Origin of the sequence: Chryseobacterium sp. MA9 (assembly GCF_024399315.1) — a bacterium.
Classification (GTDB): Bacteria; Bacteroidota; Bacteroidia; order Flavobacteriales; family Weeksellaceae; genus Chryseobacterium.
Genome location: NZ_CP075170.1, coordinates 3,229,605 through 3,287,275, shown reverse-complemented (window position 1 = coordinate 3,287,275; position 57,671 = coordinate 3,229,605). Strand labels below are relative to the sequence as shown.

Sequence of the window (57,671 nt, the reverse complement as noted above, 5' to 3'; positions counted from 1 at the left end):
AGCTTAAAGTATTGTATAAAACTAGTAAAGCTCCAATGGAAATAAGAATTCTGAGGAAAGTATAATATTCTATAGGAAGTCTGAAAATACCGATGAAACAACATAACGCACAGAAGGAGAGAAATGGTTTCATTTTTTTGATTATTTTATATCTTTATAATGAACATATCCTGTTGTTCTACTTGATTTTACCTGTACCTTGTACCACGAACCATCTCTTGAAAGTTCAATCAATTTGGCCTTTTTAGAGACTGTTGCTATTATTTTAGATTTTAAGGATGGTTTCTCGTAAATATTTGTTGCTTCTATTCCTGCCATATACCTGTTGCTGGAATTAATATTGAAATTAACTTCGTCAATAAATACTTTTGGTGGTTTACTTGATTTTGTTTTGGTGGATTTATAAGTATCAGAAGGTTTGTATTTTCCAGACTTACTTTTTTTACTGGAACTACCTGATGATGAGTTTTTTCCGGAAGAACCTCTTCCACAAACGCCGCACGTCCCACCACCACTGCAGTGCCCGCATCTTGAGCAATTTGAGCAAGCTGTACAATACGCGGAACCTGTACATCTTCCGCCATGTCCTGCATTGTCATTGGCTTTTAAGCAAGAATTTAAGATAAATATACTGAAGGTAAGTATGATGAACGGGATTAGTTTTTTCATATCTTGAATATTAATAGTTAATTGATTTTGTCTTCAGATGAAATTTTCATTCATAGAGATTTCTCTCATCGCCTGTATTTTTAGATGATCATTGGCATTTTTGTACTGTCGGAGAGAACTTGATAATGCAAGTGTAAATATTTCAGTTTCTTTATAATTTATACGCAGTGAATAGCTTTTATTTTGGATTACTAATTCAAGACTTCCTCCTCTTGCGTTGTGTGAAATCAATTTATAGAAAGGAATTTGGAAGCTTTTCCCTCCGGCATTGAAAACCATTCTTGAGTTGGTAAGATAGAGAGTTCCGGGATGAGTCTCCCTTATATTTTCTTTTACGGGACGGTATCTTCCGCCGCCAATTCTGGCATTTACTCCTTTCATAACTCTGAAAGAAACACCGGTACTTGTGCGTGAATATCCTGCATGAACCAGCTTGTTTTCAATAAGAGTTGCATTAACATTTAAATAGCATTGTTCATCTCTTGCTAACGTTATGGAAGGATTGTAAATAACTGGAAAAATACCATGGTCAAGATTCCATAATAACTTGGAATGCTGTAAACTTTTAATTTTTCGGTCAGAAAGAAATACTTTAATGCTCTGATGGTCAATTTTCAGATTTCTTGTTACCTGTTTCAACTCTGTTTCTTTTATTGGAGAAAGACGATTATCTGATATCTTTTCTTCAAGTATTCTGTTAAATAATGAAAAAGCAATTTTATTTTTGATCTCTTCAGCTTTATCTAATGGAAATTGAAGAAAGATAGCAATGTTTGTGATTTGTTTACTTTCTAAATCAGTCAATACACAATCTTCATAACATTTCTGAACCAGATTTTTTACCGTTTTTTCTGAGATCCTATTTTTTTCTAATAGTACTTGCTGATCAGATAAGTTGAAATACACTTTAATTTCGTTCAGTTTAAGGATTTTGTTTTGGGTGAGATTAAAATCTGAAATAGCAGTACAAAGTGTATTATAATAAATTTTTCTCCCAAGCCTTAATTTTTGTTTTTCAGTTAATGCTTTTTTGTGGTTTAATACATTTTGTTGATAGACGGGTAAAATAGTATGAAGATCAGAATAGTCTATGGTTTGTAAGATTTTATGAGTTCCATCAAGATTGATCATTCTTATTTTATTAATAATAAAATTACCTGTTGGCGGGATTAAAAATATACCCAATATCAGCATTACAATTGATGCCTCAAAACTCTGTTCTATTAATAGGCCCAACGAAATAAGAAGAAATGAAACACCCAAAATCCACAGTAAAGCTTTCAGAATAATTATAAAAGTTTTCATGGCTATTAGTTTTATGAATAGTTTTCCAGCGTCAGATGAAGCTGATTTCTATAATTATAGATTTCATCCAGGGTAGTCAATAAAATCTTTTCTCCTGCTTCTTTTCCGTTGTGAAAAGTCTCCAGATATTTATTTGCAGTATTAAAGTGTAGCCTGCAAAGTGGTTTTCTGTTGTTATCATCCAACAAAACTCCGAAATAGGAAAGCGTATCTCTGTAAGCAATTCTGGAAGACGGAATTTTCTCTCTCAGAATGGCTTTTACAATTTGAAATCCTTCCAACTCTTCTTCAGTTGTTACAATTTTGGAATCGTTATTCTCATCGATGGGTTGTGATGTTTTCACATCGTCTTCTCTTTTTTCTATTTGTTCATTGATGCTTAATGCAGATTTTAACCGGAAGCTGATGGATTCATTAATAGAAGTCGTTAAAGCCTTTTTAGCATATTCTTTGAAAGAAACCATTCTATTGGCTGTTAAAGGCTTTTCAAAGAAACGGTTCACCAGAAGTTTCACCAGTTCGTCAGACGGGTTTTCAATCTCTTTTTCAAATTCTTTTCTAATGGCTTTGATATATTTTAATGCTTCTGCAGAATCAAGAATACTTTCCAGATTATAATCTTTCTTGGTAAAGCTTTCCAGAATTTTAATGGAGCTGTCTTTTAAATCTTCAATATTAATGGTGAAGAAGGGCTTTTCATCCATAATATTAGGCTTTTCCAAATCCGTGTAAAAATTGTATACAATTCCATTGGTCAAAACTCCGAATCTTGTTTTAGAAACATGATAGTATCTGTGAAGCTGCGAATTATGGGCATCTGCACTTTCCTTCCAATGTTTGCATTCGATAATGAAGATAGGCTCATCATTATTTTTGATAACATAATCTACTTTTTCACCTTTTTTCGTGCCAATGTCACAAACGTGTTCAGGGACAACTTCTGTGGGGTTGAAAATATCATAACCCAGAATTTGTATGAAAGGCATTACAAAAGCATTTTTTGTAGCTTCTTCTGTTCCGATTTGGTCTTTAAGGTCTACTACTTTCTGATGCAGTTGCTCAAGTTTAATTTTAAGATCCATAGTTTTTAATTTTTTAAAGTTTCATCAACGATTTCTGCCGTTGGAGCATTTGATTTTACGGAAGCTATGCCATTTTCCATTCCGGATTTTGAACTGTACATTTGACTGTTTCCGATAATTTCACCGTTTCTTGCTTTTAACACGAAATAATCTTTTCCGTTTTTTGCTACTCTTCTGTCATATCTTGAAAGGTCCTGAGAATTAACTTTTACGGATTCAATTCCTTTCTGGCAGGAGGCTTTCTGAACATATCCTTCGCTGGTTAAAATAATTTCTCCGTTTCCGGCCTTCAGATTAAACTGATACTCGTTGTTGATTCTTTGTGTGATGATAAATTTTCCCATGATTATTATTTTTATTAATTAAAATCCAGTGATTATTAATAAAAGTAATCACTGGAAATAAAAGTTTAGTTAAGCGTACTGAATTAATTCCCAAGTAACAGCTTTCCCATCATAAGGAGGCATTCTATTCCCTTTTGAAATTGGAGCTGTTGTAGAAGGATTTCCAACAACTTTCCAAACTCCAGATTCAGGACAGTTCTCTCCTGTCTTTGCTTTTGTTCCTAATGGTTTTCTTTCCATTGTAAAATTTTTTATTGGTTTAACATTCCAAAAATATGAGCATTAAAATTCTGTCCGTTACGGGTTTCCGTAAAATGGGCAAAAAATAAAAAACCTTTCAAAAAATTTGAAAGGTTCTAAGTGAAATGAATTGTTTTTATATAATCCCGATATCCTTGCAGAAGGCTACCAGCTGCTCATTGCTGTTTATTTGCAGATCTTCTTTCAGGCTGTTTAATCTTTTTTCCACACTGCTGAGACTGGCGGGTTTAATATTTCTCTCTTCGAGATGTATAGGAATATTTTTTTGTAAAACTCCTTTGGAAAGCAGAGAAACAAGTGTAATATCAAACGTAGAAAATTCATAGCTATTAAACTTTTTCATATCCTGTTTCAGATCAAAAGATAAATATTCTTCACCAATGTATACTGAGGTAATTGATTTTTTCAGGTCTTTTGAATCGTTTCTAGCTTTACGAACGTAACCGTTAATTTGATAATCTGAAAAAAGATTTTCTATAATTCCCGTTTTATGTTCTGCTGAAAATACGATGATTTTCAAATTGGGCTGTATCTCTTTTGCTTTTCTGATGAGGTCTTTTCCGTCTTTAAGATTCTGTTCATGATGATCTTCCTCATAATAAAGATCCGTAATCAACAAGTCATAAGGATGTTCTTCCCGTAAAGCTTTCTGTATTTTTCCTATGGCATCGTCACAATAGTATACATAATCTACGTTGGGAATATTCAGATCCTCAAGGGTTTTCTGAACGGAAATATTGATGCTTTCATGGTCTTCGGCAATTAAAACTTTTTTGAACATGGTTATACGGTTTAATTTTAAAAAATAGGTTAAGACCTCAAAAGTATAGTCATTTATTATTTCATCATTACGTGATCCCGTAAAAAGGGCGAAAAAAATCTTTTCAACAGATAGGATCAGATGAGGCCAATATCTTTACAGATTACGATCATTTCAATATTGTTTTTTGCGCCAAGACTGTCCCGAAGTTCATTCAATCTCTTTTCAATAGATCTGATGCCGTATGGTGTCATTCGATGGTCTTTCAGATAGGTGCTTATTTCACTTTGTTTGAGTCCTTTGGCAAGCAGCTCAAGTAATTTCATGTCATAGATATCAAACTCAGAAGAAATATGGCGCATGGTATTCAAAACTTCCTGTGGAATTACGGTCTCTCCATTAAAGATTTTCCGTATTGTGTTTTTCAGGTCCTGCCCGTCACGCCTTGCCTTGCTTACAAATCCGTCAACTTGATATATCTTGTACAGATCATCAATTATTTTGGCTTTCTTTTCTACAGAAAACACAACTATTTTTAACCCAGGCTGAACCTTTTTTACCTCAGAAATTAGCTCCTGCCCGGAACGAAGTTGCTGAGGAATATGATCTTTTTCAAACGACAGATCAGCAATAAGAAGATCGTAAGGACTTTTCTTTTCCAAAGCTGTTCTGATTCTGCTTAAAGCTTCATCACAATACATTACATAATCAAAATCAGGGATATTTAATTCTTTTATCATATTCAGGATTCCCTGGTTCATTATTTCCTGGTCTTCAACGATTAAAACTTTTTTGAACATGACTATATGATTAGGAAACAGGGAATGAAAGATTTACCTTCAGCCCTTTTTCAATTTTTGTGTCAAAAGTAATGGTTCCGTTAATAGCTTCTATGCGGGATGCCGTATTACGCAGACCATTTTTATAAATAAGGTCTCCGGAAATTCCTATTCCATTGTCTTTGTATTGAACTTCAACAAGATTGTTTATTTTTTCAAACCTCACGGCCACATGACTGGCATGGCTGTGTTTTTTCATATTCACCATCAGTTCGCGAATCATTTGGTAAACTTCCTCTTTAGCTGTAGGAGAAATAGGTTCCCAAATCTCAGGGCTATTTCCTGCTGTAAAGGTTTTTACTGTTTCACTATTAAAGGAAGCAATAAGTTCTGAAATTACTTTGCTGAACTCTTTTTCTTCTCCAACTTTATCATAGGAAATATCCCTTGATTTTTCATACACAAATTCCAGTTCGTCAAGTGCTTTATCCCGGTCAAAGTCTTCCTGGTTTTCAATCTTTGTCATCACCTGATAAATCCCATTGGCAACGACGTCATGAACTTTTTTAGACATTTTGAGCTGGGTGTTTTTTATTTCAATTTCTTTTTCTTGTTGAAGGCCTTTTTGTCTTTTTTTATACCACATTATAATGAGTGTTAGCAAAACTAAAACGACCACTAAAATACCTATTGCAATATACTGCGTCAGTATATGATTTTTATTCTGGGCATTTTGTTTTTTTATTTGCTCAGTGTCAAACTTTATAAGGGCAAATTGATTTTTAGAGTTGTTTCTTTCTGTTTGTAGACTATCTGCTAGTGTAGTATATCTATTGAAGAATTTTTTATAGCTGTGTGGATCTAATTCAATAATTTTCTGTAGAGCCTCTAGCTGATCATCAGGACTCTTTATTTTTTTTGATATTTCATACATTTTGTTTGCATGAAATAATGCTTTTTCAGAATTTTTGTTCATGAAATAGTTACTTAGATGAGAATGACTGGAATTTTGCCCCCAAAGATCATTTTCATTTTCTCGTATTTTCAATGCTTTTAAAAGTTCTGGTTCCGGATTATAAGATGGATCTGATAACCACTCTGATGTTGTAAGATTAGTTAATGCAGTGGGATAGATTTGGTTATTTTGTGTTTTAGAACGACTTATTATATTTTTATAAATTTTAATAGCCTGAGTATATTGTTTATTTTCTTTGTAAATACGGCTGAGATTATTTAATGCAATTAACTTTGATGATTCATCAACTGCAAATTTTAATGCTAATTTGCTAAATTTAATTGAACTTTTATAATCTTTTAAATTATCACTTGAAATTCCAAGATTGATATAGTTGGAATAAATATCAGAAAACTGGTCCTTGTCGTTTTCATCAAAAATTTTGATAGCTTGTGTAGAAAGCGATTGCCCATTATAGTAATCTCCTTTATTGGTAGATATTATTGCCATTTGAATAAGACATTTTCCTTCTTTGATCTTATTTTCACTTTTAAGAAAAAGTTCTTTAGCCTTGTCAAAATATACATATGCACTGTCTTCATTTTTTTTCTCTAGAAAAGCATATGCTTTTTCATAAAATTCATTAGTCTCGTTTTGTGAATTTCCTTTTTTGCAGGAATATAGAAAACTTAGTATGGTTAGTAAAAAAAAAAGTTTTTTCATGGAAAAAGTTTACTGCAAATTAATAAAAAAAGACAGATTGTGTAAATCTGTCCTTTTTTATTTCTTAAGTAAAATAATAAAAACAGGAGAAACTTAATTTTTCCCCTGTTTCAGATTATTTTTTAGGTGGTACTTGTATTGTATCTCCTCCCGTATCGCTTCCCCCTGTCTCTCCTGTACCTGTAGATTCTCCTTGAGATTGCGTAGTTACAGTTGTTGGGTTATCATTATTTGCTGTTGTTGCATTGGCAGTATTGTTTGAGAATGCTAAACCGAATAGCATTAATATAATTTCTAACATGGTTCAAAAAATTTATTGTTAAAGCATTCGTATTCTTCCCTGCGAAGCAGATCGCAGACAGTGTTATACGTTTAAAAAAATTGAAGCGCTTCTAAATTTTTTGGGAAGTGAACCTTCAAAAACGGAGGAGAAACATCTGCTTCCCAACCCGGAGTTTTCCTCCGTTTTATCTGGTTATTTTTGAAATCAGGTTTTTGATTTTCTGTTTATTTTTTTTGTCCCTGATTTCTTTTACAAATATCCGACAGTACGTTGTCTTATGTAAGACAGCGAGTGGACAGATAAAGCCATGTAAAATGCTGTGTATTACGGAAAACCGCAATTGTATTGTCTGAAATGTGTCTAATTTGGACAGCAAATTAATCCATTATCGAAATTGTATGTTTGAGAAAAGAAAATTGCTCATAAAAGCAGCATATGAAACCGCAAAAAAAGAACTTAAACTTGAAACAGATGTTTATAGTACTGTATTTGATTTTTTAAGCCAGAAACTAGAGGAAAAGTTTGGTTCATCTAAGGATGGAAGAACTTTTGTACGATACTATAAAAGATTGGTAAAGAAAAATGAAGACTATCCTATTGATGCAATTACTTTAGACCAATTAAGTTGGTATGTGGGCCATGATAATTTTAAAGATTTTTCTGAAAATTATACAATTAGAAAAGATCATGGAGAGACTCAGATAGAAATGAGAATTGGAAATGATGAAGATTCTCTGTCTGAAAGGCTTTCTAAAATAATTATAAACATTACGAATGCACCTGTTTTCAACATTCCACAAATGGCAAAAAATGGGATGGGAATAGGTGCTCTCATTCTGATTTTATTTGCAGGTTTTTCTTATGGAGGAAATGGAGTCAAAGAAAATCAATGTATGTACTGGGATGGGGATGAATATAAGCTAACATCCTGTGATGATAAAAACCCCAAGCATCAGCTATTGCCAGCTGATACTGTTAAATTAAAATATTTTAAAAAAATTACCAGACCAGATACTTTAACGGTAGAAAATGGATTGGGTAGTTCTTGGTATACAAAATATGATAATGTGGTAGAGTTTTTTACAATGGATGGAATAAATCCAGATAATGGCAAAAGTTTGAAAAATGCAACGAGCCATATGATTACAAAATATGCAGGGAAAAATTCAGAATCTTTTTTGATTAAAGAATAGCCTTCCTTCACAATTATTTAAAATTCAATTAAAACAACTCCTTACTTATTCCATTAATTTCGTCTTATTTTAAGATGAATAAAAGAATATTCTCCTGTTTAATTTTTATATCTGCATTTCTATCGGCACAGAAACCTGTACAGATTGCATTTCTTTCTGATGTGCATTTTCAGGATCTATACGGAAGTTTTTCGGATCATGATTTCAAAGGAATTATGAACCCTAAAACAGGAAAACCCACGATCCTGAGGACCATGGACTCCCAATTGCATTCCACAAGAATTTTCAATGAGAACTATTTTGCTTTTCTCAAAGCTTTAGATGATATTGCATCAAAAGGAATTAAAATCGTAGCCATGCCCGGTGATTTTTCTGATGATGGACAGGCTTATAACCTTCGCGGATTGCATAGAATTTTAGAGCAGTATCACCAGAAATACGGGATTAATTTTTATCTGACAACCGGAAACCATGATCCTGTTGGACCGTTTCAAAATGATGGTGGAAAAGATGATTTCCTCGGACAAAAAGGAAATCCGTTAGGAATTTACAGCAAAGAAAACACAGGAAAATCAACGGACAAAGTGATCACAAAAGATATCGCAGAATCAGGATATCTTGAAATATTGAATGAATTAAAAGATTTTGGGTTCTATCCTAAAAAAGAAGATTTGTTCTGGAGTACACCCTTTGATCATGATTCATTTAAAAATTACACTTTCAAAAAAGCATTGCAGTCTGCAGATTATCGCCAAAGAATGTATGAAGTCACTAAAGGATTTTCTGTTCCGGATTTGAGTTATGTTGTTGAACCTATGAAAGATGTGTGGGTGATTGCCATAGACGGGAATACCTACATCCCCAAAAACATCAATGAAGATCCCCTGAATACTTCTAATTATAAAGGTGCAAGTATTGGCTATAATAATGTACTCACCAACAAACAGCATTTAATCCAATGGGTAAAGAGATTGGCTGTTGAAGCAAAGAAAAACAATAAAATACTGATTGCATTTACCCATTATCCCATGATTGATTTCAATGATGGAGCTACGGACGAAATTAAAAGCTTATTAGGAGAAAAAAAATGGCAGCTGGAGCGTGTTCCGCAGGAAGAAGTGGCAAAAGTATTTGCTGAAGCAGGGCTGCAGATTCATTTTGCAGGGCATATGCATATTAATGATACAGGAATCAGAAAATTTGGTGAGAATGTTTTAGTAAACGTTCAGGTTCCCTCTCTGGCTGCTTATCTGCCTGCCTATAAAATTCTGACCATCCAATCTCCCGATAGGATGGAGGTACAAACCGAAGTTGTAAATGAAGTTCCCCGTTTCGATGAATTGTTTCCTCTGTACAGAAAAGAATATGAAGCTTTACAGCAGAATACTACCAAAATACTTTGGAAAAAAGACATTTTAAAGTCAAAATCGTATCATGATTTTATGCTTTTCCATCTAAAAGAACTGGTTCGGTTGAGAATGATTCCTGATGACTGGCCGAAAGATTTTATTCAAAAAGGAAGCAAACTTAATGGTGAAGATCTATTGTTACTCATCCAAAATAATGGTCAGCTGAAAGAGAAGGGAATCAAATCTGAAACCTTTAAAAAGTGGTCTTTTGATGATTTGTTGCTGGATCTGTATAAGTTTCAGGCTGCAGATGAGCTTGCGAAAAGGGATATTCCCACAGAAAGACTGGAACAGTATAAAATATTAGAGAAACTATATCAAGAGAATCAGTCAAAGAATTCATTTGTGATGCAATTAAAATCAGTTTTTAAAATCCTTTCACTGCTTTCTGACGGAGATCCTGCAAATCATTTTGAAATCGATTTAAAAAGAAAGGAAATAAGAAAGCTGTAAGTTAAGATGTTTCCTAAATATTCAGTTTTATCTCATATGACATTTGTGTCTATTTGTGAAAAATATTAGTGTCATTCGTGTTTAAATAAAAGAAAAGGCCGCCAATCTGACGGCCTCCTCAATTATAAATCTAATAGCAAAAACAGGACTATTTTCCTGTTAAAGGATTTTTTCTTTCATAGGTATTGTTGTCAAAACTCACCTTATAATTGGATTTGAATAATTTGCTGGGATAGTAATAATCTGTTGTAATGATCTGTGCACCGCTTTGTTTTGCTTTTTCAAATCTTGAATAATCCTCACTTCGTGCTTCCATAGTGTCTGCATCTGCTCTGGTACGGATGATATATCCTTTTTTAACTAAATCTTTAATCGCAATGTTGTCTTTTTGGGGTTCATTCATAAATAAAACAGCAGATTCAGGAGTTCCCGGAGTAGAATTGGTAAAAATCATTCTTCCTTTCAATGAGGGATGATCCTTAGCGTAAAGATCTCTGTTTTCTCCGTTATTATCCAGTACAAAAAGGAATTTTCCCTTTACGTCTTTTACTTTTGGCCAATTTTTGTTTAAAACAGCCTCGTTCAGTGTTTTATAGGAGCCTCGGATATCATCCGGAGTGATAATCCTATCTTTTCCAAGGTGTTTTTTCAATTCATTATCCAGATCGTCAAAAAGTTGTGCAGTATAATGTTCCGGTTCTGTCCCAAATTGATTGGCTTTTCCATCTTTAGGCTCAAGCGTTATAAAAACCGGATCGTGATCAGGATGTTTGTCAGACCATTTTTTTAAATCCTTAAGACATTCTTCCAATGTATAATACCACGTCTGATAATCAATATCTGTAATATGAATCATCTTGTAACCAGGCTTTTTCATTTTGCCTTCAGGATCAAAAGGTTCGGTGGTCTTTACCAGATCCAGAATTTTCGGATGGGCATATTTTCCTCCTTTGCTGTCTGCATAGACATCGATTTCCAGATTTCTAAGTCCAAGATCTAGTTGTTGGGGAATAGGAATGTGCTCATACTGAATCCTAGGTAAAACATTAAGGGTATCTTTTTGGGATAAATAACTGTACACCTCAGGAAGAATGGCTTTTTTATACGAATTATGAGATCCAATAACCTGAATTTCATTAATCTTTAAATCATTGAGAGGATGAGATTGTGCCCAAAACAGGTTGAATGAAGATAAACAGTAACCCAGTAAAACAGCCTTTTTCATTTCGATACATTTTACATGCGAAATTAATCACTCTTTACAGGTAATAGTTTATATATTATGTTAAGTAATTTTTAAAAATCTGTGAATATGGGAGGAATTGAGGTGTATAAATACTTGATAACTAATTGATTTATATTCTCCCAATTTGAGATATTTATATTTTGTTGACTTTAAGATAATATTATGTTAAAATAGATTTGTGGTAGATCCTTTTACTTTGTATGCCGAAATAAAAACTAACAGTTGCCTGAAACGAAAACCACTGTTGCGGGAACAACAGCGGCTTTTTGATAAGCAATGTAACGTCTTGCAATTACTTTACTTATTGATATGTACCACAAAATTAATTTTTTTAAGTTTAAAAAGCTAATCCCAATTGCATTAATTTTTTTGGTGGCCCACCAAGCTGATGCTAAAGGATTTACTTCAAACTATCCTGTGTTTTCGCAGGTCAACGAAACCATTTCCGGAAATGTAACGGATCAGAATGGTTCTGCAATAGAAGGCGCCAAAGTCACTGTTGTAGAAACCGGTGATATTGTTTCTACCGATGCATCTGGAAACTTCTCAGTTTCAGCCAGCATAGGACAGACCTTATCTATTTCTTATGACGGATATGGAACACAGATTGTGAAAATCTCCAGTACTTCGGTTTCTGTAAAATTAGAATCTAAAAAAGAATCAACGTCTATTGAAGAGGTAACTCTGGTAGGGTATGGTTCTCAGAAAAAATCTGATTTAACGGGGGCGGTAAGCCAGCTGAAGGCGGAGAATTTCAAAGAGGGGATGAACATTTCCGTGGATAACCTGATGCAGGGAAAAATCGCCGGTGTCCGTATCGTTCAGTCGAGTGGAGAACCTGGAGCTGGAGTGAATGTATCCATCAGGGGTATTGGTTCCATCCGAAGCGGAAGCACACCTTTATTTGTTGTAGACGGCATTCCTTTGAATAATGATCCAGTGAGTGCACAAAGCCCGAATGTGGGGCTGGGAAATACAACAGCAAAGAATCCTCTCAACTTTTTGAATACAAGTGACATTGAATCCATCACGGTTTTAAAAGATGCTTCTGCTGCTGCAATCTATGGAGCGAGAGGTTCAAACGGGGTGGTTTTGGTAACAACAAAAAGAGGGAAGAAGGGAGAGCCGATGTTTACGTATGATACGTATTTAGGTTTTTCTTCAGTGATCAAAAAATTAGATTTAATGACTGCGGATGAGTACAGAGCTGCAGGAATAGATAAATCTTATGACCATGGCGGAAATACAGATTGGCAGGACGAAATCTACAGGAATGCAGTTTCATCCAATCATTCTGTTTCATTCTCAAAAGCTACAGAAACAGGGAATTATTTTGCATCCCTTTCTCATATGGACCAGGATGGTATTGTACTGAACAGCAGCTTTAAAAGAACAACTGCCCGTTTGAATGCAGAAGAGTCTTTCTTTGATAACAAAAGACTAAAGGTTAAACTAAACCTTACCGCAAGTGATATCAGAGAAACAGGAGTTCCAAATGGTGGAAATGCAGGGTCTGATGGCCAGCTTATTATCCATGCTTTAATGGCAAACCCCACGCGTTCTGTATATGATCAAAATGGAAATTATACCAATTTCAATATGAACGCTCATTACAATCCACTCTATTTATTGAGCGTTTATGAAGATAAGATGAATACTTTCAGAGTGTTAGGGAATACAGAAGCAACACTGAGAATTTTACCGGGATTGAATTATAAATTTAATTTAGGTATTGACAGAAGCTTATCCGAAAGAAATACCACAATGTTCCCTAACATTACAGACAGAAGCCCAAAAGGAATTTATTCTCAGGCCAATCTTGACTCTTATAATGTTCTTCTGGAGCATTATTTAACGTATGATTTTAGTTTTAAAAACCATAATTTCAGTGTGTTAGGAGGGTTCTCTTATCAGAAATTTAAGGCTACAGCTACTTATCTTGGTGTAAGAAACTTTGTGAATCAGGGAGCGGGAATTGCACCAGAAATTAACCCGGGATATTCCGGAGATGTGTTTATTCCACAACCGGGAACTTCTCAGGAAAATGAACTGCAGTCTTATTTTGGAAGGGTAAACTATAATTTTGATAAAAAATATTTCTTAACAGCTTCGTTAAGAGCAGATGGTTCCACTCGTTTTGGAGATAATAATAAATATGGATATTTCCCATCAATTGCCGCAGGATGGACCATTTCAAATGAAAATTTCCTGAAAGAGGTTTCGTTTATCAATGAATTGAAACTAAGAGGTAGCTGGGGAGAAACCGGAAATCAGGAAGTTCTCAATAAAATTACAAAAGCAAGTTATCTGTTATCACAAAATGCAGGGTATTATTTATATGATAATTTAAACCTGATCAATGGGGTTCAGGTGGTAAGAACACCCAATCCTAATCTGAAATGGGAAGTTGTGGCACAAACCAATATCGGACTGGATTTCAGCTTATTCAGAAACAAATTGTATGGTTCATTGGAGTACTACAACAAAACAACTAAAAACCCAATATTATTTATTCCTTCCACACCATTAAGTCCCACAGATTTCGTTTGGCTGAATGCAGATGGAAAAATCGTTAATAAAGGTTTTGAATTCTCTTTAGGCTCAGAAATTATTAAAAACGAAAACTTCACATGGAATCTTGACATCAATGGTGCTACGGTAAATAATGTGGTGAAAGATCTTCCGGTTTCAGGGATTAATTCCGGTGAAGTTTCAGGACCCGGACTTTCAGGAGTTACAGCAAATATCTACAGAAACGGGTATGAAGCAGGATCTTTCTATATGTACAATTACTTAGGAATTGATGCCAACGGAAAATACATATATGAAGATCTGAACGGAGATGGAAAGATTGATCCGAATGACAGAAAGATTTTTGAGGGAGCTATTCCTAATTTTACTTTCGGAATCAATTCTTACATGAAATACAAGAAGTTTGATTTTGCCTTCTCTTTCATTGGGCAAACAGGAGGGTATCTGGTGAATAATACTGCTCTGGATTTGAATATCAACAATTTAGCTTCAGACCGAAATGTGTTGAAGAAATATTATGATTCAGGAGCAAGCTTTACCAATCAGCCGCAATTATCTTCTTTATATCTTGAAAAATCAGACTTCATCCGTTTAAGCAATGTAAGATTGGGATATACTTTTGACATGAATCAATTGAAATTTTTGAAGAGTATCAATTTGTATGTAAGCGCACAGAATCTGTTTACAATTACCAGCTATTCAGGTTACGATCCACTTGTTGACACCAACAAGCAAGTGCAGGGAAATCAGTCTTTGGGAATTGATTACACGACATATCCGTCTGCAAAAACTTTCATTTTGGGAGCTACTATTAAGTTTTAATTTAAGTTAAAAGAAAACATGAAATCTAAATTTTTAAATCTAAATAAAATCGTTTTGTCCATCGCAGTGATCTCTTTAGTGGGATGTACCAATCTGGATGAAAAAGTGATTGATGAGGTAATGGGAACTGAAAATGCAGACCCTGAAGCGTCTCTTGCTGCTGCTTACGGACAGCTTGGTGACGGAACTTTTGTAGATCATGGAAGTGTATTCGCTCTACAGGAATATTCTACCGATGAAGCCATTCTGCCAACAAGAGGAAGTGACTGGGGAGATGGCGGTAAGTGGAGAGCCATGCATGAATTTACCTGGGATGCAAACAATGATGTTGTAAAAAATACCTGGAATCAGCTGAACTCAGGAATTACGAAATCTATATTTGCTATAGGAAGTATCAGCAAAAGCAATATCAATAATAAAACTTTATTTCTGGCGGAGGCAAAAGGGTTATTGGCATTTTACACATATACAACAATAGATTTGTACGGACAGGCTCCGTATAGAGATCCGGATAATTTAAACGCTCCTATTCAGATCAGAAAGGCGGAATCTACAATTGATGCATTAATCAGTGAAGTAGAGGGTCTTATTCCCAACTTAGCCGATATTAAAACCCAGAATACCCATGCAGGAAGATTTACAAAACAGGCTGCGTATGCATTACTGGCTGATATGTATCTTAACAGAGCTGTTTTAAAGAATAAAACAGCAGGTACTTTCAACTTTAAGGAACAGGCTTTAAGTGGGGGAGGGAATGATATGGATATGGTGATCAAGTACTCCGATATGCTGATTAATGGCGGATTTTTTAGTTTAGAATCAAACTACTTCCACAATTTTGATATCAACAATGATACAAGTAAGGAAATGATCTTTACCATTGTTCAGAAAAAGAATTCAAACAGAAATGCAGACAATGACCTGGCGTATATGTCTATGGAAAGAATCCAGAAGCCATCACCGGATAACAGAGGAACCAATGCATCTTGCATTACTCCGGAATTCTATTATTCATGGAACGGCAATCATGATGATCCGCGTTTCCAGAGAACCTATCAGTATGATGACGGGACATGGTTCAGAAATGATGGAACCGATGTAAGTGTGCCGTCAACAAGCAAAGTGGAAGGTACAGGAAAACCGTGGTTTCACTTCAACCGTGGATTACAGGTTGGCCAGCAATATGGACCTAAAATTCTGGCTAACGGTAACTTTGACCTAACTGCGGACGGAAGAATCAAAGTATATAAATTGTTCACAGAGAAAAACACGACGCTTGCTGCAGATTTTACTCCGGAGCTCAATTTTGACAATCCTTCAGAAGCGGTATTCACACAGGCTCAGATCAACAGAGGAGTAAGAAATTTCAAGTTTGAATTTGATCCTGGTTACGGAAACAACGGAACCAGCGGAATGGATGTCCCATTATACAGATTAGGAACTATCTATATGATGAGAGCAGAAGCTTTCTTTAGAAATGGTAATATATCAGCAGCTTTGTCAGATGTCAATAAATTAAGAACAACAAGAACAAATGATGCTTTAAAGAATAATGCTCCCGGAGCAGCACTTACTTCTCTGGATGCTAATACTCTTTTTAAAGAATCAGGATATGAGTTGTATTGGGAAATGTACAGAAGGAAGGCGATGATCAGGTTTGGTAAATTTGATTTGCCGGGAACTGCAAAAGCAGCTACTCAGCCTTACAGAAGAATTTTCCCGATTCCTCAGGCAACCCTTGATGCCTCAAAAGATTTCACCCAGAATCCCGGATATTAGTTTTTTCATATAAACAATTATTTTTGCGTAAACAAGAAGCGAAGAGATCTCCTCTTCGCTTCTGTTATTTTGTATTGAATTTGTCAGAATCCGGCCTAAATTCTTATAGAATGATATAAGATATCAATAGGAACGGACTTTAGTCCGTTTAACTCAATATACATTATCAATCTGGCTTTAGCCAAAACTTTTTTACTCTGCATTCAGCATTCCCAATTCCCCGAAATGTTTTTTAAACTTCTGAATTTTAGGGCCAACTACAGCGCTGCAATAAGGCTGTGTCGGGTTTTCATTGTAATATCCCTGATGATATTGTTCTGCCGGCCAGAATTTATCGAATTGAGTTAGCTCTGTTACATAAGTTCCAGCCCATCGTCCTGATTCCTGAGATATTTTGATAGCTTCTTCAGCCTTTTCTTTTTCGGCATCGTCTTTATAATAAATAACAGAACGGTATTGAGTTCCTATATCATTTCCTTGTCTGTTTAATTGAGTAGGGTCGTGAAGAAAGAAAAACACATCCATCAGCTGTTCGTAAGAAATAACAGCAGGATCATAAGTGATCTGTACCACTTCTGCATGTCCTGTTTCTCCAGTACAAACCTCCTGATAAGTCGGATTATCCTTATGCCCTCCAGAATATCCTGAAATAGCAGACTGTACTCCTTTCAGCATATTGAAACAGCTTTCTACACACCAGAAGCATCCGCCACCGAAAGTAATCTGTTCTAAATTATTGTTATCCATTTTGGTAATTATATTGTTTTATGATCTTTTCCAGACCTGGAAAAAGCTGATCAAAAATATGAAAAACTTTTTCATTTGAACATGATTTTACGTCGTAAACTCAAATTACAATGATAGATGTGACAAATGATTTTAAACACAATAAACACAAATGTTTTCACAAATGAGCACAAGAAAAATAACGCCCAATCATTTGTGGCAATCTATATAATCTGTGGGCAAAAAAAAGCATCCTGAAAAAGGATGCTCTATATTATTTAAAAAGGGTTCAGTTATTTTTCCCAAACCAAAGCACTTGCGCCAAGAATAGCAGCATCAGCTTCGTCAAGCTCACTGAATACCAGTTTTACTTTATTTCTAAAGATGGGGAGAAGGTTTCTTTCCATATGAAGTTTGGCAGGCTTTAAAATAAAATCTCCAGCCTTGATCACCCCTCCAAATAGAAGAATTGCTTCAGGTGAAGAGAACATCACAAAATTGGCTATTGCTTCACCCAGCTTCTGGCCTGTATATCTGAAAACCTCAATAGCAATTGGGTCTTCTTTGATAGCACATTCGTATACTGTTTTAGAATTGATTTCGTCTTCAGGATACTGATTCAGCATAGATTCCGGGAACTCAGCTCTCATTTTTTTTGCTGTAATGGTAATACCTGTAGCAGAAGCATACGCCTCAAGGCTTCCTTCAGAACCTGTACTCCAGTGTTTTCTACCGCCTGGTTTTACAATCGTATGTCCCAATTCTCCTGCGAACCCATCATGTCCGTAGATTAGGCTTCCATTGGCAATGATTCCGCTTCCTACTCCTGTTCCCAGTGTAATCATGATGAAATCCTTCATTCCTCTGGCTGCTCCGAAAAGCATTTCTCCTAAGGCAGCAGCATTGGCATCGTTGGTTACTGTACAAGGAAGGCCGAATTTTGCTGTCATCAGCTCAGCGAATGGAATAACCCCTTTCCATGGAAGGTTGGGTGCTAATTCTATGGTTCCTTTATAGTAGTTTGCATTGGGAGCTCCTACTCCGATTCCGTCAAAGTGTGCTTCAGTACCATATTTTTCCATCATTGGACGAACACTTTCATATAACGCATCGATGAAATCCTCAACTTTGTCATATGCATCAGTTCTTAGGTTTCCTTTATCCAGAACTTCTCCACGGTGGTTTACGATTCCGAATTTAGTATTGGTTCCGCCGATGTCAATTCCAAGGGCAACTTGTTTTGATAAATCTATTAATGACATTTCTATTATTAAATTCTAGGGGCTAAAATTATAAAAAAGATTGTATTAATGGATTATTAACCGGATTTTATTTAATATGTTAAGCTGTTTTTAACGGTTTTTTCTTTTTTCTTCCCCACCAGATCATAAATCCGGTAACCGGAAGAGAGGCACATATAAGACTTACGATAAAGGCAATGATCTTGGTAGGAAGGCCTAAAATAGCCCCTACATGGATGTCATAATTGGCGCTTACAGCCTTTTCCCCAAAGTTTTTGTCCTTTGGATCATGAGTGTGAAGAAGCTCTCCCGAATTCTCATCAAAGATTAAGCTGCTGCTTTTATGGTAAGAATAAGAAAGATGTTTTACATACACCTCAAAGTTGGGGTGTTCATGGTCATCCATATGTGGGTGGCCTAAATCTATAGCAAAACCATAGGAATCAGGATATTTTGTCTGTACTGTATTAATGATTTTATCCAGTGTCCCTTCTGTTCTCAGCTCGATAGGAGCCTTCGTTTTGATATGGGAAAAGTCCGGGTACTTGGTTTCTCCACCGGAAAATATCACATAGATCATTGCCTGAACGACAAAAAACGCATAGAACAGTCCTGTAATTGAGAAGATTAAAGCAAAAATAGAAGCATAAAAACCTAATACATTATGAAGGTCATAGTTCTTACGCTTCCAGCTTTTAATATTTTTCCATTTGAAGGCAAAACGCTGTTTTCTTGCTGCTTTATTCTTTGGCCACCATAGAATGATCCCCGAGATCAGCATAATGATAAAAATAATAACCGGAATTCCCACTACATACGTTCCCCAATCCTGTTTTAAAAGGTAGCTCCAGTGGATCATTTTTACAATATTGAAGAAACCGTTTTTTTCATCATAAATTCTTAGTACTTTTCCGGTGTACGGGTTTACATAAGCTTGTTTATAGATAGGAAATTCATCAAAATAATTCCAGGCATCCGTATTATGTTCATACCAGAAGAACATATAGGACATCTTTTTGTCAATAGGAACATTGACCCAGTGAATGGGATATTTTTCCTTGACCTGTTCTGCCACGGCCTTTTCCATTACTCTGATAGGAAGCACCTGTTTCTGTTCTATATTTTGCTCATGGTGGTAGATGACATCTTTTCGGGTGATGTTTTCAACTTCATCCTTAAAAACGTATAATGCTCCAGTTATAGAGATAATAAGGATCAGAAAACCTATTCCCAATCCGAACCAAAGGTGCAGTTTGGCAGACCATTTTTTGATAAAGCCCGGTTTCTTTTTATGATGATGTGTTTTCTTCATATGCTCCTAAAAGTAAAGCAAAGATATGTTTTACTTTTTATTTAGTTTAATTAAAATTTATATTCAATCATAAAGGTTCCCCTCAATCCAAGAGCATTGGTAAAATCACTGTCTCTTGCTGTCCACCATGAAATGGCAGGTTGATACACTTTGTTGAAAAGGTTTTCAATCCCTAATGACACTCTCCAGTTGTTGTTAACCTCATAGCTTGATTTGAAATTAAAAACGGTATATTCTGGAACATATCCTTCTCCGTAAGCATACAATCCCGTTTTAGCATTAGGCTCGAATCTGTTTTGCTGGAAAGAGTGAAGCATATCAAGCCCAATAGATAGAGCGGGGATAGGTCTTGTCTGTACATAAGCCAGAACTTTAGGGGCGGAAATTCTGCTGTTGTTGATCTTGGTAGAATAATCACCATCATCTTTTACAGAGGTAATTCCTTCCATCCAGCTGTAGCTTCCACCAAACTGGATCCATTTTGTAGGGGTAAAGTGTAAGAATCCTTCCACTCCATATACAATTTCCGGCGATCTCTGAATCATTAATGCTCTGTCCGGGCTCTGTACGAATGATGCTCCCAGTTTAGATGTACTCAGATAAGAAGTTAATTCATAATTTAACCAACTTGAAAGTTGTCCTGTAGCTCCCAATTCGTAATTGTTAACGATAATTGGTTTCGTTTCCAGGCTATTGATCGTTTCAGAAGTTGAGGTTCTTAAAATTCTTCCTAATTCATTAATAGAGTAGGCTTGAGAGAAACTTCCAAAAAGGTTGATATAAGGTTCAATGTTATAACGTACTCCAATATTTCCTACTAAGGCATTATAGCTTAACTTTCCGCCTGCAACCGGGATACTTTTAGTAAATGTCCCATCACTTTTAAGGGTAGAAAGGGTATTGAAGTCATCTACATTTACTTTGATATTTTCGTAGCGAAGACCTCCTTTGATGGTAAATTTTTTGAAAAGATCAATTTTTGCCAATACAAAAGGTGCTATATTGGTCATGCTCATATTGGGAGTCCAGAAACGCCCATCTTCCAGTTTCTGTACGGTCTGATCGTTCAGGATGTCAGCTCCATAAATGATTTCTCCTTGTGAATTCGGGGAATTCCATAGCTGGGTATCCAAATTGATTCTTGCTCCTTTTTTCTGGGAAATAACGTTGGATTGGCCACCATTAAAGAAAGTGTCACTGTATCCGTAAACGGTTTTAAAATCCTGATAATAAAGATTGATATTTAAAGAAGTTCCTGCAAACAGGTTCTTATTGTCATAGCTCACTCTGATGTTGTGATTTTTCGGAGTTCCCTGAGGTGTTGTTTCCAATCCTTTTCCTATTCCTTCACCAATAGTGGGAGTGATGCCGTATTTTCCTGTTTTTAATCCCACATTCAGGTCTGATCTTGAAGAATAACCAATATAGGAGGCTTCAATTCTTTGATTTTCGTTGATGTCATAACCTACTTTCAGTAATCCGTTGTAGTTGTCCATCTTGGCAATACTGTAAGTGGGACTTATCAAAACGCCATCTCCATCTTTTGTATATCCTGTTCTTTCGTAGGCTAATGAAAGGGTGTAATCAAATTTGTTAATCTTTCCGGATAAAAGCTGGCTGGCTCTTACTCCTAAAGTTCCACCGTAAGGTTGTCCGGTAAGGCCAATCTGTGAAATCCCGGCGATCTTTTTATCTGATTTGTTTCTTTTTGTAATATAATTGATGATCCCTCCGTCTGCTCCGTTTCCATAGATGGAAGATGCTCCTTTAATCACTTCAATTCTTTCGATTGCTGAAGGGTCTATAGTCCTTAAATCTCTTGCTCCGTTACGAAGTGGGGTAGACTGCGGAATTCCATCAATCAAAACCAAAACCTGGCGTCCTCTTAAAGTCTGTCCCGAATTGGAAGTCTGCCCAGAGTTGGTTCCTAAACTGGGAACGGTATACTGCAGGATACTTGTAATATCTGAGTTAACAGTCAGCTGAGACTGAATCTGTTTTTCTCCTACCACCGTGATGGAGCTTGGTACTTCTTTTATGTTTTCCTTTTTTCTGGAGGCAGTCATCACAACCTCGTCTACATTTTTAGTTTGTAAACTATCTTTTACCTGAGCAAAAATGGCAGTAGTTCCTAAGCAGGCAGCTGATAAAAGCACTTTTTTCATTATATTTTCTTTCCTTTTTTCTTTCTTTTCCCCCACCAAACCATGAATCCGGTTACAGGGAGTGATGTACACGTGAGGCCAGCAATAAACCAGATGATTTTTCCAATGATTCCGAAGTAGGATCCGGTATGGATATCATAATTGGCGTTGGAATATTTCTCGGCAGTATTGAGTTTGTGATGAGGTTTGTTGGCCAGTAGTTTTCCGGAGTATTTGTCAAATGTCAGGATATTTCTTTCACTGTATCTTCCATCCAGTCCGTAAACTGTTACCGGAAGGTTTTTCAGTTCTTTTCCTTTTTTATTCTTTCCGTTTAGAGTAATTCTGAAGCTGGAGGATTTTGCATACAGTTTTTCAGTCTGTGCTGCAGCCAGATCAAAGACAGCCTCATTCTTTGCCATCAGAGAATCCGGAGATTTTTTTTCTTTTTCTTTTGGAAGTTCCCATGAGCCGGATAATGCAAACGTAAACGTATTTTTTACATAGGGATAAGCAAAATAGAGCCCTGTTACGCATAGAAGCAGAGCAATGAATGATGCATAAAATCCTAATATATTATGAAGATCATAATTTTTACGCTTCCAGTTTTTTACATTTTTCCAATTGAACCAAAAACGTCCTTTTCTGGCATTTCTATTTTTGGGCCACCATAAAATGATTCCTGTAACCAGCATAACGATGAAAAGAACAGTTGGGATTCCTACGGTGTACGGTCCCCATTCTGAATTGAGCAGAAGTCCCCAGTGGATATATTTCAAAATATTGAATACATCATATTTTTCATTGTAGACCGCAAGGATTTCTCCGGTATACTGATTCACATAGACTTGCTTGTTGATGAGCACCTGCTGGAAATAGTTCCATCCCTTTTTGCTTTTTTTATAGTACTCAAACTGATAGGATTTGGTTTTATCCAAAGGAATTTCTACAGCGCTTATTGGCTCCTTTTCATTAAGTTCCAGCGATACTTTTTCACGAAGCAGATTAATAGACAGTGGCTTTTTCCCAATATCTTCTTTCTTCAGATAAATGGCTTCTTTGCGCAGGCTATTCTGTATTTCATCCTTAAAAACATATAAAGTCCCTGAAAGAGAGACTATAAATACAATGAAACCAACAGATAAACCAAACCACAAATGCAGTTTTGCGGACCATTTTTTTGAAGGAGCTTTCTTTTTATGGTGATGCTTTTTTCTCATAGCAAAAAGTTAACCCCATGAGGGGCTAACCTTTGAATTTTTAAAATTTATATCCTATTGATAATCTCCAGTTACGCGGAGCATTGTAGATCCATGCATATTCGCCGGCATCTCCTCTGTAACCACTGTACAATTTTCTGTTAAGGACATTATTCAACATTAGATTGACATCGAATTTCTTAGCAACATAGGAAATCCCGAAGTTGGTATCAAAATAATCAGGAAGGCTCTGATCTTTTGTAGCACTTACCCCATACCAGGACTGTCTTCCGCCCTGATACTGATAGCCAGCTGAAATTCCGAAACCATTTAAAACACCATTTTGGAATCTATAGTTGATCCATGTATTCTGAACATTTTTTGCATTCCCCGGAGACTGGATACCAATTCTTGTAGGATCTGTGTCTTTAACGGTTTTTGCATCTGTATAAGCATAGTTGATGATAATGTTCAACCCTTTGATGATTTCTCCTTTGATATCAGTTTCGAAACCTCTTGCTCTTTGCTCACCAGTAGCAACCTGGAAAGGAGCCCCATTGTTTTCGTTTGAATTTCCTGCAACAAGAATATTTTGTCTTCTGATTTCGTATACAGCAAAAGTAGAGTTCCATTTTCCTCCGAACCAGTCTTTTTTCAACCCGAATTCAATATTCTGGCCTCTGAAAGGATCTGTAATCAATGTTTGATGAATTCCTGTTCCAGATTGTGGTACGAAGGTTTTGTCATAGATTCCGTAAGCAGAGAAGTTTTCATTAATAGAATAACTTATTCCCACTCTCGGTGTAAATTCTCCTGCTTCATCTGGTACAATAGGAGTACCAGGACTAAGGTTAGGATATGCTGAATAGGTTTTACCGCTTGTATATCTTCCTGCTAGGGTTAATCTTAGTTTATTATCAAACATTTCAATCTGATCCTGAGCATAATAAGACGTATATTTTACTCCCTGGTCGTTATAAAATGGAGCAGAAGTATTTAAAGTGTAAAAATCGGAAGAAGGAAGCTTAGAAGGATCTATTCCATAATTCACGTCATAAATATCAACAGGGAATGGCCCGCCCGCAAAGGAAGAAAAGTCAGCATTATATTTTCTGTCCCCATAATCGAAGCCAGCAATAATTTTATGCACAATATTTCCTGTATTAAGCTTTCCTCTTACATACGTCTGGAAAATGTGATTTTTTCCTTTTGCCTGCCAGTTGCTTAATGTTCTGTTTAAAACATTTTTATTGGCTGAGTCAAAAGTTCCCCACCATGAACCTCCGTCATAATTCAGATCCATATAAGCATATTGGGTACTCCAAACCCAGTCTTTGAAAAGCTTTTGATCTAAACTTAAGAATAAACTCTGATCTTTTACTTCGGTCTTCTTGAAGTTCGGATCATTAAAGTTGGTATGTACATCTAATGAAGCATATCCGTCGTTAGACATCAGATAAGCTCCCGGCTGATTGAATTTTAAATACTGATAGTTGTACTGAGCGGTAAATGTAGTGGTCTTTGTAGGTCTGAAAGTAATGGAAGGAGCAACAATCATTTTACTTGTTTTATCATTTTCCACCCATGATTTATTAGAGCTTCCCATTAAATTGATACGGTAATCTAAAACCCCGTCTTTTACAAGAACTCCGTCCAGATCTGCTTCTCCTCTGAAAAGATTATAGCTTCCCGTTGTGAAACGTACACTATTGGCAAACTTTCCGGTAGGCTTTTTAGTTACCACATTATAAAACCCGGCTGGATCTCCCATAGAACCCATAAATCCGGCAGGACCTTTTACGAATTCTATCCTGTCTATGATAGATGCATCAGGATTAATAGGCCCCCATGTAGAAGAAACATTCATACCGTTCATAAAAGTGGCAATACCGGCACCTCTCATGAAAACATTGGAATACACGTTATCCCAGTGTTCCACTTTTCTTGCACCACTTACGTTACGGACAATTCCTTCAGACATGTTCAGCGTAATCTGGTCAGCAAGAACCTGAGAACTTACGGACTGTACATTCTGAGGAAGCTCAAGAATCGGAGTCTGGATTCTTAACGAACCTGAAACTTCATTTAGTTTGTACTTTTGATAATACCTTCCACTAACAACTACTTCTTCAATATCGTTGGATTTGATGGTATCTTTTTTTTGGGCAGAAACCAGCATTGTTCCCAGTGCAGAAGCACAGATCAGTACATTTCTCATGAAAGTCAAATTTTCTGCAAATATATTATTTTTAACTGTTCTAAATAAATAATATGATTGATATTTATCATAAAATTATTATATACTGAATAACAAAAAACCGCTATGGTCAATGCCAGAGCGGTTTTTAGATGATATTATTAAATTTTCCTTAAGCTGGAATTTCTCCTTTGTATAAGAAAGAAATAATTTCTTTGTTTAATTTGTCGATCATTTCACTGAATAAGTGGAAAGATTCCTGTTTATAGATTACAAGTGGATCTTTCTGCTCATAAACAGCTCCTTGTGAAGATCTTCTTAAGTCGTCCATTTCACGAAGGTGAAGCTTCCAGTTTTCATCAATGATTGATAACGTGATATTCTTTTCAAAATCGTTCACCAAACTTTCACATTGAGTGTCATAAGCTTCTTTAAGGTCAGCTACGATAGTCATTGTTTTGTGCCCGTCTGTGAAAGGAACCTGGATCATTTTGAACATTGAACCTTGATTTTGGTATACATTCTCAATGATTGGGAATGATTTCTCTTTCAATAAATTCAATTTCATTCTGTAATCTTCCTGAGCTGCATTGAATAAAATATTCGTCAGATCCTGAACATTTTTATTATTAAAATCATTTTGAGAAACCGGAGATTCCATTGTAAATGTTTTAATAATTTCGTATTCAAAATCTTTATAGCTTCCTGAAGCCTTTCCTTTCGTAACGATAGAATTGGCAACATCGAAAATCATATTCGTAATGTCATATTTCAAGTGATCTCCAAACAGAGCATTCTTTCTTCTCTTGTAGATTACGTCACGTTGTTTGTTCATTACGTCATCATACTCAAGAAGTCTCTTTCTTGTTCCGAAGTTGTTTTCTTCTACTTTCTTCTGAGCTCTTTCAATAGACTTGCTGATCATAGAGTGCTGAATTACTTCACCTTCTTTATGACCCATTCTGTCCATCATTTTAGCAATTCTTTCAGAACCGAATAAACGCATTAAATTATCTTCAAGAGATACATAGAACTGAGAACTTCCAGGATCTCCCTGACGTCCTGCTCTACCTCTAAGCTGTCTGTCAACACGTCTTGAATCGTGTCTTTCAGTACCGATAATAGCTAAACCTCCAGCTTCTTTTACTTCTTTAGAAAGCTTAATATCCGTACCACGACCTGCCATGTTCGTTGCAATAGTTACAACTCCCGGCTGTCCTGCTCCTGCCACAATCTCAGCTTCTTTCTTGTGAAGCTTCGCGTTCAGTACCTGGTGAGGAATTTTTCTTAACTGAAGCGCTTTTGAAAGCAATTGGGAAATTTCAACAGAAGTAGTCCCTACAAGTACAGGTCTTTTTGCTTCTGTTAATTTTTCTACTTCTTCAATTACAGCATTATATTTTTCTCTGTTAGTTTTGAAAACTAAATCCTGTTTGTCATTTCTTAAAATTGGACGGTTTGTTGGGATAACCACTACATCTAGTTTGTAGATTTCCCAAAGTTCACCAGCCTCCGTTTCAGCTGTACCAGTCATCCCCGCAAGTTTGTTGTACATACGGAAATAGTTCTGAAGCGTGATAGTGGCAAAAGTTTGAGTAGCAGCCTCAATTTTTACGTTCTCTTTCGCTTCGATCGCCTGGTGAAGACCATCTGAATAACGACGACCCTCCATGATACGACCTGTCTGCTCGTCAACGATTTTTACTTCACCATCAATTACTACATACTCATCATCTTTTTCAAATAATGTATACGCTTTCAATAGCTGGCTCATCGTGTGAACACGCTCAGATTTTTCAGCAAAATCAGAGAAAAGTCTTTCTTTAGCTTCAAACTCTTCTTCTTTGGAAAGGTTTTTAGCTTCTACTTCAGCAATCTCAGTTCCGATATCCGGAAGTACGAAGAAGTTAGCATCAGAGTTTCCTTGAGACATGTACTCAACACCTTTGTCTGTAAGGTCTACCTGATTGTTTTTCTCCTCGATGACGAAATAAAGATCTTTATCTACGATCGGCATATCACGGTTGTTGTCCTGCATATACTGCGATTCAACTTTCTGAAGCAATGCTCTGTTTCCGCTTTCCGATAAGAATTTGATTAATTGTCTGTTTTTTGGAAGACCTCTGTATGCCTGAAGTAATTTGAATCCACCTTCTTTTGTATTTCCTGCAGCGATTAATTTTTTCGCTTCGTTGAAAATAGCAGAAACGGTTTTCTTTTGTACTTCAACAATTCTGTCAATAGAAGGTTTAAGAACATCAAATTCCTGTCTGTCTCCCTGAGGAACCGGACCAGAAATGATCAATGGTGTTCTTGCATCATCTACCAATACAGAGTCAACTTCATCCACAATAGCAAAGTTCAATTCTCTTTGTACCAATTCTGAAGGTGAAGTTACCATGTTATCTCTCAGATAATCGAAACCGAATTCATTGTTGGTTCCGTAAGTAATATCTGAGTTGTATGCTTTTCTTCTTCCGTCTGAATTCGGCTGGTGGTTATCGATACAGTCGATAGACATTCCGTGGAACTGATAAAGAGGACCCATCCATGCGGAGTCTCTTTTTGCAAGATAGTCATTCACGGTTACAACGTGTACTCCTCTTTCAGGAAGTGAATTTAAGTAAATAGGTAATGTTCCTACCAAAGTTTTACCTTCACCGGTTGCCATTTCGGCAATTTTACCACTGTGAAGAATAACTCCTCCGATAAACTGAACATCATAGTGGACCATATCCCAAACTACTGGAGTTCCGGCAGCATCCCATGAGTTTTTCCAAACAGCTGTGTCTCCCTGAATGCTCACGAAATCTTTTCCTGCAGCAGCCAGTTCTCTGTCCCAGTCAGTTGCTGTTACACGGATTTCTCCATTCTGTGCCCATCTTCTTGCCGTTTCTTTGATCAATGCAAAAGCTTCGGGAAGAACCTGAATCAGAACTTTTTCTTCAATTTCGTATGATTCTTTCTTTAGAGACTCAATTTTTGAAAAAAGAGCTTCTTTTTCGTCAACGTTGGTTGAATTTTTTATCTGCTCTTTTATCTGTTCTATTTGAGCTGTGATCTTGCTGGTTGCAGATTTTATATTCTCTTTAAACTCAGCCGTTTTTTGTCTTAACCCATCATCCGACAATTGTTGGATGTTAGGTTCTACAGCCTTGATTTTTGTTACAACTTTTTTTACTTCTTTTAGGTCCTGCGCTTTTTTGTCTCCCAAAAACCCTTTAAGAACTTTGTTTAAAAAACTCATAAATTTTTTGCTTTATGCTTAATGCAAGATGCTTTAAGCGTTTTAAATGACACGCTTATCGTGTAAATTAATATATAAAAAGGGCAAAAAAGCTCTAAGCACGCAGCCTAAAGCTTATCGCTTTATTAATATTCGTCCTCGTTCCAAAGGAAATCCTCGTCAGTAGGATAGTCACTCCATACTTCTTCGATAGATTCATAAATTTCTCCTTCGTCTTCGATTGCCTGAAGGTTTTCTACTACCTCCATAGGTGCACCAGTTCTGATTGCGTAGTCAATAAGCTCTGCTTTTGTCATTGGCCAGGGTGCGTCACTTAAATATGAAGCTAATTCTAATGTCCAGTACATAATTTTCTAATTTTTTGCAAAAGTATAAAAATAGGTTGTATAATAAACTTTTTTATACTTGATTTTCAATTCTTTTTATAATTTTTTCTTATAAATGGCTGTCACAAACTAACTGGCAGCTATGTCAGCAATTTACTTAATGTCGTTTTCTCAAAAACCATTCCACAAATTTTTTTATGCCATTTTGGAAGTCTGTGGCAGGTTTGTACCCTATTAAATCCTTTGCTTTGGTAATATCTGCATTCGTTTTTGTGACATCTCCCGGCTGCATTGGCAGAATTTTTTTTATGGCAGTTTTCCCCAGTGCATTTTCTATAGTAGAAACCATTTCTGATAAAGTGACTACCTGATTTTCTCCGAGATTAAGCACCTCATAAACCCCGGAATTGTTTTCCAGATAAAGGATAGACTTTGTAATTCCGTCAATAATGTCATCTATATAAGTATAATCTCTGGCTGTATTTCCGTCGCCATAGAAAGGGATTTCCTGATTTTCTGAAATAAGCTTTACAAACTTGTGTATCGCAAGGTCAGGTCTTTGTCTTGGTCCATATACTGTGAAGAACCTAAGCTGGATCATATCTATATGGTATAGATTGTAATAAACATGCCCTATGATTTCTCCACTTTTTTTAGTGGCCGCATAAGGTGATATAGGATTGTCTACATTATCTGTTTCTGCAAAAGGAACCTTTTCATTGTTCCCATAAACACTTGATGATGAAGCGCAAATAAATTTTTTAATATTGAAATCCTTACACAATTCCCAAAGATTCATAGTACCTCTTACATTGACTTCTTCATATTCTAAAGGACGCTCAATGGAAGGGCGCACACCAGCAAGTGCTGCCAGATGAATCACCATATCTATGTGATGGTTTTTAAAGATGTTTTCAAGACCTTTTTGGTCGCGTATATCCTGCCAATAGAGGGAATATTGGTCAGAATGAGTAAGTGAGATTAAATGACGGATATCAGTCTCTTTGTCTGAGTATTTAAAATCCGAAATTTTACCAATTGACTCTAAAGTATTTTTAATTTTTACCTGATAGTTATAGAAATCATCAAAATTGTCAATGTTTATGACAGAATGTCCATTTCTTAATAATCGTTCAATTAAATGAGATCCGATGAACCCACTACCGCCTGTTACAAGATAAACCATTTGTATTTTTTATTAGTACAAAAATATAAATTTTACTTTTTTGAAAAATATAATCATTAAATTTACTTAAAAAAGTAATATAAATATAATATGCAGTTTCAAGGGCAAATTTTAAAGATGACAAGCTATGATGCAAAGCCAATCCAATACTATCTCAATCTTTCAGGAGATCTGATCCATATGAATGAGTTGATTGGTAAAGAATTAAGCATAAAGCATACGGGATTTCAATGTGTAAATTGTGGGGAAAATAAACCGATTTACAGAATGGGATTCTGCAAAAGCTGTTTTTTTGAAAGCCCATATGCAAGTGATACCATTATCCGTCCGGAACTTTCTACAGCACATTTAGGTGTTGCAGAGCGTGATCTTGAGGTTGAAAAACAAATCCAGCTGCAGCCGCACACCGTGTATCTGGCGTATACAGGAGATGTAAAAGTAGGAGTAACCAGAAATACTCAGATTCCAACAAGATGGATTGATCAAGGAGCAACTTTTGCATTACCTATAGCAAGAACCGAGAACCGCTATGAAGCAGGAATGATAGAGGTGGCTTTAAAAGAGCATCTGGCAGATAAAACTAATTGGAGAAAGATGTTGCAGGATGATTTTGAAGGAGAAATAGACCTCGCGGACTTCAGACAAAAAATCAAAGAATATTTTCCTGAGGATTTTCAAAAATTCTACAGGGAAGGAGAAGAATTATGGATGTTCGATTACCCTTTTGAGAAACCGGAAAAAGTCTCTTCATTTACATTAGACAAAAAACCTGAATTTACGGGAAAACTTACAGGTATTAAAGGACAATACCTCGGATTTGAAGGAGGAAATTTTATCAATGTAAGAGGGCATGAAGGATATGTGATTGATTTTGAAGTAAGAAATTGATCGATGTAAAATAAAACCAAATCACAAAATATGAGAAAATGGGTTAAAAGACTATTGATAAGCTTCGGAATCCTGGCAGGAATTCTTCTTGCTGCGAATTTCGGACTGAATATATGGCTTAAAACCCAGCTTCCTGATTATATAAAAAAGAATACAGATTATAAGGTTTCCTACAAAACTCTTGATGTAGATTTAGGATCGGGAGACATCTTTGCTGCCGGAATTTCTGTCAATAGTAAAGATCCTCAAAACACAGACGTTATTGGACTGCAGGGAACTATTGATACCCTGAAAATAAGCCGTTTTGGGATTTATGATGCTATTTTTAATAAAAAAATCAGCTCTTCAGATCTCTTACTGGCTAAACCTAATTTAAATGTCATTCTGGCGAAACCTGTTGATCATAAAACAGGAAAAAAGAGAAGCCCGTTTTTGTTTGAAAATATCAGAATCAACGACGGGAACATTGCTGTATTCAAACATACCAAACAGAAATTTTTATCTGTACAGCAACTGGACTTGTTTGTAGAAAATTTACAGATGACAGAAGAATCAGTTGAAAATAAACTTCCAGTAGTTTTCGACCGTTACAACATTAGAGGAGAAAAATTCTTTTTTCGCCCAGATGGAATTTATGCTATTACTATTAGTAGCATCAATACAAGTGATGGGCAGATGTCAGTTGAAAATTTCAGACTGACCCCGCTTCTTTCTTTTGCTCAGTTTAAAAGATTTTATCCCCAAAAGACTCAATTATTTGAATGCATCATTCCCAAAATGGAATTCAAAGATGTGGTTTTGAATAAAAATAAGGTATCACTTACCAATGCAGATTTTCAAAATCCGGCTTTTATAATACATAAAACAGGAATAAAAACTAAAAAGGACGGAAAAAAATCAAATTTTGAGGTTGACTTAAAAAATATAAAACTGAATAATGCCGTAGTTCATGTCAACAAACCTGATGGCAATAAACTTTTGTCTGTCGGAAATCTTAACTTAAATATTAATCAGCTTAAGTTTGATAAGGAAAGTTCACAACAGATCATTCCTATCGGATATAAAGATTTTCTGCTTTCAGGAAGAGATATAGTATATTCTAATCATCAGAGTATTGCAATAAGAAGTCTTGCCCTGAAACCTACAAATGGTGAAATTCTGGACATGGTATTGACGCCAGGTTCTTCCCCAGCCGGAAAAACAACAGTTAATTTAAAAACAGATCATATTGCTTTTAATATTAATAAGCTGGAATTCGTTGATAAAAAACTTAATCTGGATATTAAAGATGTTCTTGTTGATAATATAAACGGAACGGTCAAAGCCGGGGAGAAGAAACAAAATAAAACTTCTGGGCCAGGGATCATACAGTCTGTTATTGTAAGGAAAATGTCTTTGAAAAATTCAAATATCATTTATGATAATGGAAAAGAGCCATTGACTTTTCATGATTTAAATGCTACAGTAAATAATATTGAATTATCACCCAAGCCCAATCAGCAGGGACTATCTTTTAAGGTTAAAGATTATTATCTCACCACCCGGAACTTTACTTACAAAACACAGTTCTACAATATGAACTTAGGGCTGCTGAAGCTTAACAAAAATAAAGTTCAGATCAATAATTTTTCGATGAAACCTCTTGTTTCGAGAACACAGTTTATCAAAATGATACCGGTTGAAAGGGATCTGTATGATATAAAAGCGGGACAAATAATAGCAGAAGGAAGTTGGGACCTGTTTTCTCATCATAAAATGGTCAATGCTTCCCATGTCACGATCCAGTCAGCAGACGCCAATATTTTCAGAAGCAAAATACCGAAAGACGATCCAAAAGTAAAAGCTTTGTATTCCAAAATGCTGCGTTCTATTAAAATTCCTATGACGATTAATAATCTCGATCTGAAAAACTCAGTATTAGTATATGAAGAAGATACTCCGGAAAGTATGGGACCCGGAAAACTGATCTTCAGTAATTTTAATATGAATATCAGAAACCTAAATTCTGCTAAAATAAAAGGAAAACCCACAAAAGTGGATATTAAAATCAATTGTTCCTTCATGAACCTCTCGCCACTTTCTGTAAACTGGAACTTCGATGTTGCTGATAATAACGATAGTTTTGCAATTTCCGGAAAAACCACCAATCTTCCGGCCAGTGGCATTAATCCGTTTATCAGACCCTACCTTCATGTGACGGCTACTGCAGGAACAATTCAGGAAATGCTCTTTAATTTTAAAGGAAACCCTGCCGGATTACATGGAACCTTTAATCTTAAACACAAAGATCTGAAAATTGCCGTACTCAATAAGAATAATCATGAGAAAAAAGGTTTCCTGACAGCTGTTGCCAATGTTTTTCTAAAATCAAATTCGGGTAGTTTCCCCGAGGCTGTTACCGTAGAAAATGTAGAGCGTGATCCTACAAAATCTTTCTTTAATCTATTCTGGAAAGGAATTGAGCAGGGATTAAAGAAAACCCTTATTGGTAAAAATGTAGAAAAGACAGAAAAAAAGGTAAAAGAAGCCGTTTCTTCTGTGAAAGAAATGAAACAGTCCGTAAAAGAAATAAAGCAGGAAATAAAAAATAAAAAAGAAACTCCTAAACCGGAAGCAGAAAAGAAAGGTTTTCTGAACAATATTTTCAAGAAAAAGGAAAAATCTGAAGAATAATTCCTTAAACCATTAAGATAGAGCCATTAATTGAAGGTTATATAAATAGATCTCTTTTTAATTAAAACGATCTTAATGGTTTAAAAAATTAATATAGGGTAGATTCCAGTTAAAAATTGAATTCGTCACTTTCCAGAATGGGAATATCTCTTAAAAACTTATCAAACTCTTCACCTGGATAATTGCTGTCGGCCCCGTAAGAGTCTATGATCATTCCACGGTTTCCGGCACCATCTTTTACTACATAAAGCACTGCATTGTCATCAGGATTACTGTCTCCTTCAAAACGATATGTTTTTAAAATCACCAATTCTGCAGGCTGATAAACTTTATCAGAATTTTCAAACTTCATTTCACATTTTTCGTTCATTCTGAATTCTCTGTGTATCCCTCTTTCAGAAAGCGTTTTCATGACTTCGCTTAAGGTTGTCATTGCATCAAAATTCCCTGAATTTTCCATAATAATATTTTTCTTGTTAAGTACAATAATTAAACCATTGCAATCTTTAAATATAAGAAAAATAGTGGATTGTAATTTCCCTAAAAATAAAGTTCAATGTTAACAAAATTTATAATTTAAAAAAATAAAATAGGTATACTTTTTGCAATGGTAAGAATATTAAATCAATGAAAATATGAAAAAAGAAGTTGGAGTTTTACTGGCAGGAGGAGTTGGTCTTTTGGCAGTATTAAGTTTAATCAGCATCAAAAAAATATTGACTAAAAAAGATAAAAAATATAGTGATTCCTATTCGGATTATCACAGACACTTTGACGACAAAAATCAAGAAGATGAAACTCACGGAGTGGAATTTTATGCACTGAAGTAGTAAAAAAATATATTTAATTATGTTAAAATCCAACGCTTTTGAAAGTGTTGGATTTTTTTGTGGAAAACTTTAATGTTAAAACTCATTATTTTATGCAAATTCCATTCTAATTTTACACAGAAATGCAAAACGAAAACTTCATAAAAGGTCAGGGCGCTCAGCGAAACGTTATCAATCGTTTCGACAGATATACCTATGAGCCTGAAGATGAAGATTTCGAACCAGTAAAGACTTCTTTCACTGAAGTTTTTCCCAAAACAATTGTTAATCAGGTAAAGAGCGAAGACCTTCCGATGGAATATTCCATGAATCCTTATCAGGGGTGTGAACATGGCTGCTCCTATTGTTTTGCAAGACCTACCCATGAGTATTGGGGATATAGTGCCGGAATTGATTTTGAAAGAAAGATCATGGTAAAGAAAAATGCTCCCGAATTACTGGAGAAATTTTTTCAAAAAAGAGGCTATAAAGCAGCCCCGATTCTGCTATCCGGAAATACAGACTGCTATCAGCCCGCCGAAAGACAATTTGAAATCACCCGAAAACTCCTGCAGGTTTGTCTTGATTACAGACATCCTGTCAATATTCTGACAAAAAATGCAATGGTGTTAAGAGATCTTGATATCTTAAAACCTATGGCGGAGCAGAATCTGGTTTCAGTTTCTTTAAGTATTCCTACCATCAATGAAGAACTGAGACGAAAGATGGAGCCCAGGACGAGTTCTGCAAAAAATAAATTAAAAGCTGTAGAAATTCTCTCCGAAAACAACATTCCCGTACATGTGATGGTTGCTCCCATCATTCCCGGACTCAACAGTGACGAACCTCTGAATATATTAAAAGCCATTTCCGATGCAGGTGCTTTGGGATTTGGATATACCCTGGTGAGATTAAATGATACAGTTGAACCCGTTTTTGTTAATTGGATAGAAAAACATTTTCCGGACAGAGCGCAGAAAGTCTTAAATCTCATCCGTTCTATGCGGGGCGGGAAGCTCGGAGATAAAAGATATTTTGAAAGACAAAGGGGAGAGGGCAACATCGCTGAAATGATTCACACAACTTTTAAGATCGGTAGAAAGAAATTTTTCGATGGTAAAGAATTTCCAAAGCTTTCGACGGCTAATTTTACCGGATCCCGCGATCAGCAATTGAGAATGTTTGATTGATCACGACATCTGGATTAACCCTACCTATTATATATAGTATAAAAAAGGAGCTGTTTCCAGCATTGTTGTTGTTAATAAACTTTCCACTGTTAATTGTTCAACGCTTATCATATATATAGTATATATGTAACATGGATTTTTATAAGGAGCTCCATCCTGCTATTCATTTTTACTCCTCGCGCCTTTGCTCTCCCGCCCTTCATGCCCTCAGCTCTCTAACCTCTGCTGCGGGGTAATCATTTCTATCAGGGCTAGGGTATAAGACAAATTATGAATGATAAGTTATGAATTCTGATCCAGGATTCGTGTTATGAGGATCAGATTACAAAATACCGGGTTCATAATATTCAATAGAAGGAACATTATCCCCAACTTATATAAAGCATGTTTGTTTTAAAACAGCATTAGCTATTATATATATGTATACCTTTCATTACCCATTCTCCACGCCTCTCCCGCATCCATCCCTCCATCCAAACATTTGTTTAAAATTTTTCTCACTGCGTTCCAGTTGATTAGGGCTTAATATTACATAAAGGTAAAATTTATGTTAAATAAAATTGTTTTGTGTTGTTATAAGTTGTTATCTTTGCCCCACTGAAAAACGAGAGTATAACAGTAGCGCAGAAGAGCTTTTAGCTAAGCATAAAACATTAAAATACTTCAAGAAGAGACGGGCAAAAAAACTTCAAAATTTTTCACAAAAAGAGTTGCGGGTTTAAAAAGAGTTTGTATCTTTGCAGTCCCAAATACAGGGAGCGCAGGAGTATAGAGATTGAGGTTTTGGAAGAGGATTAAGGTTACTTAAAAAACTTTAAAATTTTCTTCATAAACATTTGGTCAAATCAAAATAAAGTTTTACTTTTGCACTCGCAAATACGGAGCGCCACTGACAGAAGAGAGTGCTTCGTTACAAAGCGAAAGATATAAAGATCATTGACATACAATATAACAACCAAGTAAGGAAAAACTAAAGCGTTAAAAAACTTTGAGTGAGTCAGACAAACATACAATGGAGAGTTTGATCCTGGCTCAGGATGAACGCTAGCGGGAGGCCTAACACATGCAAGCCGAGCGGTATAGATCTTTCGGGATCTAGAGAGCGGCGTACGGGTGCGGAACACGTGTGCAACCTGCCTTTATCTGGGGGATAGCCTTTCGAAAGGGAGATTAATACCCCATAATATATCAGATGGCATCATTTGATATTGAAAACTCCGGTGGATAGAGATGGGCACGCGCAAGATTAGATAGTTGGTGAGGTAACGGCTCACCAAGTCTACGATCTTTAGGGGGCCTGAGAGGGTGATCCCCCACACTGGTACTGAGACACGGACCAGACTCCTACGGGAGGCAGCAGTGAGGAATATTGGACAATGGGTGAGAGCCTGATCCAGCCATCCCGCGTGAAGGACGACGGCCCTATGGGTTGTAAACTTCTTTTGTATAGGGATAAACCTACCCGTGAGGGTAGCTGAAGGTACTATACGAATAAGCACCGGCTAACTCCGTGCCAGCAGCCGCGGTAATACGGAGGGTGCAAGCGTTATCCGGATTTATTGGGTTTAAAGGGTCCGTAGGCGGATGTGTAAGTCAGTGGTGAAATCTCACAGCTTAACTGTGAAACTGCCATTGATACTGCATGTCTTGAGTGTTGTTGAAGTAGCTGGAATAAGTAGTGTAGCGGTGAAATGCATAGATATTACTTAGAACACCAATTGCGAAGGCAGGTTACTAAGCAACAACTGACGCTGATGGACGAAAGCGTGGGGAGCGAACAGGATTAGATACCCTGGTAGTCCACGCCGTAAACGATGCTAACTCGTTTTTGGGCTTTCGGGTTCAGAGACTAAGCGAAAGTGATAAGTTAGCCACCTGGGGAGTACGTTCGCAAGAATGAAACTCAAAGGAATTGACGGGGGCCCGCACAAGCGGTGGATTATGTGGTTTAATTCGATGATACGCGAGGAACCTTACCAAGGCTTAAATGGGAAATGACAGGTTTAGAAATAGACTTTTCTTCGGACATTTTTCAAGGTGCTGCATGGTTGTCGTCAGCTCGTGCCGTGAGGTGTTAGGTTAAGTCCTGCAACGAGCGCAACCCCTGTCACTAGTTGCCATCATTAAGTTGGGGACTCTAGTGAGACTGCCTACGCAAGTAGAGAGGAAGGTGGGGATGACGTCAAATCATCACGGCCCTTACGCCTTGGGCCACACACGTAATACAATGGCCGGTACAGAGGGCAGCTACACTGCGAAGTGATGCAAATCTCGAAAGCCGGTCTCAGTTCGGATTGGAGTCTGCAACTCGACTCTATGAAGCTGGAATCGCTAGTAATCGCGCATCAGCCATGGCGCGGTGAATACGTTCCCGGGCCTTGTACACACCGCCCGTCAAGCCATGGAAGTCTGGGGTACCTGAAGTCGGTGACCGAACAGGAGCTGCCTAGGGTAAAACAGGTAACTAGGGCTAAGTCGTAACAAGGTAGCCGTACCGGAAGGTGCGGCTGGAACATCTCATTTTAGAGCGTCTTTAGGGACGATAAACAAAATTAGTACGCAAGTACAAAGTACTTACTTAAAGTAAAGCTTTAGTTTTTTGTTTGGTTGGTTATATTAACAATACAAAACCCACTAGAAATTAGTAAAGGGAAAGAGATTGAGAAATGCAGAAGAGGAAAAGGGATTACTTATTACTCATGGATCATTACTCATACAAAGTCTCGTAGCTCAGCTGGTTAGAGCGCTACACTGATAATGTAGAGGTCGGCAGTTCGAGCCTGCCCGAGACTACTAATTAAAGCGGCTGGCAAATAGCTTATAGCTGAAGGCAATAAAGCCAACAGCAAGGAGCAAATCGCCAACAGCACCTAGAGGGGGAATTAGCTCAGCTGGCTAGAGCGCCTGCCTTGCACGCAGGAGGTCAAGGGTTCGACTCCCTTATTCTCCACAGTTTTGGAAGACTGATTTAAAAGTTACGGATGGAGCCAAAAACAACATCTGTTCATCAGTTGAACAAGAAGACATTAAGATCATTGACATTAACGGTAAAGACATCACAAAGAGAAAACCGAGCGCATAAAGCGCTTGAGTAACCAATAGGAAAGAAATCGTTAAGGGCGTATGGCGGATGCCTAGGCTTTCAGAGGCGAAGAAGGACGTGGTAAGCTGCGAAAAGCTGCGGGGATTGGCACACACGAATTGATCCGCAGATGTCCGAATGGGGCAACCCGTCTGGTTGAAGACCAGTCATCCCTTAGGGGAAGCAAACCCGGAGAACTGAAACATCTAAGTACCCGGAGGAAAAGAAATCGAAGAGATTCCGTAAGTAGTGGCGAGCGAAAGCGGATTAGCCCAAAAGCTGATATATGTTTAATAGAATGTTCTGGAAAGAACGGCCGTAGAGGGTGATAGCCCCGTATATGAAAGGCATATTTGAGTGATAAATGAGTAGGGCGGGACACGTGAAATCCTGTCTGAATATGGGGGGACCATCCTCCAAGGCTAAATACTCCTGAAAGACCGATAGTGAACAAGTACTGTGAAGGAAAGGTGAAAAGCACTTCGAATAGAAGGGTGAAATAGAACCTGAAACCGTACGCCTACAAGCGGTCGGAGCAGCATTAAGCTGTGACGGCGTGCCTTTTGCATAATGAGCCTACGAGTTAATTTTACTAGCGAGGTTAAGGTATTAAGTACCGGAGCCGGAGCGAAAGCGAGTCTGAATAGGGCGCATAGTTAGTAGGATTAGACGCGAAACCTTGTGATCTACCCATGGGCAGGTTGAAGCTCTGGTAACACAGAGTGGAGGACCGAACCGGTTGACGTTGAAAAGTCTTCGGATGACCTGTGGGTAGGGGTGAAAGGCCAATCAAACTGGGAGATAGCTCGTACTCTCCGAAATGCATTTAGGTGCAGCGTCGTATATAAGTTTATTAGAGGTAGAGCTACTGATTGGATGCGGGGGTTTCATCGCCTACCAATTCCTGACAAACTCCGAATGCTAATAAATGTTCTACGGCAGTGAGGGCATGGGTGCTAAGGTCCATGTCCGAGAGGGAAAGAACCCAGACCAACAGCTAAGGTCCCAAAATATATGTTAAGTTGAAACAACGCGGTTGGACTGCATTGACAGCTAGGATGTTGGCTTGGAAGCAGCCATTCATTTAAAGAGTGCGTAACAGCTCACTAGTCGAGCGGTCCGGCATGGATAATAATCGGGCATAAACATATTACCGAAGCTATGGATTTATATTTTAGATATATCTGGTAGGAGAGCATTCTATTTGCGCCGAAGCAGTATCGTGAGGTATTGTGGAGCGGATAGAAAAGAAAATGTAGGCATAAGTAACGATAAAGCAGGCGAGAAACCTGCTCACCGAAAGACCAAGGCTTCCTCAGCCATGCTAATCAGCTGAGGGTTAGTCGGGACCTAACGCGAACCCGAAAGGGTAGTAGATGGACAATGGGTTAATATTCCCATACTTGCTCACACTAAAAAGGGGACGGTTGGATGTAGCTGCTAAAGACTGACGGAATAGTCAAGGCCTAGCCTTCGGGCGAAGCTGCTGTAGTGTAATCTGATCCAAGAAAAGCCGAAGTGAAGCAACCCGTACCAAAACCGACACAGGTGGTCGAGGAGAGAATCCTAAGGTGCTCGAGTGAGTCGTGGCTAAGGAACTAGGCAAAATAGTCTCGTAACTTCGGAAGAAGAGACGCCATCAGCAATGGTGGCCGCAGTGAAGAGGCCCAGGCGACTGTTTATCAAAAACACAGGACTCTGCTAAATCGAAAGATGCTGTATAGGGTCTGACACCTGCCCGGTGCTGGAAGGTTAAGGAAGGTGCTTAGGGTTAAACCGAAGGCATTAACTGAAGCCCCAGTAAACGGCGGCCGTAACTATAACGGTCCTAAGGTAGCGAAATTCCTTGTCGGGTAAGTTCCGACCTGCACGAATGGTGTAACGATCTGGGCACTGTCTCAGCCACGAGCTCGGTGAAATTGTAGTATCGGTGAAGATGCCGATTACCCGCAATGGGACGAAAAGACCCTGTGAACCTTTACTATAACTTCGTATTGACTTTGAGTAAGTAATGTGTAGGATAGGTGGGAGGCTTTGAAGCTTGCACGCTAGTGTAGGTGGAGCCAACGTTGAAATACCACCCTTTACTTACTTGGAGCCTAACTTCTTTTAGAAGGACATTGCGTGGTGGGTAGTTTGACTGGGGTGGTCGCCTCCAAAAGAGTAACGGAGGCTTTCAAAGGTACCCTCAGCACGCTTGGTAACCGTGCGTAGAGTGTAATGGCATAAGGGTGCTTGACTGTGAGACCTACAAGTCGATCAGGTGCGAAAGCAGGACATAGTGATCCGGTGGTTCCGTATGGAAGGGCCATCGCTCATAGGATAAAAGGTACTCCGGGGATAACAGGCTAGTCTCCCCCAAGAGCTCACATCGACGGGGAGGTTCGGCACCTCGATGTCGGCTCGTCACATCCTGGGGCTGGAGAAGGTCCCAAGGGTTGGGCTGTTCGCCCATTAAAGTGGCACGCGAGCTGGGTTCAGAACGTCGTGAGACAGTTCGGTCTCTATCTATTGCGGGCGTTAGATGTTTGAGAGGGCTTGATTCTAGTACGAGAGGACCGAATTGAACAAACCTCTGGTGTATCAGTTGTACCGCCAGGTGCACCGCTGAGTAGCTACGTTTGGAAGAGATAAGCACTGAAAGCATATAAGTGCGAAACTCGCCTCAAGATGAGACATCTTTTAAGGGTCGTTGGAGATGACGACGTTGATAGGCTACAGGTGTAAAGACAGTAATGTCATAGCCGAGTAGTACTAATTACCCGTAGATTTATAGTCTATGGTTACTATATAAACCAGGTGCTTTATGTGCATTGAAGGTTTTGTCTTTGTGAAAGTTTTTATCGCTTAAAAACGCAATTGGCAACTAGCAGTTAGCGATTGGCAAAAAGCCAAAAGCAATGAGCAAAAAGCCAGATGCTATATACCTTCTTTAGGGTGGTTTTAGCGGTGGGGCTCACCTGTTCCCATTCCGAACACAGAAGTTAAGCCCACCAGCGCCGATGGTACTGCGAAAGCGGGAGAGTAGGCCGCCGCCAGTTTTTATTTTATTTTTAAAAATCCTTTATCTTATGATAAAGGATTTTTTTTTGTTGTATAACCCCACCTATCCGGCTAAGCCCAGTTCGACCCAACCCAGCCCAACTTACAGATAAATGATGAGCAATAAGTAATAGATAATAAGCAATCATCAATATGTAAATAGATCGCTATTATTGCCCGTTACTGATTATCCATTCTCATTAACCATTCTTCATCTTACTAGCTGATACCTCTTTGCTGTCACTATTACCGTTTATTATCCCCAACTTCTTACTCCGAATCTATATCTATACAATCCAGGAACCGTATTTTATCTTTTCTAAGAACTCATCAAATCATAAGTTTTGGCTAAAGCCCGTACCTATTGATCCTTTTTAAGCTTGTAAATCGGCTATTATATACAAGAACTTACATTGTGTAGAAAAGATTTATAATCTCTCAGAATCTATCTTATTTTAAGCCAAAAGAAACAAAAAAACCGCTTCTATAAAGAAACGGTTTCCATTTTATGACATTATGAATGTAAAGCTTACATATCACTGTTTATGTCCGGGCATTTGAAATCATCACTGCAGGTAGCGCAAACTATTACTCCACTGCAATAATACATACAGAAATCTGTTTCGGGAAGAGTAGCACCTCCAGAAATGTTTTTTAATTGGTCTTTTTGTAGTTTTTTTAAATTTTTCATATTGTTTTAATTAAAAATTTGTAGGTAAAGTAAAAATAGATAAAATATTTTAAATTAAAAAAGATATGGTATATAATTAAATAAATTTTAATAAAACTAGTGATTCTTGAATTTGTTAGAGATTCAATTTAATTTAAATATTTGATTATTAATGAAATAAATATTATTTTTAAGAAAGCGTTATCCGAAAAGCTTATAGAGTAGGAAATATCAAAAATCAAAAACTATGAAAAATTTAAAAAAACTTTCAAGAGATGACAAGAGAAGTATTGTTGCTGGAGTAGACTTCCCTGCATTTTGTTTTGAGGGTGGAGGGCCTGGAGAAGGAGGCTGCTCTGCGGGAGAGATTTGCTCGGGTGGGAAATGTGTACCCGATAGTGGAAATCCTGGAGGGGGAGGAAACCCTGGCGGTGGCGGCGATACTTATACCTGTATCTGTCCGTGGGGGACTTTTACACAAACAACTCCGTGTCCGGAATTTTATTGTATTACAGGATAGAATAAGTAGTTAATCTGCCTGCTGTTATCATGAATATTAAGTACAGATTAAGTAATATTTAAAATAAGTACTACTTTAAGAAATAGTTATTCGGAAAATGAGTAAATATGATATAGTAAAAACGGCTGCCTCTAGTTTGAGACAGCCGTTTCTTTTTATTTTTTAATCAATCCCAGTTCGATCAATCTTTCATGCAGGAATTCTCCGGCAGTTGTATCTTCGTATAGTTTTGGATTGTTTTCGTCTACACAATTCTCAAGTGCATTTAAGGACATTGCACTGATAGGATGCATAAAGAAAGGAATTGAATATCTTGAAGTACTCCACATTTCTCTTGGCGGATTTACCACTCTGTGGATGGTAGATTTCAATTTATTGTTGGTATGTCTTGAAAGCATATCTCCAACATTGATCATCAGTTCATCCGGTTCTGCAATAGCATCAATCCATTCTCCGTTGTGATTTTGAACCTGAAGACCTTTACCCTGTGCTCCCATTAAAAGAGTAATAAGGTTGATATCCCCATGAGCAGCTGCTCTTACAGCATCATCCGGTTCTTCAGTAATTGGCGGATAGTGAATAGGTCTTAAAATAGAATTTCCTTCTGCGATCTTGTCATCAAAATAAAATTCATTTAAACCAAGGTGTAATGCTAAAGCTCTTAGAACATACTGTCCTGTTTTCTCAAGCATCTGAAATGCCTCTTTACCTACTTCGTTGAATTTTGGAAGTTCATCAACAATTACATTGTCTGGATACTCAGTTTTGTATTTTGAATCATCAGACAAATATTGCCCAAAATGCCAAAATTCTTTTAAGTCTCCTTTTTTGAAACCTTTTGCAGTTTCTTTACCGAATCCTACATAACCTCTCTGGCCACCAATTCCTGGAATCTCATACTTCTGTTTCGTTTCCACTGGCTGTTCAAAAAAGTTTTTTACCTCTCCATACAAATCATCCACTAGGTTGTCATCAAGAAAGTGGCCTTTTAAGGCTACAAAACCAATTTCTTCATAAGCTTTTCCGATTTCATTTACAAATTTCTGTTTGCGTTCCGGGTTGTCCGAAAGGAAATCACGCAGGTCTACACTAGGTATTTTATCCATTTTTAGAAATTTACGAATAGCAAAATTACATTTTTTTTAAATTAAATGATTTTAAAATCATTATTTATAAGTTAAATTTGCTGTATGAAAAAATATTCTTCTAAGAGAAGTATCCAAATACTTGCACATCTTCTTCAACAGTACGGAATTGCTGATATCGTAATTTCTCCGGGGTCAAGAAATGCTCCTTTGGCCATTCATTTTTCGGAGATAGATAGTTTTAACTGTTACAGTATTGTAGACGAAAGAAGTGCTGCTTTTGTAGCAATGGGAATGGCGAAAAGCGAGAAAAAACCGGTTGCAATTACCTGCACAAGCGGATCTGCAGTTGTGAACTACTATCCCGCTGTTACTGAGGCTTTTTATCAGAATATTCCACTATTGGTACTTACTGCCGACAGACCCACCGATTTTGTTGATCTGTTCGATGGACAGACGATAAGACAGAAGGATGTTTTTCATCAGCATTCCTATGGTGACTTCCAGCTTTTGGAAGACAGTAAGGAACATGCAGAAGATATTAATTTCGATATCATTAAAAAAGCCATTGAACTTTGCTTTGAAAAGCAGGGGCCGGTGCATATTAATATTCCTTTGGAAGAGCCTTTGTATGAGCTTGTTTCGGAACTTCCTACTTTTCCTACTGTAGAAAAAACAATTAAGCATAAAGAATATGAAATCCCTTCAAATCTGGTTGCAGAATGGCATACTTCACAAAGAATTATGCTTTTGGTAGGAACAAGGGATTACAGCCCCGAATTGGAAAATCAATTGACACAATTGGTGAAAAACCATTCTGTTATTGTTTTAAGTGAAGCCAATTCAAACCTGCATCACGAGAAGTTTTTCAAACATATAGACCGTTATATTTTTAACTTTACCGAGGAAGACTATAAAACGTATGCTCCTGACCTGTTGATTACGGTGGGGCAGAATGTAGTTTCCAAAAAAGTAAAACAGTTCCTGAGAAGTGCCCGTCCAAAGCAGCACTGGCATCTGGATGAAGTATGGCAGCCGGATACTTATTTCTCACTGACAGAAAAAATTGAAGTTAAGCCTGAAGTTTTCTTCTCAAAATTGTTGAAATTTATCAATCTGGAACCTAGACCTTATTTTAACCTTTGGGACGTTTTAAGGGATAAAAAAGATGCTAAACACGAGCAGTTTTTAAATACGATTGATTTCTCAGATTTTTATTTCTTCAATAAAGCTTCACAGACGATTCCTGAAAATTATAATATTCATTTCAGTAACTCCTCTGGGATCAGATATGCACAGCTGTTTGATTTTGGAAAACGAAAAATGTACTGTAACAGAGGAACCAGCGGTATTGACGGGTCTACTTCTACTGCAATGGGATTTGCTATTAAAAATGAAAATCCTACTTTGCTGATCACAGGAGATTTAAGTTTCTTTTACGATATCAATGGACTTTGGAATCAATATATTCCGCCGTTTGTAAGAATTATGATCTTCAATAATGGTGAAGGAAATATCTTTAAAATCATTCCAGGGCCTGGAAATGCCAACCCGAATACATTAGACGAGTTTATTGCCACAAAACACCGTAAGAATGCTGAATCTCTTGCCAAGCACTTCGGGTTCTCCTATGTAAAAGTAGAGGATGAAATTACGCTTGACAGAGTTCTTGAGAACTTCTTTAAACCTGACGCAAAGCCAAAAATCCTGGAAGTAAATACTCACGGGAAGAATAGCGCAGATGTGCTGAAGTCGTACTTTGAATTTATGAAATAATCTTAAAGATCAAGATATTCTTCATTCCCCGGCAGATTGATAATTCTGTCGATAGGATAGATGAACATATCATCAAAATCATTCAATGCATTAATGATCTGGAAATGGGTGAATTGCTTTATATTTTGCAAAGTGATTTCCGCTTCTTTGATCTTTTTATGCTTTAAAAGATGCTGCCTTTGTACTCCGTTCAGCAAATAGGTAGCTGGAGTAAACCAGTCTTTCCCTTTTAAAAATAAAAGGTTGGAAAAAGAGGTGTCGGTGATATGATTATTTTTAACGATGATAATTTCTTCTGCTTTGGATTTCATCTTCATTTTATCCAACTCTTTACGGTCTTCAAACTTGAATGAGTAATCAAAACTGTTGTTTTCTACCAGCTTGAAATTCTGAATCTCAGGAATAGCGTAAGGAATCATCTGTGTCCTGATTCTTTTGTCGAGATCATAAGATATTCTTAGTTTGAAAAGACCATCCTCATCATGCTGCAGATTTTTATAGATCTTGGCCAGATCAATGGAGTCTTCTTTCCCGAAATGGGAGAATGTTTGGTTGACACGTTTCTGGTGTAGATCTAATAGAAAAATCTCCTGATCTTCTACTTTAATGCTTTCAATGAATTGGGACATAGATTTTATTTTTCATTTCCTGATATTCGTCTTCTAATTTACTCATGTGCGTTATACCGCCTCCGCTTTTGAAATAAAGTTGGTCTCCTTCTTTTTCTATAAAGCGTATCATTACACAGCTGTCTACATTCTTGCCGTCAAACCAACCGCAAACGCCCGTGTAATATCCTCTTTCATAACCTTCTGCATCCAGAATTATTTCCAGTGTTTTAGGCTTGGGAGCTCCTAAAATAGAGCCTGCAGGAAGAAGCTTCTGCATGATACTTCCTGTTTTTCCATCAAATTCAGTTTTTATTATACCTGAAATTTCAGAACTCATTGCATACAAATCCTTTTGCTGGGTTTTGATGAAATCAATATGCTGGAACTGATCCACTTTTACATCATCAGCCACCATACTCAGATCATTACGGAGCAGATCTACTACGGTGTAATGTTCTGCTTTTTCCTTTTTATCATTCTTCAGTATTTCTGCTGCATTTTCAATGGAAGCATCAATCGTACCTTTCATAGGATAAGTGAAAATTTTTCCGTCAATGATCTTTACAAAAGTTTCAGGAGAAAAAAATACAAAAAAATCTTTATAAAAAACTTTATACTTCGCATTTGAATGATAAAAAATTTCTTCCAAGGTTAAATTTGTCTCTATCTTTGTTTTTCTAGTATAGTTTACTAAATAAGAGTTTCCCAAACGAATATTTTTCTGAACTTTATCAAATCCGATTTTAAAGCTTTCCAACGTTTCAGGAAACGATTTCCAGACTACTTTTTTATCTAACGCATGTGCTTCTTTTTTGTTTGAAAACCCCTGAAAATCAATAATTAAACCTGCTTTTTCAATTTCATGTTCTTTGTATATTTCGACATTCTCCGAGAGAAAATCGATTACGAAAAAATAGGGAACCTTCTGAAGAGAAAGCTCGTCCATTTCCATAAATTTTTGATGATTCACTGAAAACATTCTGCAAAAATACTTATTGATGTTTACTTTTGCATAAATTTTTTATGATGCAGAACAAATACCCTCAGAAACCGGGACTAGATTTTATATTGAAGCAGGCTTTTTTTTATTGGAATAAAACACTGGTTTTTCAGTTGATGTTTTCCATCATCTTTTTTGGAATACTGCTTATCGCAGTTATGCTTTTCGGAGAGAAGTATGATGTTTTTTCTTATAACAAGGAATTGCAGGAAGCCTTTCTGCAAGGAACTCAGGTTTATTTGAAAAAAATGGAGGCAATAACGGCTACAGAAAATTATCAGATGTTTACACTGGCCATCTTGGGAACTACGGCATTTTTGTATCCATTGAATCTCGGAATGTTCCAAATCTTCAGGAAAATTGATCTTAAAGAGAATATTGTGATCGGGGATCTGTTTGCGGGGTACAATGGGCTCAACTTTTTTAAATATGTGGGGTATTTTATTTTCTGGTTCTTTATTTACCGATTTACAATTCCTACCATAGTACTGGCGGTGATTTGGGTTGCTGTGACTTTATTTGTAGCACCACTTATGTTTTTTACGAACAAAAGGATATTCGAGGCAATTTCTCTGAATTTTAAAGCTCTTAAAATGTATTTCGTGGAAATAATGGTCTGTGTAATCGTTGCTTTTTTATTTAAGTACTTAGGTTTTGCTCTGTTTTTGATAGGAGGACTTTTCACGTTCCCTTTTTGGAATGCAATGATTTATTCACTTTATAAAACCGTTTTTTCAGAGAAAAGTTAAAATTCATTCGTGTTTAATATGATTTTTTACTAAAATAAACTAAATTTGGTAAAATCATTAAATATTTAAACTATGTCTGAATTTAACGAATTTGATCAGCAAGGCTCTGTACCTAACAGAGATACGGGGTCTATTATTTCTCATGCCTTTGAAATGTATAAAGGTGTTTTCGGTTACGGAATCGTAGCAATGATTATTTATCTGGTTGGAGGGTCTGTTATTCAGATGCTTACCGGATTTGACTCTGCTTCCATTGTAGAAGATATGAAATCTTCCGGAGGTGACTTCAATTATTGGAGTGCTCCGGGACTTCCTTTGTATATGGGAGCTTCCAGTCTTTTCGGTCTCTTATTATCTCCTCTGTATGTAGGATTGATCTACATGGTGAATAAATATAATACCAAAAGTCCTATTGAGTTTTCTGATCTATTCATCGGGTACCGTCAGAATTTTGTGAATATATTGATTTACAGTCTTCTATCAGGAATTATTTCTTCAATTGCTCTTGCATTGTGTGTACTGCCTATTATTTTTGTATATCCTTTCCTTTTATTAGGGTATCCTATTCTGTTATTTGAAAATGCTTCAGCTACCGAGGCTTTAGGGAAATCTTTCAATATTGCTAAAGAAAATTATGGAATTTTCTTACTAACCGGATTCTTAGGATTCCTGATCTCTATTGCAGGGGTTATTCTTTGCGGAATTGGAGTGATCTTAACCGCTCCGTTTATTATGATTGTAATGTACTCTACTTATTGTGCTTTCTTAGGAAAACCAAGACAAATTGTGTACAGTAAATAAAATATAAAATACAAAATACATGATGAATAAGGACAAACAAATAAGCAGTGTTGCGATAAAGCAGATGTCGTTGCTGGCCATTATTGTGGTATTAGCGGGTCTGATCTGTTTTAATCTGGCATTGTTTATTCCTTCAGTTTTGGGGGCGATCACCATTTATGTTGTCTGCAGAAAATATAACTTTTATCTGCAAGAAGAAAAAAAATGGAAGCCTTCACTTGCAGCATTTGCATTAATGTTTGCAAGCCTTATTGTTCTTATTCTTCCGATCTATTTTATTGCTGATCTGATTATTGATAAGCTGGGAAATGCCCAGGCTTATATGGAAAAATTCAATGTTTTTCTGGATAAAATACATACCTATATTTTCGATAAAACAGGGTTTGATATTCTGAGCAAAGAAAATATGGCAAAACTGAAAGATTCTGTAGGAAAGATTTCAACATCAGCGCTCAGTGGTACGTTCAATACCCTTACTGTAGTGATGTCTATGTATTTTATTCTCTATTTTATGCTGGAAAAGCCAAGGCTCTTCGAAAAAATCCTTACTTCTTCTGCACCGCTTAAGAGAGCTAACATTTCTTTGATTGGCGATAAAATGAGAAAGCTGATTATGGCCAATGCTATCGGAATCCCGGTTGTAGCAGTAGGACAGGGAATTGTTGCACTTATTGGATATCTTATTTTCGGAGCACCGGGACCTGTATTGCTTTTTGCATTAACAGCCGCGGCTTCAGTAATCCCCGTTGTAGGAACTGCTATTGTGTATGTTCCGGTATGTATCTTCATGATTGCTGAAGGGAATACAGGCCAGGGAGTTGGCTTAGCAATATACTGTCTTGTTGTAGTAGGTCTTACTGATAATCTTCTTCGTTTTACCCTCTTAAAGAAACTCGAAAACATTCACCCATTGAATACAATATTTGGGATTATCATGGGAATGAATCTTTTTGGCTTTATGGGGCTTATTTTCGGTCCTATTCTGATCTCACTGACACTTCTTCTGGTTCAGATCTACAGAAATGAATTTTCGGATGAAGATACACCTCCGGATCTTGAACTTCCCAGACAGGATGATATTAAAGAAAAATTAATTTAATTATATAAAAAGTGGAAGGACTCAATCCCGAAATATTAAAAGAAATCTGTGTAATGAAAATGCCTTTCGGTAAGTACGAAGGAACGGTTCTGATTGACCTTCCGATCAGCTATCTGGAATGGTTCAACAAAAACGGAATGCCAAAGGGAAAACTGGGAATGCAGCTTTCAACAGTTTATGAGATCAAATTGAACGGTTTGATGGATCTTTTGACTCCCATCAGGGCAGCAGTAAGAAACGGATTGTAAAAATTAAAATATTTCAATCTCAATAAAAAGCTTCGGCGGCATCAAAGATGCCGCCGAAGCTTTTTTATAAACCAGTTTATTAAGCTTTCAAAGCTGCAATTTCATCTCTCAGCTTGGCTGCTTTTATAAAGTCAAGATTTTTTGCTGCAGTTTCCATTTCTTTCTGCTTCTGTGTAATCATTTTCTCTATATCCTCACTTGCATAGGTTGCTTTTGTTTCAGCAACTTTTTGAAGAATTTCTTTCTGGGTATATTTTTCATCAGGGAAGTCTTTGCTTCTTCCGACAAGATTTTCAGAAATCTTTTTATTTAATGCTTTTGGCTTCAGGCCGTGATCCTCATTGTACTGCATTTGTTTGGCACGGCGGTATTCGGTTTCATCCAAAGTAGCCTGCATAGATTTGGTGATTTTATCAGCATACATGATTGCTTTTCCGTTCACATTCCTGGCGGCACGTCCTACGGTTTGGATCATTGATCTTCTGCTTCTCAGCATTCCTTCTTTATCGGCATCCAAAATAGCAACCAAAGAAACCTCAGGTAAATCCAATCCTTCTCGTAATAAATTAACTCCGATAAGTACATCAAAAAGCCCTAGACGAAGGTCCTGCATAATCTGAATACGTTCAAGTGTTTCAACATCAGAGTGAATATATCTTGTTCTGATTCCGAATTTGGTAAAGTATTTCGTAAGCTCTTCCGCCATTTTCTTCGTTAAAGTGGTTACCAGTACTCTTTCATCAGCATCAGATCTTTTATGGATTTCTTCCATTAAATCATCAATCTGGTTTATGGTAGGTCTTACCTCAATAATCGGGTCAAGTAGTCCTGTTGGACGGATGATCTGCTCTATATAAGCTCCTCCGGTTCTCTCAAGCTCATAATCTGCAGGAGTTGCAGATACATAGATTACCTGATTCTGAATGGCTTCAAATTCTTCAAACTTTAAAGGTCTGTTGTCCATCGCAGCCGGAAGTCTGAAACCGTATTCCACCAATGCCTCTTTTCTGCTTCGGTCACCACCATACATGGCATGAACCTGTGGAACCGTTACGTGACTTTCATCAATAACCATCAAAAAGTCTTTAGGGAAATAATCAATCAGACAGAAAGGTCTTGTTCCCGGAAGACGGCCGTCCAGATATCTTGAATAGTTTTCAATTCCCGAACAATAGCCAAGCTCTTTAATCATTTCAAGATCCAGTTCAGTTCTTTCCTGAAGTCGTTTTGCTTCTAGTGGTTTTCCAATAGAGCTAAAGAAATCAACCTGTTTTACCATATCATCCTGAATGTCTTTAATGGCACCGTTTAAGGTCTCCTTTGAGGTTACAAAAAGATTGGCAGGATAAATTTGTATTTGATCAAAATTATCCTCCACATTCCCAGTAACAGGGTCAAAGCTTTGGATCTTTTCAATTTCATCCCCAAAAAACTGAATTCTGATGGCATTATCAGTATAAGCAGGGAAAACATCAATTACATCTCCTTTTACACGGAATGTTCCTCTCTGGAATTCATTTAATGTTCTGGCGTATAATGCATTAACTAATGAGTGGAGAAGAGCGGTTCTTGTCACTTTTTCACCGATAGCAATGGAAATTAAAGATTTATGAAATTCTGTAGGGTTTCCGATACCATAAATACAGGAAACAGATGCCACAATCAAAACATCTCTTCTTCCTGAAAGCAAGCTGGCTGTTGCAGAAAGACGTAGTTTTTCAACTTCTTCATTGATGCTCAGGTCTTTCTCAATATAAGTTCCTGTTGTGGCAATATAAGCCTCAGGCTGGTAGTAATCATAGTAACTGACAAAGTATTCTACGGCATTTTCCGGAAAAAACTCTTTAAACTCCATGAAGAGCTGTGCCGCAAGAGTTTTATTGTGTGCCAGAACTAAGGTTGGGCGCTGAACATTTTTTACAACATTAGCAACCGTAAAGGTTTTTCCGGAGCCGGTAACTCCGAGAAGAGTTTGATATTTCTCACCGATCTCTATACCTTCAGTAAGTTTTTCAATAGCTTGAGGCTGATCTCCGGTAGGTTTATATTCTGATTGAAGCTTAAAATCCATAGAAAAGAATGTATACAACAAAAATACGAAAGAAATTATTAGGCAGGATAATGTTTTGAAGATGAATATTTTGATAATAAAATTTTAACAGAATGGATGGTATTCAGAAAGTTTTATTCTTCTTTTTTTGGGGTACAATTTTTTATTTTTTTTAAGGAGACTATTTTAAGAGGTTTGTATGGCATTATTTTTCCATTCATTGTATAATCACCAATCATAATGTTATGAAAATCAATCAATTTTATGTCCCGGTACTGAGTCTTTTTCTTATTTTGTCATCGTGCAAAGAAAATCATGCAAATGCTCAGAAAACCGGAAATGACGGAAGTGTAGAGACAGAGAAGCCTAATTCTGACTATAAACCGGCATTTAAAGGGCAGACAAGAATCAAGGCAGTAAAAACTACAATGGCCTATAATGTAGAGATATTGAATAAAGATTTGGGAAGACCCTGGGGAATTATCAATTTACCTGACGGAAAATTTCTGATCACAGACAAGAAAGGTCACATGAACATTGTTTCAACGGATGGAAAACAAGTTTCAAAAATAGAAGGTTTTCCAAAAGTGGATTCAAAAGGTCAGGGTGGAATGCTTGATGTAGCCCTTGATCCTGATTTTACTACCAACAATATTATTTATTTCAGTTTTTCGGAACCGTTTGGAAAAGGAAATTTAACTTCCGTGGCGAAAGGTAAGCTGTCTGCAGATCTCAAAAATATCTCAGAAGTAAAAGTTATTTTCCGTGCAGAACCTTCTTATGATGGGGATAAACACTACGGAAGCCGTCTTGCTTTTGATAAAGATGGAAATTTATTTGTCAGCACAGGAGAAAGATCGGATAAGATAACCCGTGTATATGCTCAGAAAACGGATAATTATCTTGGGAAAATTCTAAAAATCACAAAAGACGGAAAATCGGCCCCTGGAAATCCCTTTATCGGAAAGCAGGGCTATAAACCTGAAATTTATGCTTATGGTGTACGTAATCCGCAGGGAATGGCTATTGATCCTAATGGCAATTTGTGGGATGTAGAGATGGGCCCGAGAGGCGGGGATGAGATCAATCTGATCCAACCTGGGAAAAATTACGGCTGGGGAGATGTAACCTATGGAATTGAATATTCAGGAGACAAAGTAGGAGAGGGAATCACCCAAAGAGAAGGAACTGAGCAGCCTGTTTATTACTGGGATCCCGTGATTTCACCAAGCGGAATTACTTTTTATACAGGGAATATCGAGGAATGGAAAGGAAACCTGATTATAGGATGTTTAAGCGGTGAGCATATTGACAGAATTGTAATGAAAGATAATAAAGTGGTAGGTGAAGAACGTCTTCTTGCAGATCAGAAAGAACGTTTCCGAGATGTATTAAACGGAATGGACGGAAATCTTTATGCAGTAACTGACAGCGGTAAGCTTTATAAAATTTCAAAAAAATAAAAAAAGCCTACAGAAACTTTCTGTAAGCTTTTGTATGGGAGCTGAGAGCTGGATGTTTTGAGGGTTTAATAAGAATTTCTCTCTATTGTAACTTCCATCTCTCTTCATCTAGCTTTCTGCCTTATTTTAAAACTTAAAGTTAAGTCTGGCAAAAGCCTGTCTTCCGGCAAATCCCATCTGTACGGGATCAAAAATACCTCCGGATTCTGTATTCCCGCTGCTCACCTGAGTGGTTTGCAGAGTTGGATATCTGTTGAATAAATTTTTACTGCCCAGGGTCAGGTTCAGGTTCTTGCAAAACTCGTAGCCGAAAGAAATATCGGTAGTTACTTTTGGGTTATATACCTGTTCTGTACCATCATAACCAATCAGTGTTGCTTTGTCAAACCTTACCAGCTGCAGATTCGCATTGAATTTGTTGATCTTATAATTGAGGTTTAAATTGACTTTTGTTTTTGGGGCAGAAGCGAGAATAAAAGCTTTTTCTCTTTCGCTCAGGTAAATATCTTCCTTCCCTGCAAGCTTTTCTGAAGTATTCACTTTGGTGATTTCCATATCATTATAGTTTCCGGCTAAGGTAGCAGTCAGTTTCCCGGAACCAAGGTTTTCAGTGTAGCTTAAAATAAGATCCACTCCTTTTGTTTTGGTATCTATAGCATTGGAGAAAAACTGTACCTGGTCAATATATGGATTCTCTGCCTGAACTTCTGCCGGCAAGTCTGCTTGTGCGAAATATCCGGTAAGAACGATTCTGTTTTTTACCTGAATATAATATCCATCCACTGTTGCTGTAAATTTTCCTGTGTTAAACGTAAATCCGGCACTTCCATTCACGGATGTTTCCTGTTTTAATTGAGGAATTCCAAGGCTGCCTGCAATTTTACTATCATTAGAAGCTAGCTGAATGGTAACCAATTGGCCACCCTGAAAGTTGGTAAACTGCTGGCTGTAGTATTTCTGAGCCAGAGAAGGAGCTCTGAACCCGGTAGAAACGGAACCACGGAAGGCAAACTGCGGGGTGATTGCATATCTTGTTGCGAATTTTCCATTTAAAGTGCTTCCGAAATCATTATAATTTTCAAATCTTCCGGCAATGCTTACCATCCAGTTTTTTGTAACGTCAAGTTCAGTGTCTACATATGCCGCAAAGTTATTTCTGCTTTTGCCAATGTCTGTAGAATATCCCGGAAATCCCTGAGAACCACCCGGCCTTACATTACCGCTTAAAGGGTTGGTGACCAGTAAGTTTTGGGGTGTGCTGGCAGTTACAGGGTTTCCATTTACATCATACATGGCATAAGAAGCTTCTTCCCCTTTGATGATGTCAAATTTTTCATACCTGAATTCCGATCCGAAAGCGATATTAAGTCCTTCCAGCACCTTGAACTGCTTCACCGCATTAAAACCGGTTGTATTCTGTAATAATGAATGCCCTCCGGCATTAAAGCTTGTAGGTGATTTGATACCAAGAGTGGCATTAATCGTATTGTCAATCTGATAGGTAAATCTGTTGTTGCCAAAAGCATTATAAAAATCTACATCCCATCCGGCAACCTTGAATTTCAGGCCGTTGTCAAACGTAAAATCTGTAATGCTTGTATTTTCAATCGGATTGAATCCTGTAGGATAAATTTCAGGAATATTTCCGTCTGCATCTGCTGATCTTGTCCATGCGTAGGCTTTGGTATTTCTATGTGAAAAGCCCTGACGGGAATAGAATTTCAGAGCATCAGATAAGGGAAGCTCAATATTTCCGAAAAAGTAAATGTTCTGAGCTTTTGCATCCCCGAAGCGCTGTCTTGGTGCCAGCGGATCATTGTAAATATCAGGATTTGCATTTCGTATCGCATAATCTTTGTTCATAAATTCTACCGTAAAGTTTCCAAAACCTCCTTTTGATCCTATTTTAGTTCCTAAATTTCCACTGAAATCAAAGGTTGTTCCGTCCACTTTGTGATCAGAAACCACATCGTTATTTCCGGGACTTTTGAAAAGATTCATTCCATAAAAAGCATTTCCTTCAAAACCTTTATCCCGGTCATTAAGAATGACATTGATTACTCCTGCGATAGCATCAGAACCATATTGAGCTGAGGCTCCGTCACGAAGGACCTCCACTCTTTTTATGGCGCCAATGGGAATGGTATTCATGTCGTATCCTGTGTTTCCTCTTCCTTTAGTTCCGAAAAGATTGATCAGTGAAGACTGGTGATATCTTTTTCCATTTAATAAAAGCAGGGTTTGATCAGGACCTAAACCTCTTAAAGTGGCAGGATCTACTGCATCAGCACCGTCAGACCCCGATTGTTTGTTGGAATTGAAAGAAGGTGCGGAAAACTGTAAAAGCTGGTTGATTTCTACTTGCCCTGTTGACTGGCTCACCTGTTTGATGTCGATAATATCAATAGGAACGGGCGTATTTACTACTGTTCTTTTTTTATTCCGGCTTCCGGTGATTGCTACTTCGTCTATTTTAGATTCTTTCAAGGTATCCTTTATTTGCTGGGCATAGGAAAGAGTGGAAACTCCAAGAAAAATAATGCTGATGTATTTTATTTTCATATTGATAATTTTGGATGGTGATTTAATCAAAATTATCAATATTTATTTTTAAATCAATATTAAAATTTAATATTTAGTATGAATATCTTAATTTGGTATTGATTTGTGCTAATTTCGGTAAAATAATAACTTATTATTTAAATTTAATGAAAAATTTTAATATTAAAAACTGGTAATAATTCTGTTAATTCCTTCTTCTAAAATTTCCTGTGATGTGGAAAAGCAAATTCTGATGTGTCCTTCTGCCCCTTTTCCGAACCATCTTTCTGATCCTGGAACAATGGCAACTTTTCCCTGTGTTAACACATGTTGGGCAAATTGATCGCTGGACATTCCGTTTTGAATCTTTGGAAACAGGACAAAAGTGGCCTCAGGCAGATTGGGGTTTACAATTTCTGAACAGCTTAATAATTCAAAAGCAAGATTCCTGTTACTCTGTAAATGTGCTAAAAAATTTTTATACCAAGGCTTTGCTTTCTCCAAAGCTACACTTCCGGCAATCTGTGACAACGTAGAAACTCCTTCTATTGTTGAATTGAAATTGGATTTCTCTGTAAACTCTTCAAGGATATCCTGATCATTACACAATACTGCCCCGATTCTCAGTCCTGCTATTCCAAATGATTTTGAAAACCCATAAACGGTAAAGCTTTTTCTCTTTGCTTTCTCAGAAACGGAAGAATAGGTATGAAAATCTTTGTTGTCATAAATAATATCACTCCAGATTTCATCGCTCATCACCCAAAGATCGTGAGCTGAGGCGATCTCTGCTATTTTTATTAATACTTCTTTAGAATATACTTTTCCCAGTGGATTGTGTGGATTGCAGATGCTTATAAGTTTGGTTTTGGGATTGATTAAAGAAACCAGTTTTTCAAAATCAATGTCTCCCGTTATCGTATTTACTGGGCAAAGCATCACTTTTCCGCCTGCTGTTTCTACTGATTTTTTGAAAAGAAAATCTACAGGATCCAGAATAATGGCTTCATCTCCCGGATTCAGAACATATGAGGCAATCAGGAACATCCCCTGAGCAGCACTGTTGACTGCCAGAATATTTTCAGGAGAAAAAGTTCCATGTTTCTCTTTATTGAAATGATCTGCAACACTTTTTTTGAATTCCGGAAGGCCAGAAAACGGTCCATAGCTTAGATAGCCGTCTTTAAGGTATTCAATGATT

General features: G+C 37.0%; 42 protein-coding genes, 2 tRNA genes and 3 rRNA genes (2 of these 47 cut by a window edge). 20 read left to right on the top strand and 27 right to left on the bottom strand.

The window, feature by feature from the left end; translation table 11 throughout:
* The 10 genes from KIK00_RS14890 to KIK00_RS14845 all read right to left on the bottom strand — a co-directional run.
* Positions 1 to 133, bottom strand: partial view of a DUF6804 family protein gene (locus KIK00_RS14890; RefSeq protein WP_255813153.1) — the start only. Its footprint begins 269 nt before the window's first position; only the first 133 of its 402 coding nucleotides appear in the window; the start codon lies at positions 131 to 133; the stop codon falls past the left edge of the window.
* An 8-nt stretch (positions 134 to 141) separates the two neighbouring features.
* Entirely contained in the window at positions 142 to 669 is a 528-nt protein-coding gene (locus KIK00_RS14885; RefSeq protein ID WP_255813152.1) for an SH3 domain-containing protein, read from the bottom strand.
* A gap of 33 nt (positions 670 to 702) precedes the next feature.
* Complete coding sequence (locus KIK00_RS14880; RefSeq protein ID WP_255813151.1) at positions 703 to 1,974, bottom strand: hypothetical protein; 1,272 nt, start codon at positions 1,972 to 1,974, stop codon at positions 703 to 705.
* Between the two features lie 11 nt (positions 1,975 to 1,985).
* Positions 1,986 to 3,056, bottom strand: coding sequence for a type I restriction endonuclease (locus KIK00_RS14875; protein ID WP_255813150.1), 1,071 nt, complete (start codon positions 3,054 to 3,056; stop codon positions 1,986 to 1,988).
* Positions 3,057 to 3,061: 5 nt separating this feature from the next.
* The gene (locus KIK00_RS14870; protein WP_255813149.1) at positions 3,062 to 3,400 is read right to left on the bottom strand and encodes a YegP family protein; all 339 of its coding nucleotides are present in this window, start codon (positions 3,398 to 3,400) and stop codon (positions 3,062 to 3,064) included.
* Between the two features lie 69 nt (positions 3,401 to 3,469).
* Complete coding sequence (locus tag KIK00_RS14865) at positions 3,470 to 3,640, bottom strand: hypothetical protein (protein ID WP_168802030.1); 171 nt, start codon at positions 3,638 to 3,640, stop codon at positions 3,470 to 3,472.
* Between the two features lie 136 nt (positions 3,641 to 3,776).
* Positions 3,777 to 4,442 carry a response regulator gene (locus KIK00_RS14860; RefSeq protein WP_255813148.1) on the bottom strand — a complete coding sequence of 222 codons (666 nt, stop codon included), beginning with the start codon at positions 4,440 to 4,442 and terminating at the stop codon, positions 3,777 to 3,779.
* Positions 4,443 to 4,558: 116 nt separating this feature from the next.
* A complete protein-coding gene (locus tag KIK00_RS14855; RefSeq protein ID WP_255813147.1) occupies positions 4,559 to 5,221 on the bottom strand; it encodes a response regulator in 663 nt (220 codons plus the stop codon).
* A gap of 10 nt (positions 5,222 to 5,231) precedes the next feature.
* Positions 5,232 to 6,878, bottom strand: coding sequence for an ATP-binding protein (locus tag KIK00_RS14850; RefSeq protein WP_255813146.1), 1,647 nt, complete (start codon positions 6,876 to 6,878; stop codon positions 5,232 to 5,234).
* 115 nt (positions 6,879 to 6,993) lie between these two features.
* Positions 6,994 to 7,161 (bottom strand): hypothetical protein, encoded by a 168-nt coding sequence (locus tag KIK00_RS14845; protein WP_255813145.1) that lies wholly within the window; start codon positions 7,159 to 7,161, stop codon positions 6,994 to 6,996.
* Positions 7,162 to 7,559: 398 nt separating this feature from the next.
* Between KIK00_RS14845 and KIK00_RS14840 the strand changes: the two genes are divergently transcribed.
* Together KIK00_RS14840 and KIK00_RS14835 are read left to right on the top strand one after the other, a co-directional pair.
* Entirely contained in the window at positions 7,560 to 8,354 is a 795-nt protein-coding gene (locus KIK00_RS14840; RefSeq protein WP_255813144.1) for a hypothetical protein, read from the top strand.
* Between the two features lie 74 nt (positions 8,355 to 8,428).
* Positions 8,429 to 10,216: a metallophosphoesterase gene (locus tag KIK00_RS14835; RefSeq protein WP_255813143.1), complete on the top strand. Its 1,788-nt coding sequence runs from the start codon at positions 8,429 to 8,431 to the stop codon at positions 10,214 to 10,216.
* 148 nt (positions 10,217 to 10,364) lie between these two features.
* On the opposite strand, the gene KIK00_RS14830 is transcribed toward KIK00_RS14835, so the two are convergent.
* Positions 10,365 to 11,441 (bottom strand): phosphatidylinositol-specific phospholipase C1-like protein, encoded by a 1,077-nt coding sequence (locus KIK00_RS14830; RefSeq protein WP_255813142.1) that lies wholly within the window; start codon positions 11,439 to 11,441, stop codon positions 10,365 to 10,367.
* A 330-nt stretch (positions 11,442 to 11,771) separates the two neighbouring features.
* Here KIK00_RS14830 and KIK00_RS14825 point away from each other — a divergent pair, with 330 nt between their 5' ends.
* The gene (locus KIK00_RS14825; protein ID WP_255813141.1) at positions 11,772 to 14,816 is read left to right on the top strand and encodes a TonB-dependent receptor; all 3,045 of its coding nucleotides are present in this window, start codon (positions 11,772 to 11,774) and stop codon (positions 14,814 to 14,816) included.
* An 18-nt stretch (positions 14,817 to 14,834) separates the two neighbouring features.
* Positions 14,835 to 16,595, top strand: coding sequence for a RagB/SusD family nutrient uptake outer membrane protein (locus KIK00_RS14820; RefSeq protein ID WP_255813140.1), 1,761 nt, complete (start codon positions 14,835 to 14,837; stop codon positions 16,593 to 16,595).
* Positions 16,596 to 16,787: 192 nt separating this feature from the next.
* Here KIK00_RS14820 and msrA read toward each other — a convergent pair whose 3' ends face one another.
* The 9 genes from msrA to KIK00_RS14775 form a co-directional block, all read right to left on the bottom strand.
* Complete coding sequence (gene msrA / locus KIK00_RS14815) at positions 16,788 to 17,342, bottom strand: peptide-methionine (S)-S-oxide reductase MsrA (RefSeq protein WP_255813139.1); 555 nt, start codon at positions 17,340 to 17,342, stop codon at positions 16,788 to 16,790.
* 272 nt (positions 17,343 to 17,614) lie between these two features.
* A complete protein-coding gene (locus tag KIK00_RS14810) occupies positions 17,615 to 18,583 on the bottom strand; it encodes an ROK family protein (protein WP_255813138.1) in 969 nt (322 codons plus the stop codon).
* Positions 18,584 to 18,662: 79 nt separating this feature from the next.
* Entirely contained in the window at positions 18,663 to 19,874 is a 1,212-nt protein-coding gene (locus tag KIK00_RS14805; protein WP_255813137.1) for a PepSY domain-containing protein, read from the bottom strand.
* A 50-nt stretch (positions 19,875 to 19,924) separates the two neighbouring features.
* Positions 19,925 to 22,039 carry a TonB-dependent receptor gene (locus tag KIK00_RS14800; protein ID WP_255813136.1) on the bottom strand — a complete coding sequence of 705 codons (2,115 nt, stop codon included), beginning with the start codon at positions 22,037 to 22,039 and terminating at the stop codon, positions 19,925 to 19,927.
* Complete coding sequence (locus tag KIK00_RS14795; RefSeq protein ID WP_255813135.1) at positions 22,039 to 23,238, bottom strand: PepSY domain-containing protein; 1,200 nt, start codon at positions 23,236 to 23,238, stop codon at positions 22,039 to 22,041. Before KIK00_RS14795 ends, KIK00_RS14800 begins: the two co-directional genes overlap by 1 nt.
* Positions 23,239 to 23,278: 40 nt before the next feature.
* Positions 23,279 to 25,435, bottom strand: coding sequence for a TonB-dependent siderophore receptor (locus KIK00_RS14790; RefSeq protein WP_255813134.1), 2,157 nt, complete (start codon positions 25,433 to 25,435; stop codon positions 23,279 to 23,281).
* A 151-nt stretch (positions 25,436 to 25,586) separates the two neighbouring features.
* Positions 25,587 to 28,661 (bottom strand): preprotein translocase subunit SecA, encoded by a 3,075-nt coding sequence (secA, locus tag KIK00_RS14785; protein WP_255813133.1) that lies wholly within the window; start codon positions 28,659 to 28,661, stop codon positions 25,587 to 25,589.
* Positions 28,662 to 28,786: 125 nt separating this feature from the next.
* Positions 28,787 to 29,008, bottom strand: a complete 222-nt coding sequence (locus KIK00_RS14780) for a DUF2795 domain-containing protein (protein WP_002662059.1) — start codon at positions 29,006 to 29,008, stop codon at positions 28,787 to 28,789.
* A gap of 136 nt (positions 29,009 to 29,144) precedes the next feature.
* On the bottom strand, positions 29,145 to 30,173 hold the full coding sequence (locus KIK00_RS14775) for a GDP-mannose 4,6-dehydratase (protein WP_255813132.1): 1,029 nt from the start codon (positions 30,171 to 30,173) through the stop codon (positions 29,145 to 29,147).
* 90 nt (positions 30,174 to 30,263) lie between these two features.
* On the opposite strand from KIK00_RS14775, the gene KIK00_RS14770 reads away from it, so the two are divergent.
* Positions 30,264 to 31,061, top strand: coding sequence for a DUF2797 domain-containing protein (locus KIK00_RS14770; RefSeq protein WP_255813131.1), 798 nt, complete (start codon positions 30,264 to 30,266; stop codon positions 31,059 to 31,061).
* A 30-nt stretch (positions 31,062 to 31,091) separates the two neighbouring features.
* Complete coding sequence (locus KIK00_RS14765) at positions 31,092 to 33,734, top strand: hypothetical protein (RefSeq protein ID WP_255813130.1); 2,643 nt, start codon at positions 31,092 to 31,094, stop codon at positions 33,732 to 33,734.
* 109 nt (positions 33,735 to 33,843) lie between these two features.
* On the opposite strand, the gene KIK00_RS14760 is transcribed toward KIK00_RS14765, so the two are convergent.
* On the bottom strand, positions 33,844 to 34,194 hold the full coding sequence (locus KIK00_RS14760; RefSeq protein WP_047379955.1) for a hypothetical protein: 351 nt from the start codon (positions 34,192 to 34,194) through the stop codon (positions 33,844 to 33,846).
* A 175-nt stretch (positions 34,195 to 34,369) separates the two neighbouring features.
* Between KIK00_RS14760 and KIK00_RS14755 the strand changes: the two genes are divergently transcribed.
* The 8 genes from KIK00_RS14755 (at position 34,370) to KIK00_RS14720 (ending at position 43,047) form a co-directional block, all read left to right on the top strand.
* Positions 34,370 to 34,564, top strand: coding sequence for a hypothetical protein (locus tag KIK00_RS14755; RefSeq protein WP_149389194.1), 195 nt, complete (start codon positions 34,370 to 34,372; stop codon positions 34,562 to 34,564).
* A gap of 122 nt (positions 34,565 to 34,686) precedes the next feature.
* The gene (locus KIK00_RS14750; protein ID WP_255813129.1) at positions 34,687 to 35,733 is read left to right on the top strand and encodes a PA0069 family radical SAM protein; all 1,047 of its coding nucleotides are present in this window, start codon (positions 34,687 to 34,689) and stop codon (positions 35,731 to 35,733) included.
* A 1,009-nt stretch (positions 35,734 to 36,742) separates the two neighbouring features.
* Positions 36,743 to 38,256 (top strand): 16S ribosomal RNA (locus KIK00_RS14745).
* A 196-nt stretch (positions 38,257 to 38,452) separates the two neighbouring features.
* A tRNA-Ile gene (locus tag KIK00_RS14740) sits at positions 38,453 to 38,526 on the top strand.
* 83 nt (positions 38,527 to 38,609) lie between these two features.
* Positions 38,610 to 38,683: transfer RNA gene (locus KIK00_RS14735), tRNA-Ala, on the top strand.
* A 153-nt stretch (positions 38,684 to 38,836) separates the two neighbouring features.
* Positions 38,837 to 41,593: ribosomal RNA gene (locus KIK00_RS14730) — 23S ribosomal RNA — on the top strand.
* 155 nt (positions 41,594 to 41,748) lie between these two features.
* Positions 41,749 to 41,856 (top strand): 5S ribosomal RNA (gene rrf, locus KIK00_RS14725).
* Together the 16S, 23S and 5S rRNA genes with 2 tRNA genes alongside form the textbook arrangement of a ribosomal RNA operon.
* Positions 41,857 to 42,774: 918 nt before the next feature.
* On the top strand, positions 42,775 to 43,047 hold the full coding sequence (locus KIK00_RS14720) for a hypothetical protein (RefSeq protein ID WP_255813128.1): 273 nt from the start codon (positions 42,775 to 42,777) through the stop codon (positions 43,045 to 43,047).
* Positions 43,048 to 43,202: 155 nt separating this feature from the next.
* Here KIK00_RS14720 and KIK00_RS14715 read toward each other — a convergent pair whose 3' ends face one another.
* The gene (locus KIK00_RS14715; RefSeq protein ID WP_105684016.1) at positions 43,203 to 44,153 is read right to left on the bottom strand and encodes an isopenicillin N synthase family oxygenase; all 951 of its coding nucleotides are present in this window, start codon (positions 44,151 to 44,153) and stop codon (positions 43,203 to 43,205) included.
* 84 nt (positions 44,154 to 44,237) lie between these two features.
* Between KIK00_RS14715 and menD the strand changes: the two genes are divergently transcribed.
* Positions 44,238 to 45,908: a 2-succinyl-5-enolpyruvyl-6-hydroxy-3-cyclohexene-1-carboxylic-acid synthase gene (gene menD / locus KIK00_RS14710; RefSeq protein WP_255813127.1), complete on the top strand. Its 1,671-nt coding sequence runs from the start codon at positions 44,238 to 44,240 to the stop codon at positions 45,906 to 45,908.
* A 2-nt stretch (positions 45,909 to 45,910) separates the two neighbouring features.
* Here menD and KIK00_RS14705 read toward each other — a convergent pair whose 3' ends face one another.
* Positions 45,911 to 46,537 (bottom strand): aminotransferase class IV, encoded by a 627-nt coding sequence (locus KIK00_RS14705; protein ID WP_047377226.1) that lies wholly within the window; start codon positions 46,535 to 46,537, stop codon positions 45,911 to 45,913.
* Positions 46,521 to 47,498, bottom strand: coding sequence for an aminodeoxychorismate synthase component I (locus tag KIK00_RS14700; RefSeq protein ID WP_255813126.1), 978 nt, complete (start codon positions 47,496 to 47,498; stop codon positions 46,521 to 46,523). Before KIK00_RS14700 ends, KIK00_RS14705 begins: the two co-directional genes overlap by 17 nt.
* A gap of 47 nt (positions 47,499 to 47,545) precedes the next feature.
* Here KIK00_RS14700 and KIK00_RS14695 point away from each other — a divergent pair, with 47 nt between their 5' ends.
* The 4 genes from KIK00_RS14695 to KIK00_RS14680 all read left to right on the top strand — a co-directional run bounded on the left by KIK00_RS14695 (position 47,546) and on the right by KIK00_RS14680 (position 50,416).
* Complete coding sequence (locus KIK00_RS14695) at positions 47,546 to 48,268, top strand: hypothetical protein (protein WP_255813125.1); 723 nt, start codon at positions 47,546 to 47,548, stop codon at positions 48,266 to 48,268.
* Between the two features lie 72 nt (positions 48,269 to 48,340).
* Positions 48,341 to 49,069 (top strand): beta-carotene 15,15'-monooxygenase, encoded by a 729-nt coding sequence (locus KIK00_RS14690; RefSeq protein ID WP_255813124.1) that lies wholly within the window; start codon positions 48,341 to 48,343, stop codon positions 49,067 to 49,069.
* 19 nt (positions 49,070 to 49,088) lie between these two features.
* Positions 49,089 to 50,168: an AI-2E family transporter gene (locus KIK00_RS14685; RefSeq protein WP_255813123.1), complete on the top strand. Its 1,080-nt coding sequence runs from the start codon at positions 49,089 to 49,091 to the stop codon at positions 50,166 to 50,168.
* A 53-nt stretch (positions 50,169 to 50,221) separates the two neighbouring features.
* Positions 50,222 to 50,416, top strand: a complete 195-nt coding sequence (locus KIK00_RS14680; protein ID WP_255816677.1) for a DUF3820 family protein — start codon at positions 50,222 to 50,224, stop codon at positions 50,414 to 50,416.
* A gap of 79 nt (positions 50,417 to 50,495) precedes the next feature.
* Here the strand turns inward: KIK00_RS14680 and uvrB are convergent, their stop codons facing one another.
* On the bottom strand, positions 50,496 to 52,487 hold the full coding sequence (uvrB, locus tag KIK00_RS14675) for an excinuclease ABC subunit UvrB (RefSeq protein WP_255813122.1): 1,992 nt from the start codon (positions 52,485 to 52,487) through the stop codon (positions 50,496 to 50,498).
* A 224-nt stretch (positions 52,488 to 52,711) separates the two neighbouring features.
* Here uvrB and KIK00_RS14670 point away from each other — a divergent pair, with 224 nt between their 5' ends.
* Entirely contained in the window at positions 52,712 to 53,929 is a 1,218-nt protein-coding gene (locus KIK00_RS14670; protein ID WP_255813121.1) for a PQQ-dependent sugar dehydrogenase, read from the top strand.
* A gap of 126 nt (positions 53,930 to 54,055) precedes the next feature.
* Here the strand turns inward: KIK00_RS14670 and KIK00_RS14665 are convergent, their stop codons facing one another.
* Positions 54,056 to 56,491 carry a TonB-dependent siderophore receptor gene (locus KIK00_RS14665; RefSeq protein WP_255813120.1) on the bottom strand — a complete coding sequence of 812 codons (2,436 nt, stop codon included), beginning with the start codon at positions 56,489 to 56,491 and terminating at the stop codon, positions 54,056 to 54,058.
* A gap of 162 nt (positions 56,492 to 56,653) precedes the next feature.
* On the bottom strand, positions 56,654 to 57,671 hold the 3' portion of the coding sequence (locus KIK00_RS14660) for a pyridoxal phosphate-dependent aminotransferase (protein ID WP_255813119.1). 140 nt of this gene lie beyond the right edge of the window; 1,018 of the gene's 1,158 nt are visible here — the last part of the coding sequence; its start codon lies off the right edge, out of view; it ends in the stop codon at positions 56,654 to 56,656.

What these genes read in the sequence shown, in the direction of transcription:
- KIK00_RS14885 (WP_255813152.1), bottom strand. Translation starts at nt 669, where the DNA reads ATGAAAAAACTAATCCCGTTCATCATACTTACCTTCAGTATATTTATC.
- KIK00_RS14880 (WP_255813151.1), bottom strand. Translation starts at nt 1,974, where the DNA reads ATGAAAACTTTTATAATTATTCTGAAAGCTTTACTGTGGATTTTGGGT.
- KIK00_RS14875 (WP_255813150.1), bottom strand. Translation starts at nt 3,056, where the DNA reads ATGGATCTTAAAATTAAACTTGAGCAACTGCATCAGAAAGTAGTAGAC.
- KIK00_RS14870 (WP_255813149.1), bottom strand. Translation starts at nt 3,400, where the DNA reads ATGGGAAAATTTATCATCACACAAAGAATCAACAACGAGTATCAGTTT.
- KIK00_RS14865 (WP_168802030.1), bottom strand. Translation starts at nt 3,640, where the DNA reads ATGGAAAGAAAACCATTAGGAACAAAAGCAAAGACAGGAGAGAACTGT.
- KIK00_RS14860 (WP_255813148.1), bottom strand. Translation starts at nt 4,442, where the DNA reads ATGTTCAAAAAAGTTTTAATTGCCGAAGACCATGAAAGCATCAATATT.
- KIK00_RS14855 (WP_255813147.1), bottom strand. Translation starts at nt 5,221, where the DNA reads ATGTTCAAAAAAGTTTTAATCGTTGAAGACCAGGAAATAATGAACCAG.
- KIK00_RS14850 (WP_255813146.1), bottom strand. Translation starts at nt 6,878, where the DNA reads ATGAAAAAACTTTTTTTTTTACTAACCATACTAAGTTTTCTATATTCC.
- KIK00_RS14845 (WP_255813145.1), bottom strand. Translation starts at nt 7,161, where the DNA reads ATGCTATTCGGTTTAGCATTCTCAAACAATACTGCCAATGCAACAACA.
- KIK00_RS14840 (WP_255813144.1), top strand. Translation starts at nt 7,560, where the DNA reads ATGTTTGAGAAAAGAAAATTGCTCATAAAAGCAGCATATGAAACCGCA.
- KIK00_RS14835 (WP_255813143.1), top strand. Translation starts at nt 8,429, where the DNA reads ATGAATAAAAGAATATTCTCCTGTTTAATTTTTATATCTGCATTTCTA.
- KIK00_RS14830 (WP_255813142.1), bottom strand. Translation starts at nt 11,441, where the DNA reads ATGAAAAAGGCTGTTTTACTGGGTTACTGTTTATCTTCATTCAACCTG.
- KIK00_RS14825 (WP_255813141.1), top strand. Translation starts at nt 11,772, where the DNA reads ATGTACCACAAAATTAATTTTTTTAAGTTTAAAAAGCTAATCCCAATT.
- KIK00_RS14820 (WP_255813140.1), top strand. Translation starts at nt 14,835, where the DNA reads ATGAAATCTAAATTTTTAAATCTAAATAAAATCGTTTTGTCCATCGCA.
- msrA (WP_255813139.1), bottom strand. Translation starts at nt 17,342, where the DNA reads ATGGATAACAATAATTTAGAACAGATTACTTTCGGTGGCGGATGCTTC.
- KIK00_RS14810 (WP_255813138.1), bottom strand. Translation starts at nt 18,583, where the DNA reads ATGTCATTAATAGATTTATCAAAACAAGTTGCCCTTGGAATTGACATC.
- KIK00_RS14805 (WP_255813137.1), bottom strand. Translation starts at nt 19,874, where the DNA reads ATGAAGAAAACACATCATCATAAAAAGAAACCGGGCTTTATCAAAAAA.
- KIK00_RS14800 (WP_255813136.1), bottom strand. Translation starts at nt 22,039, where the DNA reads ATGAAAAAAGTGCTTTTATCAGCTGCCTGCTTAGGAACTACTGCCATT.
- KIK00_RS14795 (WP_255813135.1), bottom strand. Translation starts at nt 23,238, where the DNA reads ATGAGAAAAAAGCATCACCATAAAAAGAAAGCTCCTTCAAAAAAATGG.
- KIK00_RS14790 (WP_255813134.1), bottom strand. Translation starts at nt 25,435, where the DNA reads ATGAGAAATGTACTGATCTGTGCTTCTGCACTGGGAACAATGCTGGTT.
- secA (WP_255813133.1), bottom strand. Translation starts at nt 28,661, where the DNA reads ATGAGTTTTTTAAACAAAGTTCTTAAAGGGTTTTTGGGAGACAAAAAA.
- KIK00_RS14780 (WP_002662059.1), bottom strand. Translation starts at nt 29,008, where the DNA reads ATGTACTGGACATTAGAATTAGCTTCATATTTAAGTGACGCACCCTGG.
- KIK00_RS14775 (WP_255813132.1), bottom strand. Translation starts at nt 30,173, where the DNA reads ATGGTTTATCTTGTAACAGGCGGTAGTGGGTTCATCGGATCTCATTTA.
- KIK00_RS14770 (WP_255813131.1), top strand. Translation starts at nt 30,264, where the DNA reads ATGCAGTTTCAAGGGCAAATTTTAAAGATGACAAGCTATGATGCAAAG.
- KIK00_RS14765 (WP_255813130.1), top strand. Translation starts at nt 31,092, where the DNA reads ATGAGAAAATGGGTTAAAAGACTATTGATAAGCTTCGGAATCCTGGCA.
- KIK00_RS14760 (WP_047379955.1), bottom strand. Translation starts at nt 34,194, where the DNA reads ATGGAAAATTCAGGGAATTTTGATGCAATGACAACCTTAAGCGAAGTC.
- KIK00_RS14755 (WP_149389194.1), top strand. Translation starts at nt 34,370, where the DNA reads ATGAAAAAAGAAGTTGGAGTTTTACTGGCAGGAGGAGTTGGTCTTTTG.
- KIK00_RS14750 (WP_255813129.1), top strand. Translation starts at nt 34,687, where the DNA reads ATGCAAAACGAAAACTTCATAAAAGGTCAGGGCGCTCAGCGAAACGTT.
- KIK00_RS14720 (WP_255813128.1), top strand. Translation starts at nt 42,775, where the DNA reads ATGAAAAATTTAAAAAAACTTTCAAGAGATGACAAGAGAAGTATTGTT.
- KIK00_RS14715 (WP_105684016.1), bottom strand. Translation starts at nt 44,153, where the DNA reads ATGGATAAAATACCTAGTGTAGACCTGCGTGATTTCCTTTCGGACAAC.
- menD (WP_255813127.1), top strand. Translation starts at nt 44,238, where the DNA reads ATGAAAAAATATTCTTCTAAGAGAAGTATCCAAATACTTGCACATCTT.
- KIK00_RS14705 (WP_047377226.1), bottom strand. Translation starts at nt 46,537, where the DNA reads ATGTCCCAATTCATTGAAAGCATTAAAGTAGAAGATCAGGAGATTTTT.
- KIK00_RS14700 (WP_255813126.1), bottom strand. Translation starts at nt 47,498, where the DNA reads ATGTTTTCAGTGAATCATCAAAAATTTATGGAAATGGACGAGCTTTCT.
- KIK00_RS14695 (WP_255813125.1), top strand. Translation starts at nt 47,546, where the DNA reads ATGCAGAACAAATACCCTCAGAAACCGGGACTAGATTTTATATTGAAG.
- KIK00_RS14690 (WP_255813124.1), top strand. Translation starts at nt 48,341, where the DNA reads ATGTCTGAATTTAACGAATTTGATCAGCAAGGCTCTGTACCTAACAGA.
- KIK00_RS14685 (WP_255813123.1), top strand. Translation starts at nt 49,089, where the DNA reads ATGATGAATAAGGACAAACAAATAAGCAGTGTTGCGATAAAGCAGATG.
- KIK00_RS14680 (WP_255816677.1), top strand. Translation starts at nt 50,222, where the DNA reads ATGAAAATGCCTTTCGGTAAGTACGAAGGAACGGTTCTGATTGACCTT.
- uvrB (WP_255813122.1), bottom strand. Translation starts at nt 52,487, where the DNA reads ATGGATTTTAAGCTTCAATCAGAATATAAACCTACCGGAGATCAGCCT.
- KIK00_RS14670 (WP_255813121.1), top strand. Translation starts at nt 52,712, where the DNA reads ATGAAAATCAATCAATTTTATGTCCCGGTACTGAGTCTTTTTCTTATT.
- KIK00_RS14665 (WP_255813120.1), bottom strand. Translation starts at nt 56,491, where the DNA reads ATGAAAATAAAATACATCAGCATTATTTTTCTTGGAGTTTCCACTCTT.